The organism is Stenotrophomonas sp. STEN008 (assembly GCF_056760435.1).
The window spans coordinates 1-56,790 of sequence record NZ_JBRRET010000021.1 but is presented as its reverse complement, the minus strand read 5'-3'; the positions used below and the strand labels follow the sequence as shown (position 1 = coordinate 56,790).

General features: G+C 67.5%; 46 protein-coding genes, 1 rRNA gene and 1 riboswitch. Of the genes, 13 read left to right on the top strand and 34 right to left on the bottom strand.

All coding sequences use genetic code 11. The features are described 5' to 3' along the window. Nucleotides 1-34: 34 nt before the first annotated feature. From ACVOME_RS11770 to ACVOME_RS11735, 8 genes are all read right to left on the bottom strand, one after another. Entirely contained in the window at nucleotides 35-589 is a 555-nt protein-coding gene (locus ACVOME_RS11770; protein ID WP_049433087.1) for a hypothetical protein, read from the bottom strand. Between the two features lie 117 nt (nucleotides 590-706). Then, nucleotides 707-2,899, bottom strand: a complete 2,193-nt coding sequence (gene uvrD / locus ACVOME_RS11765; RefSeq protein ID WP_074900176.1) for a DNA helicase II — start codon at nucleotides 2,897-2,899, stop codon at nucleotides 707-709. Between the two features lie 9 nt (nucleotides 2,900-2,908). After that, nucleotides 2,909-4,330 (bottom strand): FAD/NAD(P)-binding protein, encoded by a 1,422-nt coding sequence (locus tag ACVOME_RS11760; RefSeq protein WP_481505113.1) that lies wholly within the window; start codon nucleotides 4,328-4,330, stop codon nucleotides 2,909-2,911. Nucleotides 4,331-4,399: 69 nt separating this feature from the next. Next, the gene (gene cls / locus ACVOME_RS11755) at nucleotides 4,400-5,818 is read right to left on the bottom strand and encodes a cardiolipin synthase (protein WP_053519935.1); all 1,419 of its coding nucleotides are present in this window, start codon (nucleotides 5,816-5,818) and stop codon (nucleotides 4,400-4,402) included. Between the two features lie 118 nt (nucleotides 5,819-5,936). Further along, nucleotides 5,937-6,185, bottom strand: a complete 249-nt coding sequence (locus ACVOME_RS11750; protein ID WP_263176410.1) for a hypothetical protein — start codon at nucleotides 6,183-6,185, stop codon at nucleotides 5,937-5,939. A 483-nt stretch (nucleotides 6,186-6,668) separates the two neighbouring features. Next, nucleotides 6,669-6,836, bottom strand: a complete 168-nt coding sequence (rpmG, locus tag ACVOME_RS11745; protein WP_169411268.1) for a 50S ribosomal protein L33 — start codon at nucleotides 6,834-6,836, stop codon at nucleotides 6,669-6,671. Nucleotides 6,837-6,846: 10 nt separating this feature from the next. After that, nucleotides 6,847-7,083 (bottom strand): 50S ribosomal protein L28, encoded by a 237-nt coding sequence (gene rpmB / locus ACVOME_RS11740; protein WP_005411638.1) that lies wholly within the window; start codon nucleotides 7,081-7,083, stop codon nucleotides 6,847-6,849. A gap of 242 nt (nucleotides 7,084-7,325) precedes the next feature. Then, the gene (locus ACVOME_RS11735) at nucleotides 7,326-8,219 is read right to left on the bottom strand and encodes a LysR family transcriptional regulator (RefSeq protein ID WP_481505112.1); all 894 of its coding nucleotides are present in this window, start codon (nucleotides 8,217-8,219) and stop codon (nucleotides 7,326-7,328) included. Between the two features lie 107 nt (nucleotides 8,220-8,326). Between ACVOME_RS11735 and ACVOME_RS11730 the strand changes: the two genes are divergently transcribed. Continuing rightward, on the top strand, nucleotides 8,327-8,716 hold the full coding sequence (locus ACVOME_RS11730; RefSeq protein WP_065181415.1) for a RidA family protein: 390 nt from the start codon (nucleotides 8,327-8,329) through the stop codon (nucleotides 8,714-8,716). A gap of 34 nt (nucleotides 8,717-8,750) precedes the next feature. Here ACVOME_RS11730 and ACVOME_RS11725 read toward each other — a convergent pair whose 3' ends face one another. Further along, nucleotides 8,751-9,437: a hypothetical protein gene (locus tag ACVOME_RS11725; protein WP_481505111.1), complete on the bottom strand. Its 687-nt coding sequence runs from the start codon at nucleotides 9,435-9,437 to the stop codon at nucleotides 8,751-8,753. Between the two features lie 142 nt (nucleotides 9,438-9,579). On the opposite strand from ACVOME_RS11725, the gene ACVOME_RS11720 reads away from it, so the two are divergent. From ACVOME_RS11720 to ACVOME_RS11705, 4 genes are read left to right on the top strand one after another with little or no spacing between them, the layout of a single operon-like run. Further along, entirely contained in the window at nucleotides 9,580-9,915 is a 336-nt protein-coding gene (locus tag ACVOME_RS11720) for a hypothetical protein (RefSeq protein ID WP_065174260.1), read from the top strand. A 56-nt stretch (nucleotides 9,916-9,971) separates the two neighbouring features. Next, nucleotides 9,972-11,225, top strand: a complete 1,254-nt coding sequence (locus ACVOME_RS11715; RefSeq protein WP_065174259.1) for a TolC family protein — start codon at nucleotides 9,972-9,974, stop codon at nucleotides 11,223-11,225. Further along, entirely contained in the window at nucleotides 11,222-12,427 is a 1,206-nt protein-coding gene (locus ACVOME_RS11710; RefSeq protein WP_481505110.1) for an efflux RND transporter periplasmic adaptor subunit, read from the top strand. The genes ACVOME_RS11715 and ACVOME_RS11710 overlap by 4 nt, the downstream gene beginning before the upstream one ends. Nucleotides 12,428-12,437: 10 nt before the next feature. Continuing rightward, nucleotides 12,438-15,647: an efflux RND transporter permease subunit gene (locus ACVOME_RS11705; RefSeq protein ID WP_481505109.1), complete on the top strand. Its 3,210-nt coding sequence runs from the start codon at nucleotides 12,438-12,440 to the stop codon at nucleotides 15,645-15,647. Between the two features lie 123 nt (nucleotides 15,648-15,770). On the opposite strand, the gene ACVOME_RS11700 is transcribed toward ACVOME_RS11705, so the two are convergent. The 8 genes from ACVOME_RS11700 to ACVOME_RS11665 form a co-directional block, all read right to left on the bottom strand. Then, a complete protein-coding gene (locus ACVOME_RS11700) occupies nucleotides 15,771-17,543 on the bottom strand; it encodes a DUF885 family protein (protein WP_197600214.1) in 1,773 nt (590 codons plus the stop codon). Between the two features lie 243 nt (nucleotides 17,544-17,786). Further along, nucleotides 17,787-18,128: a lipid-A-disaccharide synthase N-terminal domain-containing protein gene (locus tag ACVOME_RS11695; protein WP_053517717.1), complete on the bottom strand. Its 342-nt coding sequence runs from the start codon at nucleotides 18,126-18,128 to the stop codon at nucleotides 17,787-17,789. Continuing rightward, a complete protein-coding gene (locus tag ACVOME_RS11690) occupies nucleotides 18,128-18,850 on the bottom strand; it encodes a glycosyltransferase family 2 protein (protein WP_065174256.1) in 723 nt (240 codons plus the stop codon). The genes ACVOME_RS11695 and ACVOME_RS11690 overlap by 1 nt, the downstream gene beginning before the upstream one ends. 89 nt (nucleotides 18,851-18,939) lie before the next feature. Then, on the bottom strand, nucleotides 18,940-19,905 hold the full coding sequence (locus ACVOME_RS11685) for an NAD-dependent epimerase/dehydratase family protein (RefSeq protein ID WP_065181412.1): 966 nt from the start codon (nucleotides 19,903-19,905) through the stop codon (nucleotides 18,940-18,942). 29 nt (nucleotides 19,906-19,934) lie between these two features. Further along, nucleotides 19,935-20,858, bottom strand: a complete 924-nt coding sequence (locus ACVOME_RS11680; RefSeq protein ID WP_053517713.1) for a ParB/RepB/Spo0J family partition protein — start codon at nucleotides 20,856-20,858, stop codon at nucleotides 19,935-19,937. Continuing rightward, nucleotides 20,858-21,655, bottom strand: coding sequence for a ParA family protein (locus tag ACVOME_RS11675; protein WP_053517712.1), 798 nt, complete (start codon nucleotides 21,653-21,655; stop codon nucleotides 20,858-20,860). The genes ACVOME_RS11680 and ACVOME_RS11675 overlap by 1 nt, the downstream gene beginning before the upstream one ends. Nucleotides 21,656-21,766: 111 nt before the next feature. Continuing rightward, on the bottom strand, nucleotides 21,767-22,405 hold the full coding sequence (gene rsmG, locus ACVOME_RS11670) for a 16S rRNA (guanine(527)-N(7))-methyltransferase RsmG (RefSeq protein WP_053517711.1): 639 nt from the start codon (nucleotides 22,403-22,405) through the stop codon (nucleotides 21,767-21,769). A gap of 39 nt (nucleotides 22,406-22,444) precedes the next feature. Then, the gene (locus tag ACVOME_RS11665; RefSeq protein WP_461289263.1) at nucleotides 22,445-23,044 is read right to left on the bottom strand and encodes a 4'-phosphopantetheinyl transferase family protein; all 600 of its coding nucleotides are present in this window, start codon (nucleotides 23,042-23,044) and stop codon (nucleotides 22,445-22,447) included. A gap of 84 nt (nucleotides 23,045-23,128) precedes the next feature. Here ACVOME_RS11665 and ACVOME_RS11660 point away from each other — a divergent pair, with 84 nt between their 5' ends. Continuing rightward, complete coding sequence (locus ACVOME_RS11660) at nucleotides 23,129-23,380, top strand: GlsB/YeaQ/YmgE family stress response membrane protein (protein WP_005411656.1); 252 nt, start codon at nucleotides 23,129-23,131, stop codon at nucleotides 23,378-23,380. Between the two features lie 76 nt (nucleotides 23,381-23,456). Here ACVOME_RS11660 and xth read toward each other — a convergent pair whose 3' ends face one another. From xth to ACVOME_RS11640, 4 genes are all read right to left on the bottom strand, one after another. Beyond that, complete coding sequence (gene xth / locus ACVOME_RS11655; protein WP_481505108.1) at nucleotides 23,457-24,224, bottom strand: exodeoxyribonuclease III; 768 nt, start codon at nucleotides 24,222-24,224, stop codon at nucleotides 23,457-23,459. Between the two features lie 80 nt (nucleotides 24,225-24,304). Beyond that, nucleotides 24,305-25,714, bottom strand: a complete 1,410-nt coding sequence (locus ACVOME_RS11650) for a coniferyl aldehyde dehydrogenase (RefSeq protein ID WP_481505107.1) — start codon at nucleotides 25,712-25,714, stop codon at nucleotides 24,305-24,307. 260 nt (nucleotides 25,715-25,974) lie between these two features. Then, entirely contained in the window at nucleotides 25,975-27,639 is a 1,665-nt protein-coding gene (locus tag ACVOME_RS11645) for an MFS transporter (RefSeq protein ID WP_053517700.1), read from the bottom strand. A 94-nt stretch (nucleotides 27,640-27,733) separates the two neighbouring features. Continuing rightward, nucleotides 27,734-29,155, bottom strand: coding sequence for a DcaP family trimeric outer membrane transporter (locus tag ACVOME_RS11640; RefSeq protein WP_197571679.1), 1,422 nt, complete (start codon nucleotides 29,153-29,155; stop codon nucleotides 27,734-27,736). A gap of 245 nt (nucleotides 29,156-29,400) precedes the next feature. Between ACVOME_RS11640 and acs the strand changes: the two genes are divergently transcribed. After that, entirely contained in the window at nucleotides 29,401-31,344 is a 1,944-nt protein-coding gene (acs, locus tag ACVOME_RS11635) for an acetate--CoA ligase (RefSeq protein ID WP_065181408.1), read from the top strand. 94 nt (nucleotides 31,345-31,438) lie between these two features. After that, nucleotides 31,439-32,104, top strand: coding sequence for a response regulator transcription factor (locus tag ACVOME_RS11630; RefSeq protein WP_459062443.1), 666 nt, complete (start codon nucleotides 31,439-31,441; stop codon nucleotides 32,102-32,104). An 89-nt stretch (nucleotides 32,105-32,193) separates the two neighbouring features. Here ACVOME_RS11630 and ACVOME_RS11625 read toward each other — a convergent pair whose 3' ends face one another. From ACVOME_RS11625 to glyQ, 8 genes are all read right to left on the bottom strand, one after another. Then, complete coding sequence (locus tag ACVOME_RS11625; protein WP_053517696.1) at nucleotides 32,194-32,649, bottom strand: REP-associated tyrosine transposase; 456 nt, start codon at nucleotides 32,647-32,649, stop codon at nucleotides 32,194-32,196. A 148-nt stretch (nucleotides 32,650-32,797) separates the two neighbouring features. Continuing rightward, complete coding sequence (locus tag ACVOME_RS11620; protein ID WP_053517695.1) at nucleotides 32,798-33,373, bottom strand: manganese efflux pump MntP; 576 nt, start codon at nucleotides 33,371-33,373, stop codon at nucleotides 32,798-32,800. An 88-nt stretch (nucleotides 33,374-33,461) separates the two neighbouring features. Beyond that, a riboswitch (yybP-ykoY riboswitch) is annotated at nucleotides 33,462-33,551 on the bottom strand. 252 nt (nucleotides 33,552-33,803) lie between these two features. After that, complete coding sequence (locus tag ACVOME_RS11615; RefSeq protein WP_053517694.1) at nucleotides 33,804-37,262, bottom strand: hybrid sensor histidine kinase/response regulator; 3,459 nt, start codon at nucleotides 37,260-37,262, stop codon at nucleotides 33,804-33,806. A 136-nt stretch (nucleotides 37,263-37,398) separates the two neighbouring features. Continuing rightward, complete coding sequence (locus ACVOME_RS11610) at nucleotides 37,399-39,546, bottom strand: S46 family peptidase (protein WP_065181405.1); 2,148 nt, start codon at nucleotides 39,544-39,546, stop codon at nucleotides 37,399-37,401. 115 nt (nucleotides 39,547-39,661) lie between these two features. Continuing rightward, nucleotides 39,662-43,519, bottom strand: coding sequence for a translocation/assembly module TamB domain-containing protein (locus tag ACVOME_RS11605; RefSeq protein ID WP_481505106.1), 3,858 nt, complete (start codon nucleotides 43,517-43,519; stop codon nucleotides 39,662-39,664). Beyond that, complete coding sequence (locus tag ACVOME_RS11600; protein WP_053517726.1) at nucleotides 43,516-45,312, bottom strand: autotransporter assembly complex protein TamA; 1,797 nt, start codon at nucleotides 45,310-45,312, stop codon at nucleotides 43,516-43,518. Before ACVOME_RS11600 ends, ACVOME_RS11605 begins: the two co-directional genes overlap by 4 nt. A gap of 176 nt (nucleotides 45,313-45,488) precedes the next feature. Then, nucleotides 45,489-47,564 carry a glycine--tRNA ligase subunit beta gene (gene glyS, locus ACVOME_RS11595; protein WP_065181403.1) on the bottom strand — a complete coding sequence of 692 codons (2,076 nt, stop codon included), beginning with the start codon at nucleotides 47,562-47,564 and terminating at the stop codon, nucleotides 45,489-45,491. An 84-nt stretch (nucleotides 47,565-47,648) separates the two neighbouring features. After that, complete coding sequence (gene glyQ / locus ACVOME_RS11590; protein ID WP_053517689.1) at nucleotides 47,649-48,560, bottom strand: glycine--tRNA ligase subunit alpha; 912 nt, start codon at nucleotides 48,558-48,560, stop codon at nucleotides 47,649-47,651. Between the two features lie 83 nt (nucleotides 48,561-48,643). On the opposite strand from glyQ, the gene ACVOME_RS11585 reads away from it, so the two are divergent. Genes ACVOME_RS11585 through ACVOME_RS11575 form a run of 3 tightly spaced genes read left to right on the top strand, consistent with a single transcriptional unit; the run spans nucleotide 48,644 to nucleotide 52,158 of the window. Continuing rightward, complete coding sequence (locus tag ACVOME_RS11585) at nucleotides 48,644-50,479, top strand: GspE/PulE family protein (RefSeq protein ID WP_111187173.1); 1,836 nt, start codon at nucleotides 48,644-48,646, stop codon at nucleotides 50,477-50,479. Continuing rightward, nucleotides 50,451-51,197 carry a glutamine amidotransferase gene (locus ACVOME_RS11580; RefSeq protein ID WP_053517686.1) on the top strand — a complete coding sequence of 249 codons (747 nt, stop codon included), beginning with the start codon at nucleotides 50,451-50,453 and terminating at the stop codon, nucleotides 51,195-51,197. The genes ACVOME_RS11585 and ACVOME_RS11580 overlap by 29 nt, the downstream gene beginning before the upstream one ends. A 49-nt stretch (nucleotides 51,198-51,246) precedes the next feature. Next, nucleotides 51,247-52,158 (top strand): BPSS1780 family membrane protein, encoded by a 912-nt coding sequence (locus ACVOME_RS11575; RefSeq protein ID WP_481505105.1) that lies wholly within the window; start codon nucleotides 51,247-51,249, stop codon nucleotides 52,156-52,158. 43 nt (nucleotides 52,159-52,201) lie between these two features. On the opposite strand, the gene tatC is transcribed toward ACVOME_RS11575, so the two are convergent. The 4 genes from tatC to ACVOME_RS11555 all read right to left on the bottom strand — a co-directional run bounded on the left by tatC (nucleotide 52,202) and on the right by ACVOME_RS11555 (nucleotide 54,645). Continuing rightward, nucleotides 52,202-52,951: a twin-arginine translocase subunit TatC gene (gene tatC, locus ACVOME_RS11570; RefSeq protein ID WP_010482410.1), complete on the bottom strand. Its 750-nt coding sequence runs from the start codon at nucleotides 52,949-52,951 to the stop codon at nucleotides 52,202-52,204. Beyond that, complete coding sequence (gene tatB, locus ACVOME_RS11565; RefSeq protein WP_065181400.1) at nucleotides 52,948-53,433, bottom strand: Sec-independent protein translocase protein TatB; 486 nt, start codon at nucleotides 53,431-53,433, stop codon at nucleotides 52,948-52,950. Before tatB ends, tatC begins: the two co-directional genes overlap by 4 nt. A gap of 15 nt (nucleotides 53,434-53,448) precedes the next feature. Beyond that, nucleotides 53,449-53,676, bottom strand: coding sequence for a Sec-independent protein translocase subunit TatA (gene tatA / locus ACVOME_RS11560; protein ID WP_053517682.1), 228 nt, complete (start codon nucleotides 53,674-53,676; stop codon nucleotides 53,449-53,451). A 75-nt stretch (nucleotides 53,677-53,751) separates the two neighbouring features. Beyond that, complete coding sequence (locus tag ACVOME_RS11555) at nucleotides 53,752-54,645, bottom strand: lipid-binding SYLF domain-containing protein (RefSeq protein ID WP_053517681.1); 894 nt, start codon at nucleotides 54,643-54,645, stop codon at nucleotides 53,752-53,754. Nucleotides 54,646-54,811: 166 nt separating this feature from the next. Here ACVOME_RS11555 and hemH point away from each other — a divergent pair, with 166 nt between their 5' ends. Together hemH and ACVOME_RS11545 are read left to right on the top strand one after the other, a co-directional pair. Further along, the gene (gene hemH, locus ACVOME_RS11550) at nucleotides 54,812-55,774 is read left to right on the top strand and encodes a ferrochelatase (protein ID WP_164150559.1); all 963 of its coding nucleotides are present in this window, start codon (nucleotides 54,812-54,814) and stop codon (nucleotides 55,772-55,774) included. Further along, on the top strand, nucleotides 55,771-56,625 hold the full coding sequence (locus ACVOME_RS11545; protein WP_197571674.1) for an alpha/beta fold hydrolase: 855 nt from the start codon (nucleotides 55,771-55,773) through the stop codon (nucleotides 56,623-56,625). The genes hemH and ACVOME_RS11545 overlap by 4 nt, the downstream gene beginning before the upstream one ends. A gap of 67 nt (nucleotides 56,626-56,692) precedes the next feature. Here the strand turns inward: ACVOME_RS11545 and rrf are convergent. After that, nucleotides 56,693-56,790 (bottom strand): 5S ribosomal RNA (gene rrf / locus ACVOME_RS11540); the annotation flags it as partial.

Genomic DNA, 56,790 nt, shown 5'->3' with positions numbered 1-56,790 from the left:
GCCGAGCGTGGGCTCGGCTCTACAGGTGGCCCACTCAGGCGATCTGCACCACGCGTGCGTTCTGGCACAGCGGGTAGCTGGCCACGAACCCGGCGATCGCATCACGCATCGCCTCGAACGACTGGCCGTACATGTACAGCGCGGTCTCGGTCGGGCCCTGCCACCAGCTGCAGATCTCGCCCAAGCCATCGATGCGTTCGGACAGCTGTTCGAACACATGGTTGGAATCGCATTGTTCGTAGACCTCGTCCGGCAGGTTCTGGCCATCCAGATAGATGCCCAGGCCTTCGGTGACGCCGAAACCGCGGTCGCCGTCCCCGGCGCCCTGCACCTTCGATCCCTTCGGCGCGCCCAGCTGCTCCAGCAGATCGATCAACTTCGGCACACCCGCCGCGTCATGAAGCGCCACCTCGATGTCGCCGTACTCGACCTCGCCGTCATCGGAGAGGGCGGTCCCGCCGCCGGTGATTTCGCCCACTTCGGCGGCCTGCAGCAGCGCGTCGAGCGGATCCTCGAACAGCTCGTGGCGATGCTCAGGCTGCAGCCTGGCGTTCAAGGTCACGGTGACATGCAGCGTGGGCTCGGTCATGGGGGCATTCCTGGAAGAGATGCCGCCCATTGTAGAGCCGAGCCCATGCTCGGCTGGGCTTTCCCGCGATGGGGTCAGAGCCCTCCCTGCGGGAGGGATCCGGCCCCTCGACGGGAATCAGATCACCGTCAGGTTGGCGTAGGCCATCACCAGCCACTTGCTGCCGGCGTCGGCGAACTCGACCTGCACGCGGGCGTGGGCGCCGTTGCCTTCGTAATCGGTCACCATGCCTTCGCCGAACTTGGGATGGCTGACCAGCGCGCCGAGCTTGATCGGCGGCAGCTCGATGGCGGCATGCCCCATCACCCGGCTGCTGCCCAGCGACGCGGGACGCGAGACTTGCACCTTCGGCCGCACTTCATGCAGCAGCCCGCGTGGAATCTCACGCAGGAATCGCGAAGGCAGGCTGTAGTTGTCCTGGCCATGGATGCGGCGTGATTCGGCGTAACACAGCACCAGCTTCTGCCGCGCCCGGGTGATGCCCACATACGCCAGGCGCCGCTCTTCCTCCAGCCGGCCGCTTTCTTCCAGCGAACGCGCGCTCGGGAACAGGCCATCCTCCATGCCGGCCAGGAATACCAGGGGGAATTCCAGGCCCTTCGCCGAATGCAGGGTCATCAGCTGCACGCCGTCCTCGCCGGCCTGCGCCTGGCCCTCGCCGGCCTCCAGCGCAGCGTAGGCCAGGAACGCCACCAGCTCGTCCATGTCCTCGCCCACTTCCTCGATGTCATCGGCCCGCCGCACGAAGCGCGAGGCGACCGAGACCAGTTCGTCGAGGTTGTCGGTGCGCGATTCGGAGTCGAGCGAATTGCGGCTTTCCTTGCTCCAGTGCTCACGCAGCTGCGAGCGCGAGAGCACGTGATCCACGCGCTCGGCCAGGGTCATGTCCCGGGTCTGCGCCTGCAGTTCGTTGACCAGCACCAGGAAGCCCGCCAGTGCGTTGCGCGCACGCGCGGCCAGCGCATTGCCCTGGGTGACCAGCATGGTGGCTTCCCACAGCGAAATGCCCTGCGCTCGTGCTTCGCGCCGCACTTCGTCGAGAGTGCGTTCACCGATGCCGCGGGTCGGCGTGTTCACCGCGCGCTCGAAGGCGGCATCGTCGTTGCGGTTGGAGAGCAGGCGCAGGTAGGCCAGCGCGTCCTTGATCTCGGCGCGTTCGAAGAAGCGCATGCCGCCGTACACGCGGTACGGCACCTGCTCGCTCAGCAGGGCTTCTTCCAGCGCACGCGACTGCGCATTGCTGCGGTAGAGCACGGCCACTTCGGTGTAGCTGCCACCATCGCGCACCCACTGGCGGGCACGTTCGACGATGTAGCGGGCCTCGTCCATCTCGTTGTACGCCGCGTACAGGTCGATCGGCTCGCCGTCACCGCTGTCGGTCCACAGCTGCTTGCCGATGCGATCGGGGTTGTGCGCGATCACCGCGTTGGCAGCACCGAGGATGTTGGCCGTGGAGCGGTAGTTCTGTTCCAGGCGGATGGTCTGCGCGCCCGGGAAATCACGCAGGAAGCCCTGCACGTTCTCCACCTTGGCACCGCGCCAGCCGTAGATGGCCTGGTCGTCGTCGCCGACCACGAACACATGGCCGGACTCCCCGGCCAGCACGCGCACGAAGGCGTACTGGATGGCATTGGTGTCCTGGAACTCGTCCACCAGGATCTCGCGGAAGCGGGCGCGGTAGTGCGCCAGCAGGCCGGGATTGTCACGCAGCAGCTCATGCGCGCGCAGCAGCAGTTCGGCGAAGTCGACCAGGCCGGCACGGTCGCAGCGCGCCTGGTACTCGATGTAGGCCTGGCGCATGGTTTCCAGCCACGCATCGTGCGGCTCGGGCTGGATGTGCTGCGGGCGGCGGCCTTCATCCTTCTGTTCGTTGATCCACCACGCGATCTGCTTGGGCGGATGCTTGCTGTCGTCGATCTCCAGTGCCTGCACCACGCGCTTGACCAGCCGCAGCTGGTCGTCCGAATCCATCACCTGGAAACCTTCGGGCAGCTTCGCGTCCTGCCAGTGCAGGCGCAGCAGGCGGTTGGCCAGGCCGTGGAAGGTACCGATCCACATGCCACGGCTGCCATGCGGCAGCTGTGCGTCGATGCGGTGGCGCATCTCGCCGGCGGCCTTGTTGGTGAAGGTCACCGCGAAGATGCCATGGGTCGGCACGCCTTCGACTTCATGCAGCCAAGCGATGCGGTGGGTAAGTACGCGGGTCTTGCCGGAACCGGCACCGGCCAGCACCAGGTGGTGGCCGGGGGGAGCGGAGACGGCTTCGCGCTGGGCCGGGTTCAGGCCATCAAGCAGGTGGGAGACATCCATGCCCCCATTTTACGGCATCGCCGTCGCGGCTCCTGCGACCACCTGGGTGGCCAGTGCCTGCGCCTGCTGGCGCAGTTCAGGCACCGCCAGGCTTTCCCACAGGCTGCCGATGCGCAGGCTGCCAAGTACGCCCAGCCGCGCCTGCGGCTGGCCGCCGGCGCTGCGCACGCGGTCGCCGGGCACCGTGCTGTCCAGGCCCAGCCCATGCGGCCCGGGACGGGCCAGGCCATCGGCCTGAAGCTGCTGCAGCAACGGATTGCGCAACGCGGTGGCGCGGGTCTCCACACCGGTGGCGTTGATCACACCACCGATCGTCCACTGCTGCCGGTGTCCGGCCGCATCGTGGCCCGACAGCTGCAGCGCATCGCCCTCACGCCAGACCCGATCCAGGCGTGCGCGATGCACGCGCAGCTGACCGCTGGCCTGCAATGCGCGCAACTGTGCATCGACCTCTTCGGCGATGCGATGGCGATGTACATCCCAGTAGCGCACCACATGGCGCAGGAACCGCCGCTGGTCGGCCTCGTCGAGGCTGCACCACAGCGCCGGTCCATGCGGACGGAGGCGGTCCATCACGCCCTGCCAGGGCAGGCCATCCGCCTCGGCCCGGCGCACCTGCCGGCGCAGCGTGCGCAGGCGCTGGCGCAGCGTCATCGGCAGCAGGGGGGCGGGGTCGAAATCCGGCAGGCCCGCGTGCGCATGCGGCAGCGGCAGCAGGCCGTGACGGGAAATCACATGCAGCGGGCCGGTGTGACCGGCCGCGACCAGCGCCAGCACCGTATCAGCCATGCTCAGACCGGAACCGACGATGGCCAGCGCGTGCGCGCCTGCCAACGCGCGCACGCCGTCGTAGTCCCAGGCTTCGACCACGGTGTCGGCAGGCAGTCCATCGGCACCGGCCACCGGCAGCGGACGCATGCTGTTGCCGGTGGCGAGCACCCCCTGCGCGGCGTGCCATGTGTGGCCATCGCCCAGCTGCAGGCGATAACCGGAGTCATCCGGAGCGAGGCCCCGCACCGGCTGCGCGATCACCTGCAGCTGCGCCGGGCTGGCCGCAACCGCCTCCTGCAGACGCTGCTGCAGGTACGCGGCGAAATGATGGCGGCCGACATAACGCTCGCCCAGTACCTCGCGCGTCTCGCCCGGGTAGGCGTTGACGGCCATCAGGTAATCGAGGAAGTCAGCCGGCTGCTCGGCGAACGCACTCATTTTCGCCGCCGGCACATTCAGCAGGTGCTCCGGCCACGGCGTGGCATAGGCGATGCCCTGGGCCAGCTGCGAGGCGGGTTCGAAGATGGCCAGCGCCAGTGGCGACCGGGCCTGGCGCAGCACCTGGATCGCCACCAGCACCCCGGCCGCACCACCACCGATGATCGCCAGGTCCAGTTCGCCATTACACGGTGAATCAGTCATGTGCCGATTGTAGGCCATCGGCCATGACGGGCCGGAGTGCCGCCGCGTGCGCAATGATCGAGACCGCTCGAGCTCCGGCGCACCGGTTCACATCAACGCGTCGGCCAGGCGTGCGATGCCTTCGCGGCTGCGGCGCCAGGCAGGACGCTTGCGCCACTGCTGCAGATCGAGCTGGCGCGACTGGCGCAGGTAATCGTCTTCAATGGCACACAGCTGCGTCACCAGCACGCGGTCGTAGCAGACCAGACCGATCTCGGCATTCAGCGCGAACGAGCGGATATCCATGTTGATCGAGCCGAGCACCGCGATGTCTTCATCCACGCTCATGTGCTTGGCGTGCAGGAACTGCGGCTCGTACAGGGCAATGCGCACGCCACAGCGCAGCAGCTCGTCGTAGTAGGCCTCCTGCGCCCAGGCGGTCAGCCGCTGGTTGTTGCTGGCCGACAGGATCAGCTGCACCTGCACCCCGGACAGCGCGGCGATGCGCAGCGCGCTCAGGGTCGCTTCGTCCGGCACGAAGTACGGGGTGACCATCACCAGCCGCCGGCGGGCCAGATGGATCAGTGCGGCGACGGCATCACGCGCGTTGCTGTACGGATAGGCCGGCCCGCTGGGCAGCAGCTGGGTGGCAACATCGTCGCTGCACTCGGGTACGTCGGCAATGACGTCCAGGCGCTGGCCGGTCTCGATGTACCAGTCGCTGGCGAACACGGCTTCCAGGTGTGCCACCGCCGGGCCGCGCACACGCGCCACCAGCTCGCGGTTGGGATGGCCTGGCACGAACTCCGGCCGTGCCAGGTTCTGAGAACCGATGTAGCCCACTTCGTTGTCGATCACCGCAATCTTGCGATGGTTGCGCAGGTCCATGCGGCCGCTGCGGCGCCAGCGCAGCCCGCCGGGCAGCATCGCCCGCACTTCGATATCGCGCGCCTGCAGGCGCTTGCGGTAGGCGCGCAGGCCGCGCTTGGCGCCCACCGCGTCCAGCAGCACCCTGCACTGCACGCCGCGGGCGGCGGCACGCTGCAGCGCCTCGACGATGGCCTCGCCCACCGAATCGTCGAACATCAGGTAGTACAGCAGGTGCACGCGGTCTTCGGCCTGGTCGATGTCGGCGATGAGCGTGTGCAGCGATTCGTCGTAATCGGTGAGCAGATCGACGGCGTTGCCGTGCACCGGCATGAAATCGCCCTGGCGCTGCACCAGCGGCACGATTTCCGCACTGGCCGTATCCGGTTCCGGCTTCCAGCGCAGGCGGCGCTGCAGCGCCTGCTCTTCGCGGATGACCTGCGAGGCCTCGGCCTGGCGGCGGATGCGCTCGCGCGACAGCCACGGGTGGCCGAACAGCAGATACAGCGGCAGGCCCAGCAGCGGCACGAAACCGACCAGCAGCAGCCAGCTGCGGGCCGCGCCCGGCGTGGTGCGGGTCGGAATCCAGCACAGCGCGACCAGCCGGATCAGCCAGTCGATCAGCAGCAGATACGATCCCAGCAACCACTCAACCAGCATCGCGTCGTCCGTCGGCAGGTGATGGGCCATTCTGCCCAGCAGGGTGTGTAGAGTCGAGCTTGCTCGACTGCCTCAGCGCAGCCGGGCACGGGCTCGGCTCTACAAGGGAGGGCCGGCTTCAATGCCGCACCGGCACCTCGCTCAGCTGGCGAACCGATTCGGCGTGGCGGCGGCCGTTGAGCGCCATGCAGGCAATGGCCTGCGCCGCCCGCTCCAGCTGTGCCTCCGGCAGCGTCGGCGGTGCGCCGTTGGCCAGTGCCAGGTGGTGGTCGCACAGCAGCAGCGCCATGCCCTCGATGCCTTCCAGCATGCGCTGCAGGCGCAGCCAGCCCAGTTCCAGGTCCTGCCGGTGTGATGGGGTGTTCATGCAGCCTCCTTCAACGGATCTGGCCACCGGTGAAGGTGGCGGACGATGCGTGGTTGCAATACCGGGAAGCAATCAATGAGCAAACGAACCGGCGGGCGCGAGGCCCCCACGCACCGTCCGCCATAGAGGCGGATAGGTCACCAACCGTCGCCGGAGGGATCTCCGGCGACGGCGGGCGAGTCTACTCATGATTGACTTCACGGGATTGCAAGCCCGGCCACTGCAACCGCAGCGGCTTGCCATCATGGGCGCGGCAGGGCCCGTCGTTCCAATCGATTTGAACCGCGCGAACTGCCGGAACCGGTAGGAAGAATCACTTATCGCATTCGGCCCATGATCCCGCGCACTGCGCCATAGGCGACAGCCTGCGCAAGGAGTACGGCCGTGCCGGCCAAGGGTCGGCACCCACCAGACCAGACGACAGGCATGAAAAAACCCGCCACAAGGGCGGGTTTCTTCGCGGGGACCAGCAATCCGTGCGGATTACTTGATCTTGCCTTCCTTGTACAGGACGTGCTTGCGCACGACCGGATCGTACTTCAGGAATTCCATCTTCCCCGGGGTGTTCTTCTTGTTCTTGTCCGTGGTGTAGAAGTGGCCGGTACCGGCCGAGGAAATCATACGGACCTTATCGCGCTTGCCTGCCATGATGCTTTACTCCTCAGACCTTTTCGCCGCGCGCACGCAGCTCAGCCAGAACGGAATCGATGCCGTTCTTGTCGATGGTGCGCAGTGCATGCGCGGAAACACGAAGCTTGACCCAGCGGTTCTCGCTGGCCACCCAGAAACGGCGCTCGTGCAGATTCGGCAGGAAACGACGACGGGTCTTGTTGTTGGCGTGCGAGACGTTGTTACCCGTCTGCACTCGCTTGCCGGAAACCTGGCATACGCGGGACATTGCGCACCTCGATAGTAGTTGTTGTCAGCCCGTAGCCCGGGAGACGGCGGCCTCGGTGGTTGCCCACCACACGTCAAGAGAATCAAAGGGTTACGCTGGCGTTGGGCGGCCGGGGACGTGCTCCCGGGGGCGCCGCCCGGCACGAAACCGGACACAGCGAGCCGCGCATTATGCATGCAATCAAGGCCTTGCGCAAGTTACCCACAGGAGCGGCCGGGCGTGGGCTCGGCCCTGCGGGTCCATCACCCCAGCGCTTCCACCACCCAGTCGATGAATACCCGCAGGCGCTGGCTCATGTGCCGGTTCGGCGCAAACATGATGTGCATCGGCATCGACGGCAGCTGCCAGGCCTGCAGCAGCGGCAGCAGTTCACCGCGTGCCACGTGCGGCTCGGCCATGTAGCTGGGCAGGGCGACCACGCCCAGCCCGGCCAGGCCGGCGGCGAGGTAGGCATTGCCGTCATCGAAGCCGACCGAATGGCGGCCCTGCACCTGGACGGTCTCATCGCCGCGCCGCGCGGCGAAGACCCGCGCCCGCCCGCTGCGTGGGCTGAGCAGCCCAACCATGTGGTGCTGCGGTCCCTCCAGCGCGCGCGGATGCTCCGGCAGACCAAAGCGCTGCACGTAGTCCGGGCTGGCGTGGAAGCCGATCGGCAGCTCGCCCAGCGGCCGTGCCACCAGGGCCGAGTCGGCCGGGGTGCCGCCACGGATCACGCAGTCGACGTTGTCAGCGATGACGTCGACCTCGCGGTCGCTGACGCCGATGTCCAGCTGGATCTCGGGGTAGCGCGCCTGGAAGTCCGGCAGTGCCGGCACCAGCCGCAGCCGCGCATAGGGCCCGGGCACGTCGATGCGCAGGCGGCCGCGCGGCTGCACGGCGGCATCGCCCAGGCCACCCTCGACCTCTTCCAGCTCGGCCAGCAGGCGGGCAATGCGGGGGTAGTAGGCCGCACCATCGGCGGTGACGCTGACCCGCCGCGTGGTGCGGTTGAGCAGGCGCAGACGCAGGTGCGCTTCCAGCTGCTGCACCAGCTGGGTCACCGTGGTGCGACTGATCTGCAGGGTCGTCGCGGCACGGGTGAAGCTGCCGGTCTCCACCACACGGGCAAAGGCGCGCATGGCCTCGAAGCGGTCCATCGGCGATCCGATTGTTTGGGCTATGCGATCAATCTAGTCCGATCGTCGCCGTATATCCAGACAACAATCGCGAGCAGGATGGCGGTTCTTCCCATCAGGCCCTTCCCATGTCACACCGCGATGTCGTTTTCCCCGTTGGCCGCCAGGCCCTGTATGACCGCAACCGCTACTCTCCGGCGATCCGCTCCAATGGCTTCCTGTTCGTCTCCGGGCAGGTCGGCAGCCGCGAGGATGGCTCGCCCGAACCGGACTTCGAGGCGCAGGTCCGTCGCGCCTTCGACAATCTCAATGCGGTGCTGGCCGCCGCAGACTGCACGTTCGATGACGTGATCGACGTGACCGTGTTCCTGGTCGATCCGGAGAAGAACTTCGAGAAGGCCTGGGCGATCGTGCCCGAGTACTGGGGAGAGGCGCCCCACCCCACCCTGACCGGTATCGGCGTGACCTGGCTGTACGGCTTCCAGTTCGAGATCAAGGTGATCGCGAAACTGCCGTGAGCGGAACGCCGCCGGCCCGCACCGGCTGCCAGGGCTACTCGGATGCGAACTGCAGCGTGCGGCGCCAGCGCAACGGCTTCGCCTGGCGGGCCGGGTCGGGGCCGAACCGGCTCAACCAGCCTGCCGCAAGCGCACGCTCGCGCAGGCGCTCACCCACGCCCTCGGCATGCTCTACCTCAACGTGGGTCACATTGCCCTCCGCATCCACATCCATCGCCCAGACCAGCGTGCCCACCCACTCGGCCGGCGGAATGGACGCGTCGTAGTTCGGCCTCCCAGCCACGTACGGCTGGTCGTGCCGCAGGTACAGGGGCGACGTCTCGAGCCGGTGGTCCACGCGGATCTGCGCACTGCCACGGCGCCCATCGCCCAGCACGGCGTCGACGGTCCACATCCCCACGGCACCGGCGGTGCCCAGATCGGCCTCGTAGCATTTCTTGCGGCCACGGTAATCCTCATGGGCCGTGCGCGAGACCCGTCCACCCTTGGCATCGCGGATCTCGATCTGCAGCCCATCCACGTCGGTGTCGTCGAGATCGGCGGCCACGCAGATGCGATGGTCATGCTGTCCATCGGCAATGAACAGCTGCGTCTGCGAGCGCGCCAGTGCATCGGCCGGCGTCGGCGACCACAGGAATTCCACATAGACGTCGTCGGCTGCGCGGGCGGCCGGGATGGCCAGAAGCAGCACCAGGCCTGCGGTGGCAATGCGTGCGTTCATCTTCCTGCCTCGGTGACGGGACTCGATGCGGGGCGGGGGTGGAACAGCGCAATCACCCCCAGCTGAACGGGAGATTCCGACGAATTCCCGAAGTGGCCATTGATATTGTATCCGGCGAAAACCGCTTGCTAGCCTCCCCTCCATGCGCCGGATCGCCCGCCACCTACGCTCGTACCTGCTGATGCTGCTGATGGCGGCATTCGTGGTCGTGCCGGTGGCCGACGCGCTGGCGTGCGCGGTGGAACCGCATGCCAGCGTGGCGCATGTGGAGCCGGCGGCCGATGACACCGCAGGCGACAGTGACAGCAAGCACACCGGTGCCTGCACGCATAACCACTGCCACCATTCCACCTCCAGCCTGCCGGCGAACACCTTCGCCGCCTTCGATGCGCCGCTGCCGGCGCGCTGGATGACGGCCGGCGATGCGACGGCCTACGCCGTCGCCCAGGATGAACTGACGCGTCCCCCCCGGGCGTGAGCTGAGCGCGTCCCGCTGCTGCGGGCTCCCGTTTCACTCACAACCGGAATCCCCCTATGTCGATCCTGACACCACGGTCGCCGCGTGCGGCCGGGCTGGTCGTCGCCGTGTTGCTGGGCCTGGCCCCGGCGGCATCGGTGATGGCGCAAGCTGCTCCTTCCTACGACACCCTGCTTGAACGCCTGGACCAGCTGCCCGGCGCCCGTGTGGGCTCGGCGCTGGCCGAGGCTGCCGACGCCCGTGCCGACCAGGCCCGTGCGCTGCCCAATCCTTCCCTTTCCTGGTCGGCCGAGAATGCGTGGGGCACCGGCTCCTACGGCGGCATGGGCAAGGCCGACAGTGTGCTCAGCCTGTCCCAGCCGCTGGAGGTCTGGGGCCAGCGCGGCGCGCGCGTACGTGCCGCCCGTGCCGAGGCCCAGGCCGCCAATCTGCGTGGCGCGCAAAGCCGCAGTGATGTTGCCGGCCAGCTGGCCGCGGCCTACGCACAGGCAGAGAGCGCATTGCGCCGTTATGCCCTGGCCGAAGAAGCGCTGGCCCTGACCCGCGACGATGCCAACGCCGTCAATGCCATGGTCAGGCAAGGGCGTGAACCGCAACTGCGTGCGGTGCAGGCGCAGAGCGAGGTGGCCAATGCCAGCGCCGCGCTGGACGAGGCGCAGGCCTTCCGCGACGCCGCGCTGGCGCGCCTGGCCGGCGCCGCGCTGCTGGACTCGCCGGTGCAGTCGATCGACAGCAGCCTGCTCGACCGCGCACCTCCGCTGCCACGCGGCGCCACCGATGCCGCACTCGCGGTGCGTATCGCCGAAGCCGAAGCCGATGCGGCCGGCCGGCTGGTGGACGTCGAGCGCAAGCGGGCGCTGCCCGACCTGAGCCTGACCGCCGGACAGACCCGCTTCCGCGAAGGCGGCGAACGCGCTTACACGCTCGGCGTCAGCCTGACCGTGCCGTTGTTCGACCGCAACCGGGGCGGCATCCGTGCCGCCAGTGCCGACCAGCGCGCGGCCGAAGCCCGCCTGGACCAGCAACGCCGCGACAGCGAGGCCGGACGGCTGTCGGCCATTGCCGGGCTGAAGGCCGCCAGCAGCCGCACCCGCGCCGCCGATGAAAGCGTGGTGGCGGCCGAGGAAGCCTATCGGCTGGCCCGCGTCGGCTTCGATGCCGGACGCATCTCGCAGCTGGAACTGCGCAGCACGCGCAGCGCGCTCATTGCCGCCCGCGGCACCGCGGTGGATGCACGCCTGTCGCGCGTCGCCGCGGAAATCGATCTTGCCCGCCTCGAGGGGCGCGCACCCTTTATGGAGGCCCCATGACACTGTCCCGTTCCTTTCCCCTGTTTGGCGGCGTCGTGCTGGCCGTTCTCCTCGCCGGCTGCGCCGGCAACGCGCAGACACCGGAAACAGCCGATGCCACTGCAGCCAAAGCCGGCAGCGATGACGGCCACGGCCACGCAGCCGACAGCCCGGACGCCAAGGCCGAGGCTACCAAAGCACCGGCCGACGCCGACGAAGGCGTGGTGCAGCTGACGCCGGAACAGATCAAGGCGTCCGGTATCGAAGTGGTGGCTGTCGGACGCGGTGGTGGCGGCTCCACCCGCCTGTCGGGCCGTGTCGAACCATCGGTGGGCGCACGTGCCTCGGTGGCGTCCACCGTGAGCGGTCGCGTCGAACGCGTGCTGGTGGCACCAGGCACAGCGGTGAAGCAGAACCAGGCCCTGGCGATCGTGGTCAGCGGCGAAGCCGCCGTGTTCCGCGCCAACGCTCTGGCCGCATCGGCCGAAGCCGAGGCGGCACGCCTGGCCTACGGCCGCGACAAGGCGCTGGTCGAACAGGGCGTGGTCGCCCGCCAGGAGCTGGAAGCATCGCGCGCCCGTTCGCTGGCCGCACAGGCGCAGGCGACTGCCGCACAGGCGCAGGCCGCGGCCAACGGTGCGCCCGATGCCAGTGGCCGCGTGCGCATCACCAGCCCGGTGACCGGCATCGTCGGCAACGTCCAGGTCACTCCAGGCGGCGTGGTCGCCGCAGGCAGCGCGGTGGCCGATGTCGCCGATCCGGCGATGAACGAGCTGGTGTTCACCGCACCGCCTGCGCTGGCCGCGCAGGTCACCCCGGGCATGACGCTGGACGTCACGGTGCCGGGCGGCAGCTTCACCGCCACGGTCACCGGCTCTGCGGCCGACGTGCGCCAGCAGGGCGGCGTGGCGGTCATCCGCGCGACGCCGGTGGAGGCGGCCTTGCCGCCGGCCGGTTCGCCGGTGTCGGCCAGGGTGGTCACCGAAGGCCGGGACGGTGCACTGAGCGTGCCAGCCGATGCCGTGCAGAACGTCGACGGCAGCAGCGCCGTGTTCGTCGCCGTGGAAGGCGGTTTCAAGGCACAGCCGGTGCTGGCCGGCCGTCGTGCCGGTGATCGCATCGAGATCCTGGGTGGACTGAGCGGCAACGAGCGCATCGTCGGCACCAATGCCTTCCTGCTCAAGGCCGAACTGGCCAAGGGCGAAGCCGAGCACGGCCACTGAGGAGGCGACCATGTTCAAGCTCATCATTGAATCAGCGGTGCGCTACCGCTGGCTGGTGGTGTTCCTGGCGGCGCTGATCGCGGCCTGGGGCCTGTTCCAGCTGGGCAAGCTGCCGATCGACGCCGTGCCGGACATCACCAACCGCCAGGTGCAGATCAACACGGTGGCACCTGCGCTGACGCCGGAACAGATCGAGCGGCAGGTGACCTACCCGCTGGAAACCGCGCTGGCCGGCATTCCCGGCCTGACCACCACCCGTTCGCTGTCGCGCAACGGCTTCTCCCAGGTCACAGCGATCTTCACCGACGCGACCGACATCTACTTCGCCCGCCAGCAGGTGGCCGAGCGAATGCGTGAAGCGGCGGAAGATCTGCCCGATGGCGCATCGCCGCTGCTGTCGCCGGTCACCACCGGCCTGGGCGAGGTGCTGATGTGGACGGTGGACTTCACCCCGTTCGATCCCGCCCGGCTGGCCAGACCGGGGGATGCGGGCTGGCAGGCCGGCGAGGTCTACCGGACGCCGGAGGGCAGCCTGCTGCGCACGCCGGAAGAACGCGCCACCTACCTGCGTACGGTGCAGGACTGGATCATCGCGCCGCAGATGCGCTCCAGCCCGGGATTGGCTGGCGTCGATACGGTCGGCGGGTACGTGAAGGAGTACGGCGTGCACCCGGACACTGCCAGGCTGGCTGCGCATGGCCTGGGCCTGGCCGACCTGGTCACGGCACTGCAGCGCGCCAACGTGCAGGCGGGTGCCGGTTTCGTGCAGCGTGCCGGCGAAGGCCTGGTGGTACGTGCGGACGGCCTGGCACTGACCACTGATGATCTGGCGCAGGCCCCCGTTGCGACCCGCAACGGCGTGGTGGTGCGCGTGGCCGACGTGGCCGATGTCGATCTCAGCCGTGCACCGCGCCTGGGCGCGGCCAGCCGCAATGGTCACGAGGCTGTGCTCGGTACCGCCCTGATGATCGCCGGTGGCAACAGCCGCACCGTCGCGCAGGCGGCAGCGGCGCGCCTGGAGCAGGTCAACCGGTCGTTGCCGGCCGACATCGTGGCCGTGCCGGTGCTGGACCGCAGCGTGCTGGTGAACTCCACCATCAGAACCGTGGCAAAGAACCTCACCGAAGGTGCGCTGCTGGTGGTGGTGGTGCTGTTCCTGCTGCTGGGCAACCTGCGCGCGGCAACCATCACCGCGCTGGTGATTCCGCTGTCGTTCCTGTTCGCCGTGATCGGCATGAACCGCTTCGGCATCAGCGGCAATCTGATGAGCCTGGGTGCGCTGGATTTCGGCATCCTGGTGGACGGTGCAGTGATCGTGATCGAGTCGACGCTGCTGATGCTGGGCCAGCGCCGCGCCGAACTGGGCCGTGCGCTGACCGCGATGGAACGTCTGCGCGTGGCGGCAGAGTCGGCGCGGAAGATGGCGCGTCCAGCGGCGTTCGGCCAGTTGATCATCCTGCTGGTGTTTGCGCCGATCCTGACCCTGGAAGGCGTGGAAGGAAAAACGTTTCATCCGATGGCCGCCACGTTCATGCTGGCTCTGGTGGGTGCCTTCCTGTTCTCCTTCACCTTCGTGCCGGCCATGGCTGCGCTGCTGGTGCGCGAGCCGAAGCTGAAGGAAAGCGGGGCGCACGCCGATGACGGCGAACACGAAACACGCCTGATCCGCGTGCTGCGCGCACGCATCGAACCGGTGATCCGCAAGGCGGTGGACCACCCGCGCTCGGTGCTGGCCGGCGCGGTGATGATGGTGGTGGTGGGCATCGGTTCGTTCTCGCTGCTGGGCCGCGAATTCATGCCGACGCTGGATGAGGGCAATGTGGCGATGCAGGCGCTGCGCGTACCGTCGACCTCGCTGGAGCAGTCGCTGGCGATGCAGCTGGCGCTGGAAAAGGCGATTGCCGGGCAACCGGAAGTGGAAACCGTGTTTTCGCGCACCGGTACCGCTGAAGCCGCGATCGACCCGATGCCGACCAACATCTCCGACAGCGTGATCGTGCTGAAGCCGCGCAAGGAGTGGCCCGATCCGACGCTGGACAAGGAGGCGCTGGTGGCGCGCTTCGAGGCGCTGGCCGGGCAGCAGCTGGGCAACAGCTTCGAGTTCAGCCAGCCGATCGAGCTGCGCTTCAACGAGCTGATCTCCGGCGTGCGCACCGACCTGGCGGTGATGATCTTCGGCGATGACTTCGGCCAGCTGCAGAAGGTGGCCGACCAGGTCGCGTTGAAGCTGCGTGCGGTGGACGGTGCGGCTGACGTGCGGGTGGAGCAGATTTCCGGCCTGCCGACCCTGAACGTGAAGATCGACCATGTCGCCGCCGCGCAGTACGGGCTGACCGCTGCGGACGTAAGCGATGCACTGGCCACCGGCATCGGTGGCACGGCGGCCGGCAAGATCTTCGAGGGCGACCGACGCTTCGACGTGGTGGTGCGGCTGGACGATGCCGCGCGCAACGATCCGGACCAGCTGTCATCGCTGCCGATTGCCACACCGGCCGGACTGGTCATTCCGCTGTCCTCGGTGGCCCGCATCACGGTCAGCGAGGGACCGAACCAGATCAGCCGCAACAATGGCAGCCGCCGGGTGGTGGTGCAGGCCAATGTGCGCGGCCGCGACCTGGGCGGCTTCGTCGGCGAAGCGCAGGCAGCGGTGGCCGACGTGGCGCTGCCGCCGGGCGCCTATCTCACCTGGGGTGGCCAGTTCGAGAACCTGCAGCGCGCGGAAAAGCGCCTGGCAACGGTGGTACCGGTCGTGTTCCTGCTGATCGGCAGCCTGCTGTTCATGGCCCTGCGCAGTGGCAAGGAAGCCGTGCTGGTGTTCAGCTGCGTGCCGCTGGCGCTGGTCGGCGGCATTCTCGCCCTGCTGCTGCGTGGCATGCCCTTCTCGGTATCGGCGGCGGTCGGCTTCATCGCCGTGTCCGGCGTGGCCACGCTGAACGGCCTGGTGTTGATGCAGGCCATCCGCGAGCGGCTCGATGCCGGTGACCTGCCCCTGCAGGCGGCAATCAACGGTGCCGCCAGCCGGATCCGCGCGGTGCTGACCACGGCACTGGTGGCGATTGTCGGCTTCATCCCGATGGCGATCGCCAGTGGCTCCGGTGCGGAGGTGCAGAAACCGCTGGCGACGGTGGTGATCGGTGGCCTGATCACGGCGACCGCGCTGACCCTGCTGGTGCTGCCGACCTTCGCTGCGCGCGTGGCCAGGCCTCGGCCGGTGCGCTGAAAGACGACGGGGCAGGATCATGTGATCCGGCCCCGTCTGCCGCGCTTCGCGCTCGCCGGGCGTGGCCCGGCGCTACCACCGCGCATTCCGGTAGCGCCGGGCCATGCCCGGCGGCATTTCGGATCAGGCCTGCTTGCGCTGCGCGATATAGGCCTGGATCTGCTGCTCCAGTACCGGCAGCGGCACCGACCCCTGCTTGAGCACGGCGTCATGGAAACCCTTGACGTCGAACTTGTCGCCCAGCTCCTTCTCGGCCTGCGCGCGCAGGCGCACGATGGCGATCTCGCCGAGCTTGTAGCTCAACGCCTGGCCCGGCCAGGAGATGTAGCGATCCACTTCGGTGGTCACTTCGTGCTCGCTCAGCGCGGTATGGTCACGCAGGTAGGCGATGGCCTGTTCCCGGGTCCAGCCCTTGCTGTGCACCCCGGTATCGATCACCAGGCGTGCCGCGCGCCACATCTCGTAGGTGAGGCGACCGAAATCCTCGTAGGGGGTTTCATAGATGCCCATCTCCACGCCCAGCTTCTCGCTGTACAGGCCCCAGCCTTCGCCGTAGGCGGAGATGTAGGCGTTGCGGCGGAACTCGGGCTGTTCGCCCTGTTCGGCGGCGAGCGCGCCCTGCAGGGCATGACCGGGATCGGACTCGTGCAGGGTCAGCGCTGGCAGGTTGTACAGCGGCCGCGCCGGCAGGTTGTAGGTGTTGAGCCAATAGGTGCCCATGCCACCGCGGCCTGCGGTCCAGAACGGCGCGATGTCCGGCGGCACCGGCACGATGGTGAAGCGCGCGCGCGGCAGCGTCATGTACTTGCCGATGACACCATCGATGCGCTTGGAGATCCACGCCGCCCGATACAGCAGCTCGTTCGGGGTCTTGGCGTAGAACTGCGGATCGGTGCGCAGGAAGGTCAGGAATTCGCCGAAGCTGCCCTTGAAGCCGACCTGCTGGATGATGTCGTTCATCTCCTTCTGGATGCGCGCGACTTCGCCCAGGCCGATGCGATGGATCTCATCCGGCGACAGGTCCAGCGTGGTGTATTCGTAGATCTGCTGCCTGTAGAACGCCTTGCCCTCCGGCATCGCTTCGGCCGCCAGGGTGGTACGCGCCTGCGGGACGTACTCATTGACGAAGAAGGTACGCAGCTGCTGGAAGGCCGGCACCACCTTGCCGCTGATCGCCGCACGGGCCTGCGCCTGCAGCTGCGCCTGCTCGGCCGCCGGTATGCTGGCCGGCAGCTTCTTGAACGGCGCGTACAGCGGCGACTCGGTGGGGTCCTTCAGCTCGGCGACGGTGGCGATGGAGACCTCGCGCCCGTCAAGCACCGCGCGGGGCACGCTGAAACCCCGCTTGAGTCCGGCGCGCATGTTCTCGGTCTGCTGGCCGAAATAGCGCGGCACGTCGTCCAGGCGTGCGATGTAGTTGCGGAAGTCCTGCGCGGTCTTCATCTCGCGCCGGGCCATGAACGAGAGATTGGACCAGAACGAGGAATCGGAGTTGAACGGCATCTCGTAGGCCCGCAGACGCACCTCCTCGGCGAGGTTGAACACCTGGTCGCGGTAGATCGCGTAGTTCACCTGGTTGTCGGCGCTGAGTGTCTTCGGGTCGATCTTCTTCAGCTCGGCCAGGGTCTGGTCCCAGACCTTCAGGCGCGCCTGCTGCGCGGCCGCGCCCACATCGGGCAGCCGCGTGGCGTTGGCCGGCGCGTCGCCATCCTCGCTGGCTTCACCGCCCCCGGCCTGGCGCCACTTCCATTCCTTTTCGTACAGCGCGCGGAAGGCGGCATCGGCCGCCGATTCGGTGGTCGCAGGGGCGGACGCCGCGAGCGCGGGCGGAGCCGCCACGACGGCAGCCGGAGCGGACAGGGCGATGAGCAGGGCAACGGCAAGACGGGTTTTCACGAGCACAGGTTCCCGGGAAGGCAGACGCCGATCATGGCACCGCCGGACAGCCGGGGCATGGTTCAAAAGTCCTGCCTGCGCTGCAGGACCGGTAACGCGGGGACCGCACACCTTCGCCGGGCATGGCCCGGCGCTAACGGCGTTCGATCCCGCCCAGGTGCCGCCTCAACGGTTGGATCGGTAGCGCGGGGCCATGCCCCGCGAGCGCGCAGCGTGCAGAACGGACGCCTCTCCGGCGCTACCTCAATGGCTGGCTTTGTCCCGCTTCCAGCCGCGGTGCCGGATGTCCAGGTGCAGGCTGTACAGCGCGGTGAACGCCGGGAACAGGTTCTGCAGCACGCCCACCGAATCCTGCTTGGCCGAGAACAGGAAGTAGCTCAGCGTCATCAGGCTGCCGATCACGCTCATGTACCAGAACAGGCGCGGGATGACCGGCTTGCCGGCACGCCGGGAGGCGATGAACTGGACCAGCCAGCGGCCGCCGAACATCAGTGCGCCGGTATAGCCGATCAGCTTCCAGCCTGTCACATGCAGGCCGGTCCAGAACAACCAGGTCAGCGGCTGGTCGAGCCAGTGCAACGCCATCATCGTTCTTCCACCGCGGTACGCCTGCTGCGGGTGATCAGCCAGGCAACGCCCCGCAGGTCGCGGATGCCGACCAGCGCACGGCCGAGGTTGTTGTACTTGGAGACGCCAGCGGTACGGTGACGATGGTTGACCGGCACGCTGGTGGTCTTCCAACCGGCACGCTGCATCAGCGCCGGCAGATAGCGGTGCATGTGGTCGAAATACGGCAGGTCGAGGAAGGCTTCGCGCTCGAACAGCTTGATGCCGCAGCCGGTGTCGGGCGTATCGTCGCGCAGCATGCGCGCCCGGATGCGGTTGGCCCAGCGACTGGCCCAGCGCTTGCTGCCGCTGTCCTGGCGGTTGACGCGCCAGCCGGCAAACAGCTTCACCTGCCCGTCGGCAGCATCGCGGGCCGCCAGCAGCTTGGGGATGTCGGCCGGATCGTTCTGGCCATCACCATCCAGGGTGGCGATCCACGGCGCACGGGCATGCTTGACACCGGTGCGCACCGCTGTGCTCTGCCCGCTCTGCTCGACATGGTGCAGCACCCGCAGCTCCGGCGTGGTGGCTTTCAGGCCCTGCAGCACCGCCAGGCTGTCATCGCGGGAGTGATCGTCGACATAGACGATCTCGAACGGCAACCGGCCCCGCAGTGCCGCGACGATTTCGGCGATCAGGGGCGCGACATTGTCGCGCTCGTTGAATACGGGGACGACAACGGAAAGCTCGGGTTGGCTCATGGGTCACTCGGCCAAGAGGGGACAAAGACCGCGCATTCTCCGAAGCCGAGGTTATCCGAAGATGAATCCGGCTGTGTGAGGATTGCTCCTCAGGCGCGATCGCCGAAATACTCGCGGCACCACTGGACGACGGGCGGCAGCCCCTGCTCGATCGGGGTCACCGCATCGAAGCCGAATGCGTCATGTGCGCGGCGGGTGTCGGCCATCGTGCGGACCATGTCGCCCGGCTGCATCGGCTTGTAGACCTTCTGCGCAGGGCGGCCGGCGGCCTGCTCGATGACGCTGATGAAGCGCTCCAGCTCGACCGGCGTATGGTTGCCGAGGTTGAATACCCGATGCGGTACCGGACCATCGGCCGGGTGCGCGAGCGCGCCGAGGATACCCGACACGATGTCGGAGACATGTGTGAAATCGCGCTGCATGCGCCCCTGGTTGAACACCTCGATCGGGCGCCCGGCCAGGACGGCACGCGAAAACAGCAGCGGCGCCATGTCCGGCCGTCCCCACGCGCCGTACACGGTGAAGAAGCGCAGGCCGGTGGCATGCAGGCCATACAGCTGCGCGTAGGTGTGCGCCATCAGCTCGTTGGCAGCCTTGGTGGCCGCGTACAGCGAGCGCGGCTGGTCCACGCGCTGGTCCTCGGAGAACGGCGGCGTGGCCGAATCGCCGTACACCGAACTGCTGGAGGCGTAGACCAGATGCTGCACGCCGCGGTGGCGGCACAGTTCCAGGATGTTGACGAAGCCGACCAGGTTGCTGTCGACGTAGGCCTGCGGATTCTCCAGCGAGTAGCGCACCCCGGCCTGCGCAGCCAGATGGATCACCGCGCTCGGCTGCAGTTCGTCGAACAGCGCGGCCAGGCCTTCACGGTCGGTCAGGTCAAGCGTGCGCAGATCCAGCGTGGGGCACAGCGCGGCCACGCGGTCCCGCTTGATCTGCGGGTCGTAGTAGTCGTTGAAGTTGTCCAGGCCCACCACCGGCTGGCCCGCCTCCAGCAGCGCGCGGGCGGTGTAGGCACCGATGAAGCCGGCAGCGCCGGTGAGCAGGATGGTCATTGCAGGTCTCTGTCCACGTGCCGGGCGACTCAGCCCTGGCGGGTCCGCAGCTTTTCCAGCACGCCGTCGAGGGTATCCAGATCGGTGTAGTGGATGATCAGCTTGCCCTTGCCGCCGCGGCCGTGGCTGATCGCCACCTTGGTCCCCAGCGACTCGGACAGTTCGGTTTCCAGCGAGGCGATGTCGGCCTGCTGCACCTTCGGCGTGGCCGCCGGGCGGTTGCTCGGCACCTTGCCGGCGGCGAAGGCCTGCGCGCGGCGCTCCACTTCACGCACCGACCAGCCTTCATCGGCCGCTTCCTGCGCCAGCTTGCCGGCCAGTTCCGGGGCCAGGGTCAGCAGCGCGCGGGCGTGGCCCATTTCCAGGCGGCGGGTTTCCAGCAGCAGGCGGATGGCCACCGGCAGTTCCAGCAGGCGCAGCAGGTTGGACACCGCCGCGCGCGAGCGGCCGACGGCCTCGGCCGCCTCGGCATGGGTCAGGGTGAACTCGCTGATCAGGCGCTGCAGCGCCTCGGCTTCTTCCAGCGGGTTGAGGTCTTCGCGCTGGATGTTCTCGATCAGCGCCATCGCGATGACGGTGCGGTCTTCCAGTTCGCGCACCACCACCGGCACTTCGTCCAGACCGGCCAGCTGCGAGGCGCGCCAGCGGCGTTCGCCGGCGACGATCTCGAAGTTGCCCGCCGGCAGCTGACGCACCAGGATCGGCTGGATCACGCCCTGCGACCGGATCGAGTCCGCCAGTTCGGACAGCTTGCCCTCGTCCATTTCGCGACGCGGCTGGTACTTGCCCGGCTGCAGCTGGCCGACCGGCAGCTTGCGCAGCACCTCACCCGGCAACGGTTCGATCACCGCGGTGGTGGCCTGCACCTGGCTGACCGCTCCCTTCGGACCGAGCAGCGCATCCAGGCCACGGCCGAGGCCTCGCTTCTTGGCTGCCGGCTTGCTGCTGGTCATCAGACGGTCTCCACGGCCTTGGTGGCCTTGTTGCGTTCGTTGTTGCGACGGATGATCTCGCCGGCCAGGCCCAGGTAAGCCACGCCGCCGCGCGAGGCGCGGTCGTAGCCGACGATGCTCTGGCCGTGGCTGGGCGCTTCAGCCAGGCGCACGTTGCGCGGCACGATGGTACGGAACACGCGGTCGCCGAAGTGTTCGGTCAGTTCGGCCGATACGGCGTTGGCCAGGTTGTTGCGCACATCGAACATGGTACGCAGCACGCCCTCGATCTCCAGCGCCGGGTTCAGGCTGGCGCGCAGCGCCTCGATGGTTTCCACCAGAGCACTCAGACCTTCCAGCGCGTAGTACTCGCACTGCATCGGCACGATCACCGAATCGGCGGCGGCCAGTGCGTTGAGCGTCAGCAGTGAAAGCGCCGGCGGGCAGTCGATCAGGATGTAGTCGTACTCGTCGCGGATCGGCGCCAGCGCGCGCTTCAGGCGCTGCTCGCGCTCGCCCTGCGCCATCAGCTGGATTTCGGCTGCGGTCAGGTCGATGTTGCCGGGCAGCAGGTCGTAGCCTTCCGCGGTCTGCACACGCACGTCGGCGGCGGTGTTCTCGCCCAGCAGCAGGTCGCAGGTGGACGCCGCCAGCTCACGCTTGTCCACACCACTGCCCATGGTCGCGTTGCCCTGCGAATCCAGGTCGACCAACAGCACGCGCTTGGGTGCGTTGGCCAGGGAAGCGGCCAGGTTGACGGCGGTCGTGGTCTTGCCGACGCCACCCTTCTGGTTGGCGATGGCGATGATGCGGGCCATGCGGGTGTGCCTCGTCGACGGATGCTGGGACCGGTCATTATGCGTACAACCGGGCCCGGGCGGAAATCGTGGATCGCCAACCCCTTGTCGCGCAAAGGGTTGGCGGCGGGATCAGGGGCCTGTAACGGTGACCAGGTGGCGCTCGCCCGCCAGGCCGGGCACGCTCAACGGGGCCACGTCGCGCACCTGCCAGCCTGCCGGCAGTGCGGCGATCTCTTCATGCGGGTAGACGCCCTTCATCGCCAGCAGCACGCCGCCAGGACGCAGCAGGTGGCCACCGACGCGGATGATGCCGGCCAGCGTGTCCATCGCGCGGGCGGTCAACTGGTCGTAGTGGCCGGCCTCGTCCAGCGCTTCGGCGCGCGACTCGGCCACGCGGGCATTGCCCAGGCCGAGCTGGCGCACGGCCTCGCGCATGAAGCGGGCCTTCTTGCCGTTGCTCTCGACCAGGGTGACCTGCAGACCCGGGCAGGCGATCGCCAGCGGGATACCGGGCAGCCCAGGACCGGTACCCAGGTCGGCCAGGCGGCCGTCGGCCACGAACGGCTGCATGGCCAGCGAATCGAGCAGGTGACGGGTGACCATCTCCTGCGGGTCGCGGATGGCGGTGAGGTTGTAGGTGCCGTTCCAGCGGTGCAGCAGGCCCAGGTAGCGCAGCAGCGGCGGCGCCAGTGCGGCGTCCAGGCCCATGCCGGCCAGGCCCTGCTCCAGCGTGGCGGTCACGCCGGCGGGAAGTTCGTGTTCGCTCATGCCGCCATTATCGCCCGTTTCCCGGGCTGATTCGCCGCTTCATTGCGGATACCAGGCCAATGCGGCACGGAACTGGCCGCTGGCCTGCCATTCGTGCAGATGCCACTGCCGGGCATCACCCAGCGCAGGGTCGCACCAGCGCAGGTGCAGGGCGCCGTCGACACCTGGCGCCAGCTGCAGGCGATGCAGGCCGAACGAAATGCCCTGCCCGTGTGCCTTCAGCAGCGCCTCCTTGGCGCACCAGACACGGAAGAACCAGTGTTCGCGTTCCGCGGCGTCCAGGCCCTGCAGCCAGGCCACCTCTTGCGGATGGAAGAAGCGCTGCACGATTTCCAGCAGGCGCGGGCGCGGGCGCAGCAGTTCCAGGTCCACGCCGAGCCGTACACCTTCACCCAGCGCCACCAGCAGCACGTCGCCACTGTGGCTCCAGCCCGTGCCGTGGTCGGCCAGTGCGCCGGTCAGCTCGGGTCGGCCTTTGTCGTCGCGGACCAGCGGCAATGCCTCCGGCGCGAGATCCAGCGCCTGTGCCAGCACCTGCCGGGCCTGCGGCTCACCGCGCTGGCCCGGCACGTGTGGCCGCCGCCAGACCGTGACCGGGCCGAAGCGCCAGGGGCCGTCCAGGGTGGCTGGCAAGCTCATCCGCACGCAACCGTCACGCGATTGCACGACGGGTTCACAGCCATGCGCGTCAACTGGTCACGGTTTTCCACCGGAGGTTCGATCATGGGCATCATCATCTGGCTGATCGTCGGCGGCATCGTGGGCTGGCTGGCAAGCATCATCATGAAGCGCGATGCGCAGCAGGGCATCATTCTCAACATCGTGGTCGGCATCGTCGGCGCGCTGATTTCCGGCTGGCTGTTCGGCGGCGGCATCAACGAAGCGATCACCATCCGCACCTTCCTGTTCTCGCTGATCGGTGCGGTGATCCTGCTGGCGATCGTCAACCTGTTCACCCGCAAGAGCATACGTTGATCCGACGGGCAGCGCCAGGCATGGCCCGGCGACTGCCACCGACCGCTGCGCTCGCCGGGCACGGCCCGGCGCTACCTCACCCCAACTGCACCCAGGCCGGCGCGTGGTCGCTGGGGCGCTCCCAGGTACGTGGCTCGCGGTCGATGCCGGACGCCACGGCGCCGCCCTTGAGCGCATCGGAGACCAGGGTGAGGTCGATGCGCAGGCCCAGATTGCGGCGGAAGCCCGCCGCGCGGTAATCCCACCAGCTGAACGTGCCGGCTTCCTCGTTGTGCAGCCGGAAACCGTCGTGCAGGCCCAGCTGCAGCAGCTTGTTCAGCGCGCCGCGCTCGGCGGTGGAGGTGAGGATGTGGTTCTCGTTCCACACCTCCGGATCATGCACGTCGCGGGCGTCCGGGGCGATGTTGAAGTCACCCAGCACGACCAGCTTCGGGTGCCGCTGCAGTTCCTCGCCGATCCAGGCGTGCACGGCCTCCAGCCAGCGCAGCTTGTACGCATACTTGTCGGTGCCGACGTCCTGGCCGTTGACCACATACAGGTTGATCACCCGCAGGTCGCCAAAGGTGCCGGCGATGACGCGCTTCTGCTCGTCCTCGAAACCCGGAATGCCGATCTGCACGTCCTGCGCCGGCTCGCGTGACAGCAGTGCCACGCCGTTGTAGGTCTTCTGGCCGGCGAATACGCTGCGGTAGCCGGCGCCGATCAACGCCGCATCCGGGAACTTGTGGTCCTCCAGCTTGGTTTCCTGGATGCCGATGATGTCCGGGCCGAACTCCTTGAGCCACTGCTCCAGGTGCGGCAGGCGGACGTTGAGCGAATTGACGTTCCACGAGGCGATCTTCATGGGGGCATTCTACCCGGGCCTGCTTTGGTAGGCGCCAACCTTGGTTGGCACCTACCAGTAGAGCCAGGCCATGCGTGGCTTCACCGCAGCAGCAGCTTCAACATCCCCGCAATCTTCGAATACGGCGGCCGCAGCCTGTCGCTGGCCGCCCAGCGCGACTGCCACAGCACCGGCAACCGCTTGCTCATCGCATCGAACCCGGCGCGGCCGTGGTACGCGCCCATGCCGCTGGCGCCCACCCCGCCGAACGGCAGGCCATCGGCGGCGAAGTGCAGCAGCGTGTCGTTGACCGTCACTCCCCCGGCCACCACGTTGGCGAGAATGCGCTCCACGGTGGCGCGGTCGTGGCTGAAGGGATACAGCGCCAGCGGCCGGTCGCGGGAGAGAACGTCGACCAGCGCCGCATCCAGATCCGGGTAGGCGCGCACCGGCAGGATCGGCCCGAAGATCTCCTCGCGCATCAGGTCCAGATCGTCCGGCGGGTCCAGCACCACGGTCGGCACCAGCAGGCGCTCGCGGTCGGCGCGAGCCTCATCCACGTGCGCCAGCGGAATCACCGGCACCCCGCGTTGCCGCGCCTGTGCCAGATAGCCCTGCAGGCGCTGGTACTGGCCTTCGTTGATGATGCGCGTGTAGTCGCCGGCCTCGCTGAAGTCACCATAGCGCTCGCGTACCTGCTGCTGCAGCGCCTGCACGAACTCGCGCTGACGCGCGCTATCGATCAGCACGTAATCCGGCGCGATGCAGGTCTGGCCCGCGTTGAACCACTTGCCGGTGGCCAGCCGTGCGGCGGCTTTGTCCAGCGGGAAATCACGGCAGACGATGGCCGGCGACTTGCCGCCCAGTTCCAGCGTGACCGGCACCAGATGTTCGGCCGCAGCCGCCATCACCTTGCGGCCCACGGCGGTGGAACCGGTGAACAGCAGATGGTCCAACGGCAGCGACGACACCGCCGCCGCCACGTCCGCACCACCCTGCACCACCGCCACCCGATCGGGCGGGAACACACTGGCCAGCAGATCGGCCAGGAACGCGCTGGTGCGCGGCGTAAGCTCAGACGGCTTCAGCAACACATGGTTGCCGGCAGCGATGGCGGTGGCCAGTGGCACCAATGCCAGCGTGACCGGGTAGTTCCACGGCGAGATCACCCCGACCACGCCCAACGGGGTCGGCCGCAGCTGCGCGCGCGCCGGCCACAACTTCCATCCCGCCGATGCCCGCTGCGGCTTCGACCAGCGCCGCAGGTGGCGCCGCAGGTGGTCGATGGCCGACAGCACGCTCATGCCATCGGCCAGTTTCGATTCAACGTGGGCGCGATGGCCGAAGTCCTCGGCGATGGCCTGGGCCATTTCATCCAGACGCGGCTTCAGCGCCTCGCGCAGGCGGCGCAGGTCGGCTTCGCGCTGATCCAGCGACGGGCGCTGCGACTGCCAGGCGCTGCGCAGGGTGTGCAGGAGGTCGGGGAGGTCGGCTGGGGCGGTGGTCGTCATGGGCCGACTATACGGGGTGCGGCACTGTCCGACGGGGTCAGATCCCTTTCGCGCGCGAAAGGGATCTGACCCTGGGCGCGAGATAGCGGGTGGCTTCGGATGCTTTTCAACCACGATTACGGCATTGAACGCTGTCTTTTCGCGTCTGCGGAGTTTTGTGCCGCGCGCTGCGCGGTCGCCGAGCATGGCTCGGCGCTACAGGGCAACGAAAAGGCCGTGGTCTGCACCACGGCCTCTCCTTCATCCGGTGAACATCATTCCTACTTGGTGATATCCACGTCCTTGGTTTCACGCAGGAACAGGCCACCGATCACCACCGACATCAGCGCGATCGCGATCGGATACCACAGGCCGTAGTACAGGTTGCCGGTACCGGCCACCAGCGCGAAGGAGATCGCCGGCAAGAAGCCACCGAACCAGCCGTTGCCGATGTGATACGGCAGCGACATCGAGGTGTAGCGGATGCGGGTCGGGAACAGCTCGACCAGGTAGGCGGCGATCGGGCCGTAGACCATGGTCACGTACAGCACCAGCAGCCACAGCATGAAGATCGTGCCCGCAATGTTGATGCGCGCGCTGTCCGCCTTGGCCGGGTAGCCGGCGGTGGTCAGGGCGGTCTTCAGTTCGGCACCGAACGCGTCGGCCTTGGCCTTGCCTTCGTCCTTGCTCAGTCCCGCCGCTTCATACGAGGTGACGCTGGCGCTGCCGACATTGACGATCGCCAGCGAACCCGCCGCTGCCGGCTGCACGTCGTACGGCACGCCCGCCTTGGTCAACGCGGCGGTGGCCACGTCACAGGAGCTGGTGAACTTGCGTAGGCCGACCGGATCGAACTGGAACGAGCAGGTGGACGGATCGGCCACGACCAGGGCCGGCGAGCTGCTGCGGGCCTCTTCGATGGCCGGGTTGGCGAAGTGGGTCAGGCCCTTGAAGATCGGGATGTAAGTCACGGCAGCCAGCAGGCAGCCGGCGAGGATGATCTTCTTGCGGCCGATACGGTCGGACAGCCAGCCGAAGAAGATGAAGAACGGCACACCCAGCGCCAGTGCGGCTGCGATCAGCAGGTAGGAGGTGGTGGCGTCGACCTTCAGCATGCTGCTGAGGAAGAACAGCGCATAGAACTGGCCGCCGTACCAGACCACGGCCTGGCCGGCCGCTGCGCCGAGCAGGACCAGCAGCATCAGCTTCAGGTTGCCGCCCTTCAGGCTGTCACGGAACGGCGTCTTGGAGCCCTTGCCTTCCGACTTCATCTGCTGGAACAGCGGCGACTCACTCAGCTGCAGGCGGATCCACACCGAGATGCCCAGCAGCACGATGGACACCAGGAACGGAATGCGCCAGCCCCAGGCTTCAAATGCTTCATTGCCCAGGAAGTAGCGGCAGGCCAGGATGATCAGCAGCGACATGAACAGGCCCAGCGTGGCGGTGCACTGGATGAAGCTGGTGTACAGGCCACGCTTGTCGTCCGGGGCATGCTCGGCCACGTAGGTCGCCGCGCCGCCGTATTCGCCACCCATCGCCAGGCCCTGGGCCAGACGCAGGATGATCAGGATCACCGGCGCGGCAAAGCCGATCGACGCGTAGTTGGGCAGCACACCGACCAGGAAGGTCGAGATGCCCATGATCAGGATGGTGACCAGGAAGGTGTACTTGCGGCCGATGCGGTCGCCGAGGCTGCCGAAGAAGGCCGCGCCGAACGGTCGCACGAAGAAGCCGGCGGCGAACGCCAGCAGGGCGAAGATCATGCCCGTGGTTTCATTGACACCGCTGAAGAACTGCTTGGCGATGATGGCGGCGAGCGAGCCGTACAGGAAGAAGTCATACCACTCGAAGACCGTACCCAGGCTCGAAGCGAAGATGACTTTCTTGTGGCCCTTGGTTAGGGTGCCCGCGGGATTGTGCGCGGTGCTGGGTGTGCTGGACATGAGACGCTTCCCCTCCGAAGCAATCGTTGTTGGTAGGTGCCGACGGTGGGTCGGCACTCAGTATCGGTAGCGGCCGACCTGGGTCGGCGCGCCGTCAGAAGCTGTACTTCGTGGTGAACTGCAGCCGGGTGATGTCACCCTTGTTGCCGTTCTCGATCTCGCGGCGGCCATACATCAGCTCGGCGCCGACATCGACCTTGGGCAGCGGTGAGTAGAAGATGTTGCCGCGGATGCTCTGCACGCTCTTGGTGACCAGCGGGCCCAGCACGCTGTCGTTGTCGTAGTCGCTGCGCGCATAGATCAGGTTGGTGCGCAGCTTCGGCGAGAACGCATGGCGCCAGCCCACGTAGCCGGCCAGAACGCCGGTCGGATTGAGCTCGTCGCGGGCGATGTCATAGGCCGAGTCGGCGGTGATGCCCAGGCCGATGTAACGCGCGATGCCCTCGCCTCCGGTGAACTGGTAATGCAGCGAATCACTGTCGCCCATCACCCACTTGCCGCCCAGGGTCAGGCCGCCGGCAACCTTGTCGGCCTTGGCGCCGGTGGTCTGGTTGTCGACCTTCAGCTGGCGGACGATGCCGCCGACGCCGAAGGTGCCCCAGTCGCCCTTCCAGCCGTAACGCATCGTCAGATCCGGCAGGCTGCCGCGATCGGAGTTGGCGCTGGCGTTGGTCCAGGCACCCGTGACCGGATTGCGGGTACCGGTAAGCGTGGTGGTTTCCGGGTTTTCCAGGGCAACGCTGAAGCCGCCGCTGGTGTAACGCACCTGTGCCTGGCGTACGAAGATCACACCGTCGGTCGGGCCGACGAAGTCGACCGCTTCCGGCAATGCGGCCGCGTCCATGAAGTTGGACCAGGTCTGGCCGGCGAGCCAGTTGTTCCAGTACATGTAGGCATGGCGCAGGGTGACACCGTAGGTGTTGGTGGCGGTCTGGTTGCCGAGCGAGTTGCCGAAGAAGTCCATCTCGAAGAACGCGCCGGCCTTGTTGCCGGACTCGCTCACGTTGTCGATGCCCAGGTTGAAGCGCGAGAACTTTGCGTGGGCGTTGTAGTCGGTGCCCGAACGCCTGCCGTTTCCGCCGGCACCTTCCACCGGGGTCTGGCCTGGCAGATACAGCGAACGGCCGGTGGCATCGTCGGCCAGCTGGCCGTCGCTGGTCTGGGTCGCCAGGAAGTCAGCCTTGATGAAGCCACCGATCTTGACCGTGGTACCCGGTGCGGCACCGGGAGTGATGGTGGTGACCTGGATCGGCTGCTTGCCGGCCGGCACCGCCGGCTTCTGCTCGGACTGCACGGTGCGGACTTCGGTCACCGCCTGCTGGGTCTGGGCGATCTGGGTCTGCTGCTGTTGCTGCGAAGACAGCAGCAGCTGGACCTGGCGCTCCAGTTCGGCGATGCGTGATTCGAGTGCTTTCTCTTTGGCGGTCTCTGCGAACGCCATGCCCGGTGCGACCAGGGCGACCAGCAGGCAGGCCGCCAAAGGTGTGCGCACGGCTTTCAACGTACGGTGGCTCATGTTGCCCTCTCTCCCAAGTGGCAAGGTGATGCCGCGCGTGGGGCACGGTCGAGCCGAGACTGCGGGGCACATGCGCGCACCGGCTATTCGCCATTGGTCGAAGCCGGGCCCGCAGGGCGCTCACTTTCGACCATGGTCTAAGCACAGTGGTGACGCGGCCGGGGGTGGATGGGGCAAACTGAGGGGGATCGGTCGTTGCGATGCTGCGACCGCACATACAAAGTCAACGTGCAAGTGAGGGTGCCATGGCTGATATCTACCCCGTCGATCCGCAGTTCGCCGCCAAGGCACGCATCGACAAGACGTCCTACCAACAGCAGTACCAGGCTTCTGTGACCGACCCGGAGGGTTTCTGGGGCAAGGCCGCCGAGCGCCTGCAATGGATGCGCACGCCGACGAAGATCAAGAACGTCAGCTACGACCTGGCCGACTTCCACATCAAGTGGTTCGAGGACGGCGAGCTCAACGCCAGCGTCAACTGCCTTGACCGCCAGCTGGACAGCCGTGGCGACAAGACCGCCCTGCTGTTCGAGCCGGACAGCCCGGACGCACCGGCCCAGCACGTGACCTATCGCGAGCTGTACGAGCGCACCTGCCGGCTCGGCAATGCGCTGCGCAACCTGGGCGTCGGCAAGGGTGACCGGGTCACCATCTACCTGCCGATGATCGTCGATGCTGCCGTGGCCATGCTGGCCTGCGCGCGCATCGGTGCGATCCACTCGGTGGTGTTCGGTGGCTTCGCGCCGAACTCGATCGCCGATCGTGTCAGCGACTGCCAGAGCAAGCTCATCATCACCGCCGACGAGGGCCTGCGCGGTGGCCGCAAGGTTCCGCTGAAGGCCAACGTCGATGCAGCGCTGAAACTGCCGGGCACCAACACCGTGGAGACCGTGCTGGTGGTGCGCCACACCGGCGGCGCGGTGGACATGCAGGCCCCGCGCGACCGCTGGTTCCATGACGTCGTGGACAGCCAGCCCTCCACCTGCGAGCCGGAGCGCATGAACGCCGAGGATCCGCTGTTCATCCTCTACACGTCCGGTTCCACCGGCAAGCCGAAGGGCGTGCTCCACACCACCGGCGGTTATCTGCTGTACGCGGCATACACCCACGAAGCGGTGTTCGACCTGCGCGAGGACGACATCTACTGGTGCACCGCCGACGTCGGCTGGGTCACCGGCCACAGCTACATCGTGTACGGCCCGCTGGCCAACGGCGCGACCTCGCTGATGTTCGAGGGCGTGCCGAACTACCCGGACACCTCGCGTTTCTGGAACGTCATCGACAAGCACAAGGTGTCGATCTTCTACACCGCCCCGACCGCCATCCGTGCACTGATGCGCGAAGGCGAGGAGCCGGTGAAGAAGACCTCGCGCGCCTCGCTGCGCCTGCTCGGCAGCGTCGGCGAGCCGATCAATCCCGAGGCCTGGCGCTGGTACTACGAGGTGGTCGGCGACAGCCGCTGCCCGATCGTCGATACCTGGTGGCAGACCGAGACCGGCGGCATCCTGATTTCGCCGCTGGCCGGTGCGATGGACCTCAAGCCGGGGTCGGCCACCCTGCCCTTCTTCGGCGTACAGCCGGCGCTGGTGAATGCCGATGGCGAGATCCAGGACGGCCCGACCGAAGGCAATCTGATCATCCGTGATTCCTGGCCGGGCCAGATGCGCACGGTGTACGGCGACCACCAGCGCTTCATCGACACCTATTTCCGCACGTATCCGGGCAGCTACTTCACCGGCGACGGTTGCCGCCGCGACGAAGACGGCTACTACTGGATCACCGGCCGCGTGGACGATGTGATCAACGTGTCCGGCCACCGCATCGGCACCGCCGAGGTCGAAAGCGCGCTGGTCTCGCACCCGAAGGTGGCAGAAGCCGCCGTCGTCGGCTTCCCGCACGACGTCAAGGGCCAAGGCATCTATGCCTACGTCACCCTGGTGGCCGAGGAAGCGCCGAGCGAAGAGCTGCACAAGGAGCTGATCGCATGGGTGCGCAAGGAAATCGGGCCGATCGCCACCCCGGACCACCTGCAGTGGGCACCGGGCCTGCCCAAGACCCGCTCGGGCAAGATCATGCGCCGCATCCTGCGCAAGATTGCTGAAAACGCGCCGGACCAGCTCGGCGACACCTCGACCCTGGCCGATCCGTCGGTGGTGGCGTCACTGGTGGACGAACGCAAGGTACGCTGACGTACGACCCGGGGTCGGACCCCTTTCCGCAGGGAAAGGGCTCTGACCCCAGGGGCCTGGCCCCCGAACAGTTTCCCCACGGTTCCCCCCGACCATGACCACCCTCCTGATTGCAGATGACCACCCGCTGTTCCGCGAAGCCCTGCGTGGGGCCGTACAGCGGGTCATCCCCGGCGTGCAGCTGTTCGAGGCTGACAGCGTGGAAGCGCTGTATGCGCTGGCCGACCAGCACAACGATGCCGACCTGGTCCTGATGGACCTCAACATGCCGGGTGCACAGGGTTTCAACGCACTGGTGCACATGCGCTCGCTGCATCCTCACCTGCCGGTGGTGGTCGTCTCCGCGCGGGAGGAGCCCACGGTGATGCGCCGTGCGCTCGATCACGGTGCGCTGGGCTTCATTCCCAAGTCCGCCGACTCGGACACCATCGGTCATGCGCTGGGCACCATCCTCGACGGCGAGACGTGGGCCCCGCCGGAGGCACACAACGTGCCACCCACCGAGCGCGAGGAACGCGAGGTCGGCCAGCGCCTGCGCGAGCTGACGCCGCAGCAGTTCCGCGTGCTGCAGATGCTGGGCGCCGGCCGTCTGAACAAGCAGATCGCCTACGACCTCAACGTCTCCGAAGCGACGATCAAGGCACATGTGACCGCGATCCTGCGCAAGCTGGGCGTGACCAACCGCACCCAGGCGGTGCTGATGGCCGGCAAGCTGGCCATCGACGACGACGCGATCGTGCTGCCGCCGGAAGAAGACTGATCGTGCCGGGCTGCGGAGCCGTGCACGGGGTCTTGTGATGCCCTCGTAGAGCCGAGCCCGTGCTCGGCTGCTCTTCGCCTCAATGCCAATCATGCCTCAAGCGGCCATCGACTCCAGGCATAGGGGTACTCCGCGATACGGGTAGCCAACCCTGCACGCACGGGATTGGCCGCAATGTATCTCGCCTGCGTGTGCAGGCATTCATCACTGCGCAACGCATGGTCGTAGTACCCCGGCTGCCAGATCGGCACATTCGCATCAACGCGCGTGGCGATGGATCTTCCACTCCTGGACTTCAGGATCTGCATGCAGCCGGCCAGCGTGCCGGTACGCAACTCCATCAACCAATGCAGGTGGTCGGGCATGATCACCCAGCCCAGGGAGAAGGTACGACCGGTCCGCTCTACCGTGCGCAGGGCTTCGATCAGCAGCTCAACGTTGGCCTTGTCTATGAACCAGGGACGACGCGCGTGCGTTACCGTGGTAAGCGCATAGACATTGCCGGTATGCGACCAACGACCATAACGAAGTGCGGGACTGGCCATGCGAAGAGGCTATGGCACGCATGACAGCCTCTCCATCAGTGCAACACCGCAATGCCTGTCAGCCAACACCCTGACGTAGAGCCGAGCCCATGCTCGGCTGCTTCATACGCCAGCCGAGCATGGGCTCGGCTCTACAGGTAGCCCCTGCTCAGCCCACGCCGCGCAGGTGTTCGTACAGGATCGTCGCGCCGATGATCACCAGGATCGCGCCGCCAATGATCTCGGCACGCTTGCCAACCATGCTGCCCAGCACGCGGCCGAGCATGATGCCGACGGTGACCATTGTGAGCGTGCACAGGCCGATGACCGCCGCCATCACGCCGATATGGACATCCATGAACGCCAGGCCGATACCCACCGCCATCGCATCGATGCTGGTGGCGAATCCCGTCAGCGCCAGCTTCCAGAAGCCGTGGTGCTGCGAGGGGTCTTCATCCTCTTCACCCTCATCCGGACGCAGGCCGTTGTAGATCATGTGGATGCCCAGAGCGCCAAGCAGGCCGAAGGCGATCCAATGATCGAAGGCTTCGACGTACTGCAGGGCGGCGCGGCCGAGCAACCAGCCGATGATGGGCGTGATCGCCTCGATGACGCCGAAGATGATGCCGGCACGCAGTGCATCGCGGAACACCGGCTTGCGCATCGCCGCGCCCTTGCCGATCGCCGCGGCGAAGGCATCGGTGGACATGGCAAAGCCGATCAGGAGGATCGAAATGGGGGACATGTGTGCTTGCTGAGGTCGGGCTTGGACGGACGCACGGCCTGCGCTCGCGCCCAACCTGACGTTGCGCGCGCGGGCCGCTGGTCTCGCCAACCATCATGGTTGTCCACGCCACGGCGCACTGGCCGAGTATGTTGACGTGGACGATTCCTGCGTAGGAATCCGGCTACTCCCCAAGGGGACGCGAAGCTTAGCATCGCGATTCGCGCCTGGCACATTTCTGGTGAAACGCGCAGGCAGGGCTGGTTTGTATAGCGATGGCTATATCAGCGCCGGGCTGCGCGCGGAGCCGAGCATGGGCTCGGCTCTACAGAGGGGCCGCGCAAGTGGATTCTTGTAGAGCCGAGCCAGTGCTCGGCTGCTGTTCGTCCGGGCCACGGAACACCATGCCGCGCGCAGGAGCCGAGCATAGGCTCGGCTCTAGAGTTGCCCATCAGGCTTCGTTGCTGCCGGCGTCGCGCAGCGCGCCGAGGAAGGCGCGCAGCGAGGCCGGCTTGATCGGCTTGGTCAGCACCCGATAACCCCGCTCGCGCGCCATCCGCTTCAACTCATCGCGACCATCGGCAGTGAGCAGGGCGCCGGGCAGCGGATAGCCCGCTGCCTCGCGCAGTGCCACCAGCGCATCCAGGCCATCCATGCGGTCGTGCAGGTGGTAATCCACCAGCATCACCTGCGGGCGCTCGGCGATCTTCTCCAGCGCCTGGTCGACGGTGGCGGCGGTGATCACCTGTACCTGCCAGCGACCCAGCAGCGCACGCATGCCGTCGAGGATTTCCTCGTCATTGTCCACGCACAGCACGCGCAGGCCGGCCAGCGAATCGCTGCGCACCGGCGTGGCGGCCACCTGGACCGCCGTGGCAGGCTCGGTGTAGCCCGGCAGAGGCGCCACGCGCGGGAGGATGATCGAGAACATCGACCCGCTGCCGACGCGGCTGCGTGCGTTGAGCCGATGGTCCAGCAGGCGCGAGATGCGCTGGCAGATCGACAGGCCCAGGCCCAGGCCCTGCTCGCCCCAGTCGAAGGGCTGCTGGTAGCGATGGAACTCATCGAAGATCTGCCGCATGTGATGCTCCGGGATGCCGGGGCCGGTATCCCACACCTGCAGTTCCACTTCCTCGCCCCGGTGGCGCACGGCCAGCACGATGCGGCCCTGCCGTGTATAGCGCAGCGCGTTGGCCAGGAAGTTCTGCAGCACACGCCGCAGCAGGCGCCGGTCGCTGCGCACCCATGCCGGGCGCGCGAACAGATCCAGGCGCAGGCCACGGCCGGCGGCAACCGGCGTGTACTGTGCGGCCAGCTCGCGCATCAGCGCGCTGACGTCGAACTCGCCGATGACCGGATGCAACCCACCTGCATCCAGCCGCGATACGTCCAGCAGGCCATCCAGCAGCTCCTCGGCCGCGCGAAGCGAGGCATCCACGCGCTCGGCCAGATGCTTCTGCTCGTCGCTCACATGAACGCTGTCACGCAGCGCCGAAGCGAACAGGCGCGCGGCATTGAGCGGCTGCAGCACGTCATGGCTGATCGCGGCCAGGAAGCGGGTCTTCGACTGCTGGGCGGCTTCAGCTTCGTGGGAGCGCTCGGCGACGCGCTGTTCCAGCGTTTCGTTGGCTTCCAGCAGCGCCTTCTCGGCGTGCTTGTAATCGGTGATGTCGTTGTAGCTGGTCACATAGCCGCCGCCAGGCAAGGCCTGGCCACGCATCTCGATCACCTTGCCGTCGCTGCGCGTGCGCTCGAACACGTGCGGTGAACCGGCGCGCATGTAGCCGATGCGGCGGTTGATCTGCACCTCGATGTCGCCCTCGCCCAGCTCGCCCCGTTCGGCGTTGTAGCGGATCAGGTCGGCCACCGGGCGGCCCACGTACAGCATGCCGTCGGGGTAGCCGAACATGTCCTGGTAGCGGCGGTTCCACGCCGTCAGGCGCATGTCCGGATCGACCACGCTGACACCTGCACTGATGTTCTCCAGCGTGGTGGACAGGATCTCGCGGTTGAAGCGCAGTTCCTGTCCGGCTTCGTCCAGCACCGCCACCACCTCACCCAGGTCCATGCCGGAGCCGCGCAGCAGGCTGGTCAGGAGCAGGCGCGCGGAGGCGGCACCGATCGACGCGGCCAGCAGGCGCTCGGTGAACTGCACCCAGGGCCGGTCGGCCGGCGCAGAAGACTGCAGTTCGCGGCCCAGCGACTGCGCCTGCTCGAAGAACGAACGCCGCGCATGGCGCTCGCCCACCACGCGCGAGGCCAGCGCCAGCAGGTCGCCCACGTGCACGTGGCCCGGCCAGCCGCCGGCTACCGAGGGGCGCTCGGCGTACGGATCGAGGAAGGGCGCAGCACGCAGTCGCTCGTCCACCCCCGGCCGCCAGCGTGCAGACACCAGCATCATCGTTGCCGCATTGACCAGCAGCGACCAGAAGGTGCCGTGGGTCAGCGGATCCCAGCCGGTCATGCCGAACAGCTGCTGCGGGCGCAGCCATTCGATGCCGAACGGACCCTGCTGGACCCAGCCGGCGTCGACCCATCCCGCCATGGTCATCGCCGGCAGCAACAGGGTATAGAGCCAGGTGGCGAAGCCGAGCAGCATGCCGGTTTCCACGCCGCGGCGGCTGGCGCCACGCCAGTACAGGCCGCCGATCAGGCCCGGTGCGAACTGCGCTACCGCGGCGAACGCCATCAGGCCGTAGGACGCCAGGGTGCTGTCGTTGCTGCTGCTGCGGTAGTAGCTGTACGCCATCAACGCGAGCAGCAGGATCGCCAGGCGGCGGATCCACAGCACGCGCGAGGCCACGTCGGCTGCTTCCTGGTGATCGCCACTGCGGCGCAGCAGCACCGGCATCACCAGATCATTGCTGACCATGGTGGCCAGCGCGATGGATGAGACGATGACCATGCCGGTGGCCGCAGAGAAGCCACCCACATAGGCGACCAGCGCCAGTGCGTTGCGGCCTTCGGCCAGCGGCAGCGCCAGCACCATCGCATCGTCGGCGACGCTGCCGCCGGTGCCGAACAACGTGACGCCCGCGGTGGCGATGGGCAGCACCATCGCCGAGATCAGCACCAGGTAACCACCGAACATCCAGCGTGCGCGGCGCACGTCGCGTACATCGCCACATTCGACCACCGCGACATGGAACTGGCGCGGCAGGCAGACGATGGCGAGGAAACTGAGCAGGGTCTGCGAAATGAATCCCACCGGCGGCAATCCGGTGAACAGCGTATGCACCGACTCGACCACCGCATCGGTGCGGTCGGTCAGCCACACATAGGCGAATACGCCAACGGCGAGCATCGCCAGCAGCTTGATCACCGATTCCAGCGCGATCGCCAGCATCATGCCGTGGTGATGCTCGGTGGCATCCACCTGGCGCGTGCCGAACAGCGTGGCGAACAGGGCCATCAGCAGGGCGACATACAGTGCGGGATCGCTGAAGAAGCCGGTCGGGCCGGTGTTGCCGGTCAGCACCTGCAGGCTCATCGCCACCGCTTTGTACTGCAGGGCCAGGTAGGGAACGATGCCGATCAGGGCGATGATCGCCACCAGCGCGGCCAGGCGCCGCGAGCGGCCGAAGCGCGAGGAGATGAAATCGGCGATGGACACCACGTTCTGGCTGCGGGCGATCAGGGCCAGGCGCTCGATGATGCGCCAGCCGAACAGCAGCAGCAGCAGCGGCCCGATGTAGATCGGCAGGTAGCCGATACCGTTGCGCACGGCGGTGCCCACCGCGCCATAGAAGGTCCAGGACGAGCAGTACACGGCCAGCGCCAGGCTGTAGACCACCGGCCGCAGCCAGGGCCGGTCCGGGTACATCGGCCGACGGTCGCCCCACCATGCCACGCCGAACAGCAGTGCGGCATAGGCAACCGAGACCAGCAGCAGGATCCAGCTGGAGACCACGCGCGCGTTTCCGTCAGAGGAACCCGCAGTGTAGGCCAGAGGCGGCCAGACGTACGGGCTCGTTGGGGGCAACACCCCCCCACCGGCGTGGGGGGCCTACGCGGTGCGGGCCACGACCGGGGTCGTGGCCGGCGTCTTACTGGGCCGGAACGCCCATTTCCTTCAACAGTTCCGGCGCCGGGTAGACCTTGGCCAGCAGCCAGCGCAGATAGCGCATGTCCACGTGCACGGCGCGCTTGTAGCGCGGATCGAACCACCAGCTGGCACTGACCGATTCCCAGTTGCTGTCGAAGTTCAGGCCAATCAGTTCACCCTTGGCATTGAGCACGGGCGATCCCGAGTTGCCGCCGGTGGTATCGAGGTTGGTCAGGAAGTTGACGGTCTGTGTCTTCAGGGCCGGATCGGCCGTGCTGCCGAAATCACCCTTGGCGATGGCGGCCAGCAGCGGAGCCGGCGCATCGAAGGGATAGGCGTTGGTGTTCTTCTCGACGATACCGGCCACCGTGGTCACCGGCGAGTAGGTCACGCCGTCACGCGGGTGCAGTGCCTCGACCTTGCCGTAGCTGATGCGCAGGGTACGGTTGGCATCCGGGTACACCGCGCGGCCCTGCTTGGCACGCCAGGCGAACAGCGCCTGCATGTAGGCCGGGCGCAGGCGCAGCTGCTCGCCTTCGCGGGTCTTGCTCTCGTTCTCGATGCGCAGCTGCGCCGCCACCAGCGGCGCGGCCACTGCGATCAGCGGATCGGGTGCCAGGGCCTTGCCATCGCGCGCAGCGGCGAAGCGCGAGAGACGCTGCGCCTCGTCGCCCAGCCGGGTGCTGGCGTAAAGCGTGTCCAGCGCCTGCGCCAGCTGCGCCGGGGTGCGGCCGAAGGCGGCATCGAACTCGGCCACGCGCTGCGCGTCCGGCAACTGCTGGTATCGCGTAAGCAGGGTGGTCAGCAGCGCCTTTTCGACCTCCGCTGCATACCGACGCTGCACCTGCTTGAGTACGCCCTCGATCATCGCCTGGTCGCGCTGCTGGTAACCGCTTTCGCGCTGTGCATCCGGCTTGGCCGACTCGATGCGCAGGCGTTCCAGCAGCAGCGCCGAGCGCAGCAGCTGGCTCTGGTTGGCCATCTGCTCCAGCAGCAGGTCGCGCTCACCCACCGCCGCACCCTGCGAGAGATTGGCCAGCAACGCCTGGATGTCACTCCGGTACCGGCGGTCGGTGGCCGCCAGCATGGCCGACTCGTCGGCAGCGCGCTGCGCCTTGGCATCGCTGCGCAGCAGGCCTTCCAGCTCACCGGCGGCGCGCTTGCGGTTGTTCTTCAGCGACTGCAGCTGCGAAGCGTAACGGGTACGCGCCTGCGCGTCCTTGGCAGTTGCCACCTCGATGGTGTCGATCATCTGCTGGAACACCGACACCCGGCGCGGCAACACCGCATCGACCTGGCTGGCGAACTCGGCCGCGGTGCGGTGGCGGTAGGTGATGCCCGGGTAACCGGCCAGCATCGCGTAATCGCCCTCCTTCGGACCTTCAACGGACATCTTCAGGTGCGCCGGTGGCTGATACGGCACGTTGTCCTTGCTGTACGCGGCCGGCTTGCCATCCTTGCCGACATAGGCACGCAGCAGAGTGAAATCGCCGGTATGGCGCGGCCACATGAAATTGTCGATCTCGTCGCCATAGTTGCCGATCGCACGCGGCGGCGCGTAGACCAGGCGCACATCGCTCAGTTCCAGCTGGGCAATGCGATAGAAATCGGTGCCGTAGTACATGTTGGCCACCGAGCAGCGCACGCTGCCGTTCTTCTCGCACTCCGCCACGATCCGCTTGCTGGCCGCATCGACCGCATCGAAGTACGCACGGCCGGTCTTGCCACGGGCATTGGCCAGCACCTGATCGGTCACCTTGTCGAAGCCGACGGTGACCAGCACACGGAAGTCCGGATTGGCCGGCCGCTCGTCGGCGCGCCCCTGAGCGATGAAGCCGTTGTCGATCAGGTTGTGCTCGGGCGAACTGTTGTACTGGATCACGCCCATCGCCACATGGTGGTTGGTCAACAGCAGTCCGTCGGCGGAAACGAACGAACCGGTGCCGCCGCCGGCCCGCACCACAGCGCTCAGCGGTGGTGCGGTGACGTTGGCCAGGTCAGCCGGATCGCCCATGAAGCCCGCTGCGCGCAGCGGCTTGGCCAGCTCCGGCAGCTGGGTCGGCATCCACATGCCTTCATCGGCATGGGCGCCCGCAGCGAGGGTGAGGCCCAGGGCCAGGGCGGCAGGAAGGGTTTTGCGTGGCGACATGAGGCGATCCGGTACGACAGAACAGCCCGGGACCATAGCCGCTGGGGCCGGCAGGGGCAACGGCCGATGGTTGGGGGCCGGGCGCGGCCCGGCGCTACCGGTCGATGGCGGCGGGTTACTTCTCCCGCCGCCAGTTGATCGAGCCGCGGTTTTCCACCGTGCTCGACTCCACTTCCACGTCGAAACCGCGGCGCAGCAGATACTTCAGGGTGATCACCGAACCGGCGCCGACCAGCGATACGCCATAGCCCACATACAGCTTGGGCGAGATGTACTTGCCCACGCCGATCACCGATCCGCCCAGCGCGCGCGACTGGCTCACGCCCGCATCGTCCAGGCCCAGCTTGGCCCCCAGCTGCGACGCCAGCAGGCCGCTGCCGGCCGACAGTGCGGCCGAGGCTGCATTGACCTGCTGGGCCTGGTCGCTGCTGGCACCGGTGAGGCTGCGGCCCAGCACCAGATAGGCCAGCGCTTCGGACTGCGACATCGCCGGGTCGGACCACACGTCCGCACGCGGCTGCTGTGCACGGCCGGTCACGTCGATGCCAGCGGTGACATCACCGATCCGGCGCTCGGCACGGATGTTGATGCGCGGGTCGGATACGGCGTTGTAGTTCCAGTTGAGGTTGCCGCGGGTGATGGTCAGGTCCTGGCCATAGGCCTTGTAGCGGCCACTGACCTCCAGCCCGCCATTGGCGGTCATCTCGCGACCGGGCTTGGCCCAGACCTGCATCTTGCCGGTCAGCGCGCCCTTCAGGCCGAAGCCGGTCATCTTCACCTTGTCGCCCAGGCTGACGGTCAGGTCCATGTCCAGCGGCGAGGTGCGCGATTCCTCCGGATCGGCCGGGTCCAGCACCACCACGTCCTCGGAAACCGACGTCCCGCGATCCAGCCGCTCAAGATCGATGTCCGCCTCCGGCACATGCACGGTGCCACGCAGCTCCATCGCGGCCTTGGCCAGGGTGAAGTCTAGATTGGGGTTGGCGACGATGCGCAGTTCGCTGGTATTGGACACCAGCACGTTCTCGCCGTGGATCTTCAGCTGCAGCGGCTGCGCATCACCGAACCAGGACAGGCCGCCATCGACATACAGCGTGCCCTGGCCCGAGTTGGCCTGCGCGGTGATCTTGGCCGAGCCGTCGGGCTGGGCGACGAAGCTGCCCTTGCCCTGGTCGAACGTCAGCCCCAGCGCGGGGAATTCGCCCTTGAAATTGCTCAGCTGCGCGTCGCCGCCCAGCGATGGCTGGCCACGGGTACCGCGCAGGCTGACGTGGCCCTCGATCAGGCCGGTCGGGCGCACGATGTCCGGCGAGAACAGCTCCAGCCAGTACAGCCGCGACATGTTGAGGTAGAGCTCACCGTTCAACGGCGCGCTGGCTTCCCAGCCGGTCTGCATCCTGGCATCGACGAAGCCGTTGCCCTGGAAGCCCATGCCCAGATAGCCCTTGATGCTGGCCGGGGTCATGTCCAGCTTCAGCGAGAACTGGTCATAACGCACCAGTTCGCCCCGGGTGCTGTCGCCACCGACGTTGCGGTTCTCGCCCAGGCGCACCCCGCCCTCCAGCGAACGCACTTCGACGTGTCCTTCCCACGCATTGCCGCGCGGCCGGATCTGCGCATCCAGACCGAGCTCGCCGCGCAGGTAGATGCGACGTCCGGACTGCGGCGGCAGCCATGGCTGCACCAGTGCCAGCGGCAACGCATCGCCGCGCACCACCAGGCCCTCGCGCGGCCAGTTCGCCTGCGCACAGAGCGCCCCGCTGCTGGCGGCAGCCAGGCAGGCCTCGGCCAGCGTGTAGCTGCCATTGTTGATGGCGAAGGCGGCCGGCGCGCGCAGCGCCCAGGCATCGCCCTTCACCGGTGCGATACGCAGCGAAGCCAGTTCGCCCCGCCATTGCTGGCCCTGCTGGCGCAGGCTGCCCTGCAGGTCGATCGCGCCCAGTTCGTTGCGGGTCTGTGCCGCCAGGCGCAGGTTCGACACGCTGCCCTGCGCATCGATGTTCAACCGTTCCAGCAGCATGCCGGCGTTGACCTGCTGTCCCTGCACGGCCAGCGTGCCGCTGTCGCCACGCCACGGCAGTCGCCCCTTGATGCTCAGGCTCTCGGCGCCATAGCCGTCCCAGTTGAGGTTGTTGCCGACCAGGTCGGCGGTGATGTCCGGTGCGTCACGCGGGCCGGTCACCTGTACCTGCCCGCGCAGGCCGCCATCGGCGCCAGGCAGCAGGTCGCTCAGCTGCAGCGGTTCGAAACGTGCGTCGATGTCCAGGCGGTCGCCCACCTTGCCCGAGGCGGTGACCCGGCTGCTGCCGACGGCCAGCTTCAGCTCGCCCTGGCCCTGTTCGCCCTGCAGCGCGAACTTGCCCTGCGCATCGAGGTTGCGCTGACGCAGCACGCCCTTCAGCGACGGCAGATCGACCGTGGCTTCCAGCGTGCCGGCAGTACCCGGCGGGGCATTTGCCGGCGGCGGCAGCTGGCGGCCCTTGGACGCCAAATTGCCCGACAGCCGGCCATTCCATCCAGGCACGAAATAGCCCGGATCGAAGTCCTTCAATGTGGCCTTGGCATCCCAGTCCAGCTGCGGGGCCCATGCCACCTGGCCCTCCACCTGCAACTGCCCGCCGGGCGTCTGCGCCTGCAGCTCGCGGATCGAGGCCGCCTGGTCGTTGCCGCGCACGTCGAAACGCAGCTGCGCCTTCTGCTGCTCACGCTCCACGTCGGCACGACCGATCGCAGCCCATGCCTTCAGCGTCCCTGCCAGGCCGAAGCGGGCTTCCTTCAGTGTCACCGGTACGGGCGGACCACCGGCGGTGTTCGGATCCTCCGCCGGCACCCAGGTCAGATCATGGGCAATGACCGAGAAATCGAGTTTCTGCTGGTCTTCCTGGCTGAAATCAGCGGTACCTTCCAGGCGTGCCTCGCCCCCCAGTCCCTTCACCACCAGCGGCGAGACCTTCAGCACCTGGTCCTGCAGCGAGATGACCGAGGGCGCCAGCTCCAGCGCCTGCTCGCCCTGCTTCACCGTGCCGCGCAGCTGGGCGTTGCCGCCCTTGCCGGTGGCGCTGAAATCCAGCGCGAGTGGCGCGATGGCCGAACCCGCGAGCGCTGGCGACAGCAGAGCCGGGTCCAGTTCGTCGCTGCGCACGGTCGCGCTCCAGCTCGGATCGGTCCGCCCGTCAAACACCAGCATCGCATGCAGCGGTTTGGGCGCGCGCCCGGCCACGGCCACTTCCATGTGCGCCAGATTGCCCCGTGCAACCAGGCCGAGCGTGGCGGCCGTGCGCCCACGCGGCGCCGGCAGCACCGCGGTGACGGTCACGTCGGTGTCGTAGTCCTTGGCCGGGATGTAGCGGCCCTGGGCGGTGAAGTTGCCCATATCGCTGTCCACGACCAGCGCGCGCGCCTGGAATTCGCCGTTGGCGATTTCCACGCCGCCGCGCACGCGGCTGATGTCGATCACCGGTTCACCGGCCTGGGTCACCCGGAAACCGTCGATGGCGATGGCGTCGGCCTGGATGGCCAGCGGCATCTCGATCTGCGGCAGCGAGTCCGGCCACGACGGCAGCTTGAACGGCTCCTCGCTCTTGGCCAGGTTCAGCGAGGCATTGGTCAGTTCCAGCCTGTCGAGCAGCAGTTTGCGGCCCAGCAGCGGGCGCAGGTCCGGCTCCAGGTACGCGCGCTCGGCATGGAAGTGGATGTCGTCATAGCGGAAGTCGACGTTGTGGAGCGTCAGCGGGCCGGCCACCGGTCCTTCCACCTTGTCCCAGGTGAAGCTGGCCCCCACCGGCAGGCGCGCGACCACCTGCGCCAGCAGCACGTCACGGCCGGCCACGGTCTGCAGCAGCCAGTACAGCAGCAGCAGGCCGAGCAGGACCAGACCCAGCACGCCCACGCCGGACCATGCCCAGAAGCGGCGGCGGCGATAGAAGCGCACGCGCGGCGGCGGTGTTCCCGGGGTCTGTGCGGGCGTGCTCACAGGTCCGCTCCGATATTCAGATACAGCTGGAACTGCGAATCCGGGTTGTTCAGGCCGTGGGCCACGTCGATGCGCACCGGGCCCACCGGCGACTTCCAGCGCACGCCGAAGCCCACACCGGTATGCAGGTCGATGGTGTTGTCGAAGGCACTGCCGGTATCGACGAATACCGCCGCACCCCAGGGGCCACCGTTGAAGTAGTGCTCGTACTCGGCCGAGCCGATCACCAGGTTCTTGGCACCCAGCGCGTACTTGTCCGGCGCGGGCGTGCGCGGGCCCACCTCGCGGTAGGCATAGCCACGGATGCTGCGGTCACCGCCAGCGAAGTAGCGCAGGCTGGGTGGCATCGCCACCAGATCGCTGGTCCAGGTGGTGCCCCCCTCGCCACGCAGGATCAGGCGGTTGCTTTCGCCCACCGGAACGTACCAGCGAAGCACGGCATTGGCCTGCACGAAGCTGGTATCGGAGCCGGCGCCTTCAACGCCCGCGCGCACGGTGGCCGTGCCGCTGATGCCTTTGCGCGGGAACATCTCGTCATCGACATTGACGTAGTCGGCCACCAGCTGCGGATAGACCAGCGTGGAGGTGTTGTAGACCGCGTCGGTGAACTCGGTACCCGATGCATAGCGCCAGCGCTCGCGCAGCGCGTTGACCGACGCGATCGCGGTCCAGTATTCGTTGATCTCGCCGCTGCGGCTGGCGATCAGCTTGAAGTTGCGCAGGTCGATGTAGTCGGTCTGCTCGTCGTAGGCGCTGGCGGCGAAGGTATACCAGCCATCAAGCCAGGCGAACGCGGGAATCCGGTAGCTGGTCACCAGGCTCTTGCGCTTCTGCGCATAGTCCAGCTGGGTGTTCATCTTGTGGCCGCGGTTGTTGAGGAACCGCCGCTCGACACCGCCGCGTACACCGGGACCACTCTCGCTGCCGTAGCTCAGGCCCGCGGTGTAGATCGTGCGCTTGGCACGGGTCAGCTTGACGTCGACCGGAACCTCACCATTGTCGTCGGCCTGGTCCGGCCGCGGCTGGATGTCGATCACGCTGAAGTAGTCGAGCTTGGTCAGCGACTCGCGCAGCCGGTCCAGCTTGCCTTCGTGGTAGTAGCTGCCCTGTTCCCAGTACACCAGCGGATCGAACAGCTTGTCGACGAAGTAATCCTGCTCGAACCGGACCGGGCCCATGTTGTATCGGCGGCCGCTGTCCCAGGTCAGGTCGATGTCCGCGGCGTTGTCGGCGCGGGTGATCTGTACCTGGCGCTGGGTGTAATCGGCATCGAAGTAGCCACGCTCCGCCAGGCGGCGGGTGATGGTGATCTTGCTGGCTTCGTACTGGGTATGTTCGAAACGCTGGCCCTTGCGTGGCTTGAAGGCGGTCAGGTCATCCTGCAGGTACTGGTCGTACATGGCCGGGCCGGTGATGTCGATGTGCTCGCGCCGCACCGTCACCGGCGTGCCCTTGTCGACGTGGATCAGCACCTGCACATGCTCGTCCTGGCGCGGCGCCTCCACCGTGATCACCGGGTTGTAGTACCCGAACGGCTCCAACGCCTGCCGGGTCTGCCGCTCGGCCTGTGACAGCAGGTACTCCAGCCGCGATTCACCCTGCTCCTTGCCGATGGTGTCGTACAGCGTGAGCGATTCCTGGATGTTCTCGATGATCGCGGCGTCGTCGCCCTTGTCCAATCCCTTGATGTCCACCTTGTCGATGGTGCCGCGCGCGTGGGCCACGGGGGTGGCGACCAGCGACAGGACCATCAGCGGCAGGGCGTATTTCTTTGGCTGCATGCGGCACAGCATACCGACCCAACGTGACGATGCGAAATGCATCACGCCTTCAGGCATCGGTTGTTAAGTGGCGGTCAAAATACGCGTTACCGACATCATCCGCATGATGTCGGTAACGCCGGGCCATGCCCGGCGGCTTCTTCCAGCACCACACCGCGCGTTCGCCGGGCGTGGCCCGGCGCGACCACTCAGCTCGACAGATGCTCGATCGCGGCGACCTTGCCCAGTCGCTCGCCCAGCAGGGTCAGCAGCGCCAGGCGATTGCCGCGCAGTGCGGGGTCTTCGGCATTGACCATCACACCATCGAAGAATGCATCGACCTGCGGGCGCAGGCGGGCCAGGCGGGCCAGCACGGCCACGTAGTCCTTCTGATGCAGGCTGGCGCCCGTGTCGTCGATGGCGGCGGTGACGGCTTCGGCCAGCGCGCGCTCGGCCTCCTCCTGCAGCAGCGACGGGTCGATCTGGCCCGGAATGTCGCCTTCAGCCTTACGGAGGATGTTGCGGATGCGCTTGTTCGCGGCGGCCAGGGCCTCGGCCTCGGGCAGCGCTGCAAACGTGCCGATCGCGTCGAGGCGGCGATCGAAGTCGTACAGCGACGCCGGCTTCAGTTCGGCGACCGCGTTGAAGTGGGTGGCCGGCACGCCCTTGTCGGCGTAATAGCCCTTCAGGCGATCCAGGATGAAGTCGTACAGCTCACCCACATCGGCCTGCACGCCACGCGCAGCCAGGCCCTGGTTGGCGCTGGCCAGCAGCGCGCGCAGGTCCAGCTCGAAGCCACTCTCGATGATCGTACGGGCCAGGCCCAGTGCGTTGCGGCGCAGGGCGAAGGGATCCTTGTTACCGGTCGGCTTCAGGCCCGCCGCGAACCCGCCGGCCAGTGTGTCCACACGCTCGGCGATGGCCAGCACCTTGCCCAACGGCGACAGCGCGATGTCATCGCCACCGAAGCGCGGCTGGTACGCCTCGTCGAGGGCCAGCGCCACGTCCGGCGATTCTCCGCCCGCCACCGCGTAATGGCGGCCGGCGATGCCCTGCAGTTCCGGGAACTCGTTGACCATGCGCGACTGCAGGTCGTTCTTGGCCAGCTCGGCGCTGCGGCGGGCCTGCACCGGATCGGCACCCACCTGCACGGCAACCGCTTCGGCCAGCGCCGCCACGCGCGCGACCTTGTCCGCCACGCTGCCCAGCTTGGCCTGGTAGGTCACGGTCTTCAGGCCCTCGCCCATCGCGGCCAGCCCCTGCTTCAGGTCTTCATCGAAGAAGAACTTGGCATCGGCGAAGCGCGGGCGGATCACGCGTTCGTAGCCCTTGGCCACTTCGGCCACATCCTTCGACTCGATGTTGGCGATGCCGATGAACTTCTCGGTCAGCGTGCCCGCGTCATCCAGCACCGGGAAGAACTTCTGGTTGATCTCCATCGTTTCGATCAACGCTTCCTGCGGCACGGCCAGGAAGGCGCGCTCGAAGCTGCACAGCACTGCCGAGGGCCACTCGACCAGGTTCACCACCTGCTCAAGGTTGTCCTCGGTGATGCGCGCACTGCCGCCAGCCTTGCCGGCGGCGGCTTCGACCTCGGCGACGATGCGTGCGCGGCGCTCGGCCGGGTCGACCAGCACATGGGCCGCGCGCAGCGATTCGACGTAGTCCTGCGGCTGGGTCAGCCACACGGTCTTGTCATGGTGGAAGCGATGGCCACGGCTCATGCGGTCGGCCTTGAGGCCGAACAACTCGGCCGCGACCACGTCCTTGCCGTGCAGCAGCACCAGCCAATGCACCGGCCGCGCGAAGCCCCACGGGTGGTCGCCCCAGCGCATCGGCTTGGGGATCGGCATGGCGGCGATGGCCTCGCGCAGGATCTCGGGCAGCAGATCGGCGGTGCTCGCGCCCGGCGTCACCGCGCGATGCACGAAACGCTCACCCTTGTTGTCGGTGGTCTTCTCCAGCGCGGTCCAGTCGATGCCGGCCTTGGCGGCGAAGCCCTGCAATGCCTTGGTCGGCTGGCCTTCGGCATCCAGCGCGATGTTCAGGTACGGGCCCAGCACTTCGCTGTGCTGCTCCGGCTGTTCCAGGCCGACGCCCGGCAGCAGCACGGCCAACCGGCGCGGGGTGGACAGCGGGCGTGCATCGCCCGTGTCCAGGGCGATGCCGCGCTTGCGCAGGCCTTCGACAACACCGTCGAAAAACGCCTGGGCCAGGCCCGGCAGCGCCTTGACCGGCAACTCCTCGGTGCCCAGTTCGATCAGCAGGGGGGACAATTGGCTCATCGGTTCGATCCTGTGGTGGGGGGCGCAGCGCGCAACGCGTCCGGCGCCCCGGGGTGTGATGAAAAGCAGGGTGGAGAGCGGCCGTCAGGCTTTCTTCGCGCCCGGGAAGCCCAGCTTCTCGCGCTGCTCGTAATAGGCCCGGGCCACCGCCTGGGCCAGCGCACGCACGCGCAGGATGTAGCGTTGGCGTTCGGTCACGCTGATGGCGCGGCGCGCATCCAGCAGGTTGAACGTGTGGCTGGCCTTCATCACCTGCTCGTAGGCCGGCAGCGGCAGGCCCACTTCGACCAGCTTCTGCGCCTCACGCTCGCAGGCGTCGAAGCGGTGGAACATTTCTTCCACGTCGGCATGCTCGAAGTTGTAGGTGCTCTGCTCCACCTCGTTCTGGTGATAGACGTCACCGTAGGTCACCGGCTGTCCGTCCGGCCCGTAGGTCCACACCAGGTCGTAGACGTTGTCGCAGTTCTGCAGGTACATGCACAGGCGCTCGAGACCGTAGGTGATCTCGCCCAGCACCGGGCGGCACTCCAGGCCACCGGCCTGCTGGAAGTAGGTGAACTGGGTCACTTCCATGCCGTTGAGCCAGACCTCCCAGCCCAGGCCCCAGGCACCCAGGGTCGGCGACTCCCAGTTGTCCTCGACGAAGCGCAGGTCGTGCACCAGCGGGTCGATGCCCAGCGCCTGCAGCGAATCCAGGTACAGCTGCTGGATGTTGTCCGGCGCCGGCTTCATCGCCACCTGGTACTGGTAATAGCGCTGCAGGCGGTTCGGGTTCTCGCCGTAACGGCCGTCGGTGGGACGGCGCGAGGGCTGCACGTAGGCCGCGTTCCAGCCTTCCGGACCGATCGCACGCAGGAAGGTCGCCGGGTGGAACGTACCGGCGCCCACCTCCAGGTCGAGCGGCTGGATGAGCACGCAGCCCTGCTGGGCCCAGAACTGGTTCAGGGTCTGGATCAGGCCCTGGAAGGTGATCGGAACGGTCGGGGTCGCGGACATGCGGACGATTCTTGGCCGGCAAGGGGGTGCGCTAGTATAACGGCCGACCTGCGGGGCATTCCGTACCCGGGAGGAGCAGGCAGATGGAACATCGGCTGCCGGCGGGCACGCCCGGCGAGCCCGGCGCGGTACCGCTGCCGTGGGGCCGCCTGCTGTTTGAACAGGTCTCGGCCGCACTGCTGGCCGATGGCCTGGTGGCCGGGCAGGACCGCGAGCGCGTGCGGTTTTCCGCGCAGGGCGCCCGCAACGCCAGTGAAGTCCATCCGCTGGTACTGCTGTCCAACCTCAAGCTTGCCGCCAGCGATGGCGGCGAACTGACCCTGGAACGCCTCACCGAGTGGCTGGCGCGACGCACCGGCACCCGCTACCTGCGCATCGACCCGACCCGCGTCGATGTGGCGGCGGTCACGGCCCTGGTTTCGCACGCCTATGCGCGCCGCCATCGCTTCCTGCCACTGGCGGTGGACGCCGAACGCGTGCTGGTGGCCACCAGCGAACCGCTGGTACAGGAATGGCGCCGCGACCTGCAGCACCTGACCCGCCGCCGCATCGAGCTGGCCGTGGTCAATCCGCTGGACCTGCACCGCTACACCATGGAGTTCTACGGCGTCACGCGCTCGGTGCGTGGCGCGCGCGGCGACGTGCGCGGCGAGGTGAACACCGCCCTGCCCAGCTTCGAGCAGCTGGTCGAGCTCGGCCGCACCGGCGACGTCAATGCCGACGACCAGCACATCGTGCACATCGTCGACTGGCTGCTGCAGTACGCCTATGAGCAGCGTGCGTCGGACATCCACCTGGAACCGCGCCGCGACATGGGCCGCATGCGGTTCCGCATCGATGGCGTGCTGCATAAGGTGTTCGAGGTGCCTCCGGCGGTGATGACCGCCGTGGTCAGCCGCATCAAGGTGCTGGGCCGCATGGACCTGGCCGAGCGTCGCCGGCCGCAGGATGGCCGCATCAAGACCCGGTCACCGGGTGGGCGCGAGGTGGAAATGCGCCTGTCGACCATGCCCACAGCGTTCGGCGAGAAGTGCGTGATGCGCATCTTCGACCCGGATGCGGCGTTCAAGAGCATCGACCAGCTGGGTTTCAGCCCGCAGGAGGCTGCCGGCTGGAACGCCCTGGTCGAGCGTCCGCACGGCATCGTGCTGGTGACCGGCCCGACCGGCTCCGGCAAGACCACCACCCTCTACTCCACGCTCAAGCGCCTGGCCACCCCGGACGTGAACGTGTGCACGGTGGAGGATCCGATCGAGATGATCGCGCCGGAGTTCAACCAGATGCAGGTGCAGACCAACATCGACCTGGACTTCGCCAGCGGCGTACGCACCCTGCTGCGGCAGGATCCGGACATCATCATGATCGGCGAGATCCGCGACCTGGAAACCGCGCAGATGGCGGTACAGGCGTCGCTGACGGGCCATCTGGTGCTGTCCACCCTGCACACCAACGACGCCCCCTCGGCCATCACCCGCCTGCTCGACCTGGGCGTGCCGCATTACCTGCTGGCCTCCACCGTCAACGGCATCCTCGCCCAGCGCCTGGTGCGCACCCTGTGCCCGCACTGCAAGCAGCCGCATACGCTCGGTGCCGCCGATTGGGCGGTACTGGCTGATAGCCATGCCGCATATCCAGATGCCGCCACGCCCTGTCGGCCGGTCGGTTGCCTGGAGTGCCGGCGCACCGGTTTCCTCGGCCGCATCGGCCTGTATGAGTTGCTGCCATTGGGTTCGCGGCTTCGCGCGCAGATCCGCGCCGACATGGATCTGGCCGGTTTCAGCCGTGCCGCCCGTGCCGAGGGCCTGCGGACCCTGCGCCAGGCGGGGCTTGAAAAGGTGGCGCAGGGGCTGACTACAATCGAGGAAGTCCTGTCTGTCCTGCCGCCCCCGGATGAACCCAGCGCCCTTCCTGATTCTTGAAACCGGCCGTCCAGTGCCCTCGCTGCGTCGTTATGGGCGTTTCCCGCACTGGATCCGCGTCGCCGCCGGCCTGGAAGAACACGAGACGGTGGTGGTCGATGTCGAACACGGCGGCGTCCTGCCCGACCCGCGCGCGTTCGCCGGGGTGATGGTGACCGGCTCGGCCGCTTTCGTCACCGACCACGCCGACTGGAGCGAGCGCAGCGCGGCGTGGCTGCGGCAGGCCGCCCACGATGACGTGCCGGTGTTCGGCATCTGCTACGGGCACCAGCTGCTGGCGCATGCGCTGGGCGGCGAAGTGGCCTACAACCCGGCCGGACGCGAGTCGGGCACCATTGAACTGGAGCTGCAGCCGCAGGCAGCACAGGACCCCCTGTTCCAGGGGCTGCCGCAGCATTTCGCGGCGCACGCGACCCATCTGCAGACCGTACTGCGTGCCCCCGAGGGGGCCGCCGTGCTGGCACGCTCGCCGCAGGATGGCTGCCATGCCTTCCGCTGGGGCCGGCAGGCGTGGGGCGTGCAGTTCCATCCCGAGTTCGCCACCCACCACATGCGCGGCTACGTGCGTGCGCGGGCCGACTGCATCGGCCGCCATGGTGGCTGCGCCCGCAGCATCGAGCGCGCGGTCAGCGCCGCCCCCCTGGCCCGGCAGCTGCTGCGCCGTTTCGTCCGCCAGGCACGGCAGTCTTCAGCCCAGCCGGCGGCAAAACAGGGATAATCGGCGGCGCGGGTACTGCCCGCTCCCCTTCTGTCCTCTCCGGATGTCCATGAAAGAGATTCGCAAGCTGCCGGCCTCGGCGGGCGCCCAGTGGTTGCTGGATACGTTCTCCCTGTACCGGCGTGCACCGCTGCAGCTGGCGCGGATCGGCCTGACCTGGATGCTGGTCAGCTGGGTGGTCACCCTGCTGTCCACCCTGGTGCCCGGCGCGCTGGGCCTGGCCGTGCAGCTGATGACCCTGGCCGTCTCGCCGATCATGTTCGGCGGCATGCTGTACGCCATGGGCGAGATCGACGACGGCCGGCCCGGCCTGGTCACCCACCTGCTGCAGCCGATCCGTGACCACCGCGTCAGCCACCTGCTGGTGCCGCTGGCGATCCAGGTGCTGGTGGTCCTGCTGCTGGGCGTGCTGCTGTACCTGATGATCGGTCGCGAAGGCTTCGCCGCCTTCAGCAACGTCATGGCACGGATGGAAGAGATCGCCCGCAGCAACCAGCAGGTCAGCCCCGAAGCCGCCGCCGAACTGGTCGCCCAGCTGCCGGCCACGCGCATCGCACTGTGGATGCTGCTGGTGTTCGTGACCGCCATCGCCCTGACCCTGGCTATGTTCACCCAGCCAGCGCTGGTGGTGTTCGACAAGCAGAGCGGCATGCACGCGCTGCGCCTGAGCCTGCAGGGCTGCATCGAGAACATCGCGGCGATGGCGGTGTTCGCTGTGCTCGGCGTGATCGCCGCCTTCTGCGGCTACATCCTGTTCGTGATCGTGATCCAGATCGCGATGCTGCTGGGGGGGCAGATGGTGGCTGTGTTCATCGCACAGCTGCTGCTGACCACCGTGGTGATGCCGCTGTACGTCGGCGCGGTGTATGCCGCCTGGAAGCAGATGTTCGTGCACCGTGGCAGCCGTGGCGCTCCGCCGGTTCCGGCCACGCCGCCGGCGAACGACGTCTTCCACGCCTGAGCACGCCCAACGGTAGCGCCGAGCCATGCCCGGCGCTGCCGCATCACGCGGCGGGCTTCTTCACCACCGAGGACGGCACCAGCCATCGCGCGGCATGGATGCCCAGTTCGTACAGCAGGCACATCGGGATCGCCAGCATCAGCTGCGAGACCACGTCAGGCGGCGTCAGCACGGCCGCCACCACGAAGATGCCCACGATCGCGTAGCCACGGCCCTCCTTGAACTGCTGCGGCGTCACCCATCCCAGCAGTACCAGGATCACCATCGCCACCGGCAGCTCGAAGCTGCCACCGAAGGCGAAGAAGATCGCCAGCACGAAATCCAGGTAGGCGTTGGCATCCGGAGTGATCGCGATCACATCGGGGCTGAAGGTGGTGAGGAAGTGGAACACCGCCGGCAACACCAGGAAATACGCGAAGGCGCAACCGGTGTAGAAAAGCAGCACCGACGACACCAGCAGGGGCACCGCCAGGCGTTTTTCGCGGGCATACAGTCCCGGCGCGACGAAGGCCCACAACTGGTACAGCAGCCACGGCACCGCCACGAACAGCGCGACGAAGAAGGTCAGCTTCAACGGAGCGAAGAAGGCGCCGGCCGGGTTGGTGGCGATCATCGTCTGGCCGTTCGGCAGCTGCGAGACCAGCGGTTCGGCCAGCGCGTTGTACAACTTCTGGGTAAAGGGCAGCAGTGCCAGCAGCACCACGCCCAGGCCCAGCAGCGCACGCACCAGGCGGCCGCGAAGCTCCACCAGATGCTCAACCAGCGAGCTCTCGCCGAAATCCTGTTCGCTCATCGGCCGCGCTCCTCGCTCTGCGACGCTGGCACCGGACGGGTGTCGTCTACATCCGCTGCGGATGCAGCGGACGCCCCGCCGGCATCGGCCGCAGTGCCGTCGCCCATGGACGCGGGAGGTGCAGCCTGCTGTGCCTGGCTGACATGCGGCGGCAGGTCCGCCGGCGCCGGTGCCCGCGTCTCCTGCGCCAGCGCATCACCCTGCTGCTGTGCCTGCGCGGCTTCGCGCCGGATCGCCTCGCCGCTGGCACGCAACTGGTTCTCGGTGTCCTGCATGCCCTGCCGCACGTCCTGCATCTGCCGCTTGATCTCTTCGGCCTGCAGTTCGCGCTCCAGTTCCTGTTTCACCGAGTCCCACTGATTGCGGGCACGACGGACCCACAGGCCGGCAAAACGGGCCGCCTTGGGCAGACGCTCGGGACCGAGCACCACCAGGGCGACCACCGCAATGACCAGCAGTTCGCTGAAGCCGATATCAAACACCGCGACCGCTCCGGATCAGCGTGCGTTGCGGTCGTGCTCGTCCTGCGCGGTGCGCGAGGCGTCCTGGCTGCGCGTCTCATCGCCCAGCTGCGCGTTCGGCTTGTCCTCGTCGCGCATGCCCTTCTTGAATTCCTTGACCGCCGAACCGAGGTCCTTGGCGCCGCTGGTCAGACGCTTGGTGCCGAACACCAGCAGGACGATGGCCAGCACGACCAACCAATGCCAGATGCTGAAACTGCCCATAAAGACGCTCGTTACGTTAGTGATCAGGCTGTCGAGCATAGCGCACCGGCCGTTAGCCGGCGCGCGTGACGAAAGTCAGTTCCCGCCCAGCGTCTCCGTGCGGATTTCGCCTTCATTGACCGGCTGGAAGCCCTGCTGCTGTGGCGGCGGGTTCTGCGGCACGTTCTGCAGGGGCGCGGTGGTGGCTTCCGCCGGGACCGCCGGGGCTGCCTGAACAGGCGGCGGTGCGACCGTCGGCGCCGGAGCCGGGCGCGAGGCCGTGCCACCATTGCCACCGCGGTTGTTGCGCGCGGCATAGGTCGCCTCCTCCAGGCGATCACGGAAGGCGACCACATCCATCGACGGCGCACCTGCTGCCCGGCCCTCGAAGATCATCCGCGGCGTGGTGTTGCTGCCATAGGCGTCAAGGTTGGCGGCATCGTCGATCTGCAGCACCGCACCGTCCAGGGCGACGCCGGCGAACAGGCCACGCGCACGCGACCACGACCAGATTTCGGCCTTGAGCTGGCCGTCGGTGGCCGCGGCCGCATTGCGGCCGACCGGACCGGCCGCCACACCGGCATCGGCGCCCAGGGTGAACTTGCCGTTGACCAGGTTGTCCAGGCTGCGGTCGTTGCGGAACACCAGCACCACGTCCGACGACTGCACGCCGGCCTGGAAGCCAATGCTGCCGCCGGTGAGCTTGACGAAGACCGGGTTGGACCAAGCGCCGTTCGGCATGCGGACCGACATCAGGCCATGGCCACGGCGGCCACCAATGACCAGGCCTGCCTTGATCGTGTCGGGAATGACGATGACCGCGCGGCCTTCGTCGAGCAGTTTGTCCGGAATCCCCTGTTCAGGGATTTCCTGGATTTCAGCCAGCACACGCACCGCGTTGCGGGCGCGCTGGTCTTCCTGCGGCCCGGCCATGGCCTGGCTGGACAGCAGGCTGGCGGCGATCAGCAGGGCTTGGATCGGGCGACGCATGGCAGGCTCCAGAAGTCAGTCCATAGGAAGATATAGCAAGTGACTGAAATTAGTAGTGTTGTGATGAATCGGCAATGAGCGTCATCGGTCCCGCATCGGAGATGACTATGCCTGCGATGCAGATCCTGCATCCCGATACAGCGGCAGATCGGCGACAATGAGACCCATGCTCGACGCACCCGATACCGCCGTGCTGGCGGTCAACCTAGGCACGCCCGAGACGCCGACGGCCCCCGCCGTACGCCGTTACCTGGCTGAGTTCCTGTCCGACCCGCGCGTGGTGTCGATTCCGGCGCTGCTGTGGCAGCCGCTGCTGCGCGGCCTGATCCTGCCATTGCGCAGCGGCCGCTCGGCCGCCAAGTACGCCCAGGTCTGGCTGCCCGAGGGCTCGCCGCTGATGGTCCATACCCGGCGGCTGGCGCAGGCGATGCAAGCTCTGCTGCCGACCCTGCGCGTGCGCCATGCGATGCGCTATGGCGAACCCGCATTGACCGCGGAACTGGACCGGCTGGCGGCGGAAGGCGTGCGGCGCATCGTCGTGCTGCCGCTCTATCCCCAGTATTCGACCACCACCACCGCATCGGTGGAGGATCGTGTCGATGCCTGGCAGCGCAGGAATCCGGGCATCACGGTCAGCCTGGTACAGGACTACTCGGTCGACCCGGACTGGGTCGCAGCCGTGGCAGCCTCCATCCAGCGCTACTGGCAGGCGCATGGCCGTGGCCAGATGTTGATGTTCTCCTTCCACGGCATTCCACAGCGCCTGGCCGATGGCGGTGATCCCTACCCGCAGCGCTGCGAAGCCAGTGCGCAGGCGATCGCCAATGCGCTGGGCCTGGAACGGAGCGAGTGGCAGCTCGGCTACCAGTCGCGTTTCGGGCGCGAGCGCTGGTTGCAGCCGTATGCCGAACCCAGCCTGTGGGCGCTGGCCGAGGCCGGCGTGAAGCAGATCGACGTGGTCTGCCCCGGCTTTGCCACCGACTGCCTGGAAACGCTGGAAGAAGTCGAGATGGGATTCACTGAAACCCTCGCCGAACGCGGCGCACGGATGCGTTACATCCCCTGCCTCAACGATGGATCCGAGCACGCGCGTGCCTTGGCACGGCTGGCCGTGGCCTCGCTGGCATGAGCCTGCAGGGGTTCGAACTCGAGGTCGGCGGCGCGCGCGTGGCCGGCCTGCGCAATCACGGGGACGGCCCGCGTGTGCTCGCCCTGCACGGATGGCTGGATAACGCCGCCAGCTTCGTGCCACTCGCACCGCATCTGCCCCATCTGGATCTGGTGGCCATCGACCTGCCTGGCCATGGCCACAGCGCCCATCTCCCGGCCGGCGCCAGCTACACCACCGCTGCCGCGATCTGCCACGTGCTTGACGTGGCCGACGCGCTGGGCTGGGAGCGTTTCAGCCTGCTCGGCCACTCGATGGGCGCGGGCATCGCCAGCCTCACTGCGGCGGTCAGTGACCGCATCGAACGCCTGGTCGCCATCGAAGCGCTGGGTGGCCTGCGGGGACCGGAAGAGGACACCGCGCATCGGCTGCGTGAGCATGTGACTGCCACGCGCGCGCTATCGCGCAAGCAGCTCAGGGTCTTTCCCGATCTTGCCGCGCCGATCCGCGCGCGGATGATGACCAACCAGCTCAGTGAAGGCTGCGCGCGCCTGCTGGTCGAGCGCGGGGTCGAACCCGTAGAGGGCGGCTATCGCTGGTGCAGCGATCCGCGCCTGATGCTGCCCACCGCCATCCGGCTCAGCGAGGGCCAGATCGACAACCTGCTGCAGGCCATCGCCTGCCCTACGCAGGTGATCTACGCGACTCCCGCGCAGTCGTACTATCCCGAGCCGATGCGCAGCGAGCGACTGCAGCACCTGCGCGACGGGCGCCTGGCCGTGTTTCCGGGCAACCATCACCTGCATATGGAAGCGCCCGCCCAGATCGCGGCAGTGATCCAGCCGTTCCTGGGACACGGCAGCGCCGGCTGAAACATCGGCTGCTGAAACGCATAAAGAAAAACCCCGCTGCGTGAGCAGCGGGGTTTTTGGGTATAAACCCTGGCGATGACCTACTCTCGCATGGCTTGAGCCACACTACCATCGGCGCAGCTGCGTTTCACTTCCGAGTTCGGGATGGGATCGGGTGGTTCCACA

What these genes read in the sequence shown, in the direction of transcription:
- ACVOME_RS11770 (WP_049433087.1), bottom strand. Translation starts at nt 589, where the DNA reads ATGACCGAGCCCACGCTGCATGTCACCGTGACCTTGAACGCCAGGCTG.
- uvrD (WP_074900176.1), bottom strand. Translation starts at nt 2,899, where the DNA reads ATGGATGTCTCCCACCTGCTTGATGGCCTGAACCCGGCCCAGCGCGAA.
- ACVOME_RS11760 (WP_481505113.1), bottom strand. Translation starts at nt 4,330, where the DNA reads ATGGCCTACAATCGGCACATGACTGATTCACCGTGTAATGGCGAACTG.
- cls (WP_053519935.1), bottom strand. Translation starts at nt 5,818, where the DNA reads ATGCTGGTTGAGTGGTTGCTGGGATCGTATCTGCTGCTGATCGACTGG.
- ACVOME_RS11750 (WP_263176410.1), bottom strand. Translation starts at nt 6,185, where the DNA reads ATGAACACCCCATCACACCGGCAGGACCTGGAACTGGGCTGGCTGCGC.
- rpmB (WP_005411638.1), bottom strand. Translation starts at nt 7,083, where the DNA reads ATGTCCCGCGTATGCCAGGTTTCCGGCAAGCGAGTGCAGACGGGTAAC.
- ACVOME_RS11735 (WP_481505112.1), bottom strand. Translation starts at nt 8,219, where the DNA reads ATGGACCGCTTCGAGGCCATGCGCGCCTTTGCCCGTGTGGTGGAGACC.
- ACVOME_RS11730 (WP_065181415.1), top strand. Translation starts at nt 8,327, where the DNA reads ATGTCACACCGCGATGTCGTTTTCCCCGTTGGCCGCCAGGCCCTGTAT.
- ACVOME_RS11725 (WP_481505111.1), bottom strand. Translation starts at nt 9,437, where the DNA reads ATGAACGCACGCATTGCCACCGCAGGCCTGGTGCTGCTTCTGGCCATC.
- ACVOME_RS11720 (WP_065174260.1), top strand. Translation starts at nt 9,580, where the DNA reads ATGCGCCGGATCGCCCGCCACCTACGCTCGTACCTGCTGATGCTGCTG.
- ACVOME_RS11715 (WP_065174259.1), top strand. Translation starts at nt 9,972, where the DNA reads ATGTCGATCCTGACACCACGGTCGCCGCGTGCGGCCGGGCTGGTCGTC.
- ACVOME_RS11710 (WP_481505110.1), top strand. Translation starts at nt 11,222, where the DNA reads ATGACACTGTCCCGTTCCTTTCCCCTGTTTGGCGGCGTCGTGCTGGCC.
- ACVOME_RS11705 (WP_481505109.1), top strand. Translation starts at nt 12,438, where the DNA reads ATGTTCAAGCTCATCATTGAATCAGCGGTGCGCTACCGCTGGCTGGTG.
- ACVOME_RS11695 (WP_053517717.1), bottom strand. Translation starts at nt 18,128, where the DNA reads ATGGCGTTGCACTGGCTCGACCAGCCGCTGACCTGGTTGTTCTGGACC.
- ACVOME_RS11690 (WP_065174256.1), bottom strand. Translation starts at nt 18,850, where the DNA reads ATGAGCCAACCCGAGCTTTCCGTTGTCGTCCCCGTATTCAACGAGCGC.
- ACVOME_RS11685 (WP_065181412.1), bottom strand. Translation starts at nt 19,905, where the DNA reads ATGACCATCCTGCTCACCGGCGCTGCCGGCTTCATCGGTGCCTACACC.
- ACVOME_RS11680 (WP_053517713.1), bottom strand. Translation starts at nt 20,858, where the DNA reads ATGACCAGCAGCAAGCCGGCAGCCAAGAAGCGAGGCCTCGGCCGTGGC.
- ACVOME_RS11675 (WP_053517712.1), bottom strand. Translation starts at nt 21,655, where the DNA reads ATGGCCCGCATCATCGCCATCGCCAACCAGAAGGGTGGCGTCGGCAAG.
- rsmG (WP_053517711.1), bottom strand. Translation starts at nt 22,405, where the DNA reads ATGAGCGAACACGAACTTCCCGCCGGCGTGACCGCCACGCTGGAGCAG.
- ACVOME_RS11665 (WP_461289263.1), bottom strand. Translation starts at nt 23,044, where the DNA reads ATGAGCTTGCCAGCCACCCTGGACGGCCCCTGGCGCTTCGGCCCGGTC.
- ACVOME_RS11660 (WP_005411656.1), top strand. Translation starts at nt 23,129, where the DNA reads ATGGGCATCATCATCTGGCTGATCGTCGGCGGCATCGTGGGCTGGCTG.
- xth (WP_481505108.1), bottom strand. Translation starts at nt 24,224, where the DNA reads ATGAAGATCGCCTCGTGGAACGTCAATTCGCTCAACGTCCGCCTGCCG.
- ACVOME_RS11650 (WP_481505107.1), bottom strand. Translation starts at nt 25,714, where the DNA reads ATGACGACCACCGCCCCAGCCGACCTCCCCGACCTCCTGCACACCCTG.
- ACVOME_RS11645 (WP_053517700.1), bottom strand. Translation starts at nt 27,639, where the DNA reads ATGTCCAGCACACCCAGCACCGCGCACAATCCCGCGGGCACCCTAACC.
- ACVOME_RS11640 (WP_197571679.1), bottom strand. Translation starts at nt 29,155, where the DNA reads ATGAGCCACCGTACGTTGAAAGCCGTGCGCACACCTTTGGCGGCCTGC.
- acs (WP_065181408.1), top strand. Translation starts at nt 29,401, where the DNA reads ATGGCTGATATCTACCCCGTCGATCCGCAGTTCGCCGCCAAGGCACGC.
- ACVOME_RS11630 (WP_459062443.1), top strand. Translation starts at nt 31,439, where the DNA reads ATGACCACCCTCCTGATTGCAGATGACCACCCGCTGTTCCGCGAAGCC.
- ACVOME_RS11625 (WP_053517696.1), bottom strand. Translation starts at nt 32,649, where the DNA reads ATGGCCAGTCCCGCACTTCGTTATGGTCGTTGGTCGCATACCGGCAAT.
- ACVOME_RS11620 (WP_053517695.1), bottom strand. Translation starts at nt 33,373, where the DNA reads ATGTCCCCCATTTCGATCCTCCTGATCGGCTTTGCCATGTCCACCGAT.
- ACVOME_RS11610 (WP_065181405.1), bottom strand. Translation starts at nt 39,546, where the DNA reads ATGTCGCCACGCAAAACCCTTCCTGCCGCCCTGGCCCTGGGCCTCACC.
- ACVOME_RS11600 (WP_053517726.1), bottom strand. Translation starts at nt 45,312, where the DNA reads ATGCTGTGCCGCATGCAGCCAAAGAAATACGCCCTGCCGCTGATGGTC.
- glyS (WP_065181403.1), bottom strand. Translation starts at nt 47,564, where the DNA reads ATGAGCCAATTGTCCCCCCTGCTGATCGAACTGGGCACCGAGGAGTTG.
- glyQ (WP_053517689.1), bottom strand. Translation starts at nt 48,560, where the DNA reads ATGTCCGCGACCCCGACCGTTCCGATCACCTTCCAGGGCCTGATCCAG.
- ACVOME_RS11585 (WP_111187173.1), top strand. Translation starts at nt 48,644, where the DNA reads ATGGAACATCGGCTGCCGGCGGGCACGCCCGGCGAGCCCGGCGCGGTA.
- ACVOME_RS11580 (WP_053517686.1), top strand. Translation starts at nt 50,451, where the DNA reads ATGAACCCAGCGCCCTTCCTGATTCTTGAAACCGGCCGTCCAGTGCCC.
- ACVOME_RS11575 (WP_481505105.1), top strand. Translation starts at nt 51,247, where the DNA reads ATGAAAGAGATTCGCAAGCTGCCGGCCTCGGCGGGCGCCCAGTGGTTG.
- tatC (WP_010482410.1), bottom strand. Translation starts at nt 52,951, where the DNA reads ATGAGCGAACAGGATTTCGGCGAGAGCTCGCTGGTTGAGCATCTGGTG.
- tatA (WP_053517682.1), bottom strand. Translation starts at nt 53,676, where the DNA reads ATGGGCAGTTTCAGCATCTGGCATTGGTTGGTCGTGCTGGCCATCGTC.
- ACVOME_RS11555 (WP_053517681.1), bottom strand. Translation starts at nt 54,645, where the DNA reads ATGCGTCGCCCGATCCAAGCCCTGCTGATCGCCGCCAGCCTGCTGTCC.
- hemH (WP_164150559.1), top strand. Translation starts at nt 54,812, where the DNA reads ATGCTCGACGCACCCGATACCGCCGTGCTGGCGGTCAACCTAGGCACG.
- ACVOME_RS11545 (WP_197571674.1), top strand. Translation starts at nt 55,771, where the DNA reads ATGAGCCTGCAGGGGTTCGAACTCGAGGTCGGCGGCGCGCGCGTGGCC.